Below are 57,671 nucleotides of genomic sequence, written 5' to 3' on the forward strand. Positions count from 1 at the left end.
TGACCAGCGAGCCGATCGCGCCGGTCGCGGCCGGAGCGCCGGCCTTCACGACGCTGGCGCTGGCCGAACGAAGCGGCGAAAAGGTGGCAGCGTCTGCCGGCGAAGTGGTCACTGCTTTGGCCGATGGAGCGGTCTGGGGCATTGATGCCGAAAGCGGCGCGCCGCTGTGGCGCATGCAGGTGGGCGTGACGACGACGATTCCGCCGCAGCCGATCGGGATCGATCCGGGCGACGATCTGCTCATCGTCGACGCCGAACACGGTCAAGTGGCGCGCGTCGTCGCCCGCAGCGGTGAAGTCAAATGGCGGCATCACCTCCAGGCCTTACTGTCTGGCCCGCCGCTGTTGACCCGCGGTCAGGCCGTGCTGGCGACCAGCGACGGCGAACTGCGATGGTTGAATCTGGACGACGGCAGCTCGCCCCGGCAGGTCAAGTTGCCGCAGGTGGTAACCTCCGGTCCGGCGATCGAAGCGCGCGGCGCGCAACTCTACCAGATTGCCAATCATTCAAACTTGTACGTGCTGTCGGCCGCCGACGGCGCTTGCAGCCAGGTGCTCTACCTCGGTCAGCAGCCGGGCAGCGTGGTGCTGCCGCCGCTGGTGATCAGTCGCTATGTGATTGTGGCCGAGAACCATCTTGCGACGGCGAGCCGGCTGCGCGTCTTGCTTGTCGACGATCAGGGCGTCAACGCGCAACAGGTGCAACAGCTCGACCTCGAAGGGCAGATGACAACCTTGCCGATCATTGCCGGCCGCACGATGCACCTGGTCACGGATCGGGGGGCCTGGTACAGCTTCGAGATCTCGCAAGCCGGCGAAGGCGATCCGCTTAAAATGGTCGTTGAGCGCGGCGCCGTGTCCGGCGACCCTGTGGCGCGTTACCCGCTCGCGCGCGGCGGCGAGGCGTGGGTAGCCGACCAGCAGTTGGCTCGCTACCAGGTTCAATCGACGCGCGGGCGACTGGTTCCCCAGGGCGTGACGTTTGCCAATAGTACGTTCTTACAGGCCCCGGTTTGGCTGCACGATCTGATCTTTCACTTGCGCCGCGCCGCAGGCGGCCGGCTCGTCGCGGCGATGAGCCGGCCGGACGACGGTAACCTGGTCTGGGAAAGCACGCTCGCTGCTCCGCCGCTGGCGGCCATTGCGGCGGGCGATCGCGGGCTCGAGCTGCTGCGCACCGATGGGCGATTGTTTGCTCCCACGGCCCAGCAACTGACGCAAGGCGGCGTGCTGTCTCAATCAGCGACGTCGATCGAAGTCCTGGCCGCGCCGTCCGAACCATTGCCCGCGCCACGAATTCCTGACGGTTGGATCGCCGCGGCCGATGCGGGCGGTCACCAGATTCTGGCGCGCCGCGGCGGCCGCAATCCGCAGCTCCAATGGGCCACGATCAGCGACGTGCTGACCGGTCCCCTGGTGTCGTTGCGAGCCGGCATCGTGGTCCCGGGGCAAAGCGGCCAGATTCAAGTCGTCGATCCGGCGGGCGTGCCCGCGCCGGTGCAGCCATTCCAGCCGCTGGTCGAGCCCGGCGTGGCCTACCAGTGGCAGGCGGCTGCCATCGACGATGCGCGGCTCGTCGCCAGCGACTGTCGCACGAAGATTTATGTGTTGCAGGTCAAGGGCGAGCCTGCGCAGCTTACGGCCGCGGCCGAAGCCGATTTACCCAGTGCGCTTCAGTCTGGTTTGGCCGTGACCGGCGAAACGGTGTATGGCGTACTGGCCGGAGGCAGCCTCCAGTCGTGGAATGTGGCCGATTTGCAAGCGCGCGAATCGGCCTCGCTGCCGGGCGGCGCGACCTGGGGCCCACGTTCCGCCGGCAAGCTGGCCTTGGTCGCCACCGGCGACGAACAACTGCTGGCTTGGGACGGCAACGGTCAACAAGTATGGAAGGTGCCGCTCGCCGGGGGACGTCCGTGTGGCGAGCCGCTCGCGCTGGGCGAGACGTTGGCGGTCGCCCTGGCCGGCGGCAAGCTGCTCATGCTTGATCCCGTCAGTGGAGAATCGCGCAGCGAAGTGGATTTCGGTCAGCCGCTGGTGGCAGGACCCTTGGTCGTGGGCGACCGCGTCGTGTGTGTTGGTGCCGATGGCACGTTGTTTACCGTACCGCGTCCTTGAGCGGGTTTGCGAACCGGGTAACGATGAAGCAGCTCGTGGCAGCCTTGTTGTGCAGCTTGTTGCTGAGCTCGCTGGTCGTGGCTCAGCAGCCGCCACGGCCCCCTGCGCTGCGGGCTGTCAAGCCGGCGGCACCTGCGCCGGCGGCCGCCAAGCCGGGCGCAGTCGCCCCGAATGCGCCGCCGGACGCACCGCCCGAAAACGCGCCGGCCGCTGAAACCCCTGCCGCCGGTGCCGAAGCGACTGAGCCGGCCGAGCAAGATCACCGCCGCATTTACGAGTACGACCCGTTCGACCAGGTCGTACTCAAGGACCCCAAAGGCGCGGTGGTGAAGATCCAGCTTCTGCCGTCGCGCAAGCCGATCGTGGGCAAGGGACCGCAGGACAAGCTCATTGTCCGGCTCTACGACGATTTCGAAACCGAGTACGAAATCCTTTGGAAGGACATCGAACGCGTCGACCTGTTCGAGCAGATGATTCTCGCCGAAGCCGCGCGGCTGCTGGGGGAAAAGAATTTTGATGCTGCCTTCGACTACCTCCGTTACCTGCGCAAAAACTACCCGACGATGCCGGAACTAGAGCCGTTGATCCAGGAATTCTTGCTGGCCGAGGCCGACGAAGCCTTAGCCGCCAACGACCTGGAGCGCTGCTTCGCACTGTTGAGCGAGCTGGATGCCCGCGGCCAGGGAAATCCGAAGCTCCCCGACGCCTTTGGGCGCGTCGTCGATCGGCTGATCGGCGATCGCGTCAAGGAAGGCCAGCCCGAGTTGGCCCGGGGTATCTTGGCGCGCTTTTCCGTGCGGTTCGGCGGGCATCCCGTGGCGGAAAAATGGCGGCAAACGTTCGAAGGCCGAGCCTCGAAATTGGCGGCCGAGGCGTTGGCCAGCTTGAGCGCCGGCGACACCCGGCAGGCATTGAGCCAGGCGCTAGCGGCCGTCGAAATCTGGCCACAGGCGCCGGCCGCGCGCGAGGCGATGGAAAAGGTCCATGCTGCTTATCCGCTGGTGGCGATCGGCGTGCTGGAGCCTTGGCGCCGAGATGCCGACCCCTTGGTCGACGGCGCGTCGCGCCGTGTAAGACGGTTGATTCATCGGCCGCTGTTCGAGTTGGACGGTGTCGGCGCCGAAGGAGGACGTTACGGCTGTCCTTGGGGTGAGGCGAATCGCACCGATTTGGGCCTGGGGATCGCCCTCCGGCTCCGGAGCGACGTGCATTGGTCGGACGGTTCGGCGCTGACCAGTTTTCAGCTCGCGCGGCACCTGCTCGGCTTGGCCGACCGCCGCGATCCGCTGTACAACGCCGAGCTTTCGCAGCTCTTGGCGGGCGTCGATGCTACCGACGCGACGCATCTGCAATTGCGCTTCCGCCGGGCGCATGTGTTGCCCGAGGCGCTACTCGATGGAATGCTCACGCGCCGCGATGGTGCGCAAGGCGTCCAAACCGGTCCGCTGGTCGTCAAGCAGCGCGCCGCCGAAGAACTCACGCTGGCCATGCTGCCGGGCGTGGCGCAAACGGGTCCTCATGAGATCGTCGAGCGCACGTTCACCAAGGGGGCGTCGGCCATCGATGCCCTGTTGCGCGGCGAGATCGCGGCGCTGGCTGAGATCAACCCCTGGGACGTGCAGTTGCTTGCCGGCCGCAGCGACATTACGGTCGCCGCATACGCCTGGCCTACGGTCCATTGCCTCGTACCCAATGTGGCCCGCCCGCTGGGCGGCAATCGCACCTTCCGGCGAGCGTTGGCGTATGTGATCAATCGCGAGTCAATTTTACGCCAATACCTGCTGCGCGGTCGCGAAGACCCGAGTAGCATGGTCGTCAGCGGTCCCTTCGTCCGGGGCACGTCGTTCGACGATGCCCGCGGTTATGCAAATAACGACCAGATCGCCCCGCGGGCCAGCGATCCTCAACTTGCGTTGACCCTGGCTTCGGTCGGCATTCTGCAGGCGTATCCGCCCGCGCCGGCCGAAGAGACGACGGCGGCCGCGCCGGCTGGCGACACGTCTTTACCGGACGCAGCCGCGGCGCAAGATGCGCCGGCCGAGCCAGGCGCGCCCGGCAACAAGCCGTCGGGACCCAAGCCAAAGCTGGTGCTGGTTTATCCCCCCACCGAAGTCGCGCGAACCGCCTGCAATGCGATGGTGCGCTACTTGCAGCTCTTGGGTGTGAATGTCGAGCTGCGGGAACTCGAGCCGCAAGGCGAGTTACCCGACGATTGGGATTTTCGGTATTGCGAGCTAGCGGCCTGGGAGCCGGTCGTCGACGCGGTCCGCCTGTTCGGGCCCGGTGGCGTCGCCGCCGGGGTGAGCCCCTACATGGAACTGGCCTTGCGCGAATTGTCCCTGGCCGAAGATTGGAGCACCGCGCGGCGCTTGTTGCTCGAAATTCACCGCCGCATCCACGACGACGTGGCGATTGTTCCCCTGTGGCAGTTGACGAACCATTGTGCCTGGCACAAACGGCTCCAGGGTATCGGCGAGCAGCCGGTGACGCTCTATCAGCATGTCGAGTCTTGGCAAGTTGCCCCATGGTATCCCCCCGACGTCGAAGTCTTTTGAGCCTGGGCACCGCGGTCCTGGCGCTGGTACTCGACTGTTACGGGTCGGGCGGTGCCCGTGCCCAGGTGCCAGGGTTGCCGCCCACTACGTGGGAGCGATCGGCCTACCGCGTGCAGCTCGTGGTGCTGATCGATCCGACGGTCGGGATTTCGTCGGACGGCGCCAGCGCGCTGACCACCCGGATCGTCGAACGCGTCGCGGCGCTTGTCGGCGCGCGCTGGGAACTTCAGCTCGGCGTGTGCCCCCCGTTGTTGCGTGCGGCGCTCGGACCGCAATTGGCCGAAGTCGCCTATGAAGCGTTGCCTCCCGAGTTGCGCGCAGGCGACAAGGTCGTGTTCTTGCAGATCGCGCAGCACCAGGGCACACCGGTCGTGTCGGTCCGCGAGTTCGATGTGCGCACGCAGACCTGGTCGCCGCCCCCGGTGGCGCAACCGGTCGAGGCCGCGCAGTTGGTCGACCGCGCCGTAGTCGCGGTGATTGCCGCGGTGCGGACGGTGGCGCGCGTTGACGATGCGGAGATCAAATCGGCCAACCTCACGCTCATGGGTTGCGAGCTGTTGGCGCGCGATCCGAGCATGTTGGCCGTACCGCCAGGTACGGTGTTGCAGTCGTTCGTGCGTTTCAACGATCGCAACGGCCAGGCACGGCGCATCATGCCGATCGAGTGGACGTACCTGACCGTGGCCGAGGCCAGCGAGCGAACGCTCCGATGCGATGTCTACAGCGGAGTTCGCGGCGCGCTGACCGTGAAGACGCGCGGTCGTGTCGAAAAGCTGGCCATCGTGGTGCCGCCGCCGGTCGGCGGGACGCGGCTGCGGCTGGTGGCGCGCGATCAACGCGCCGACCCACTCGCGGGATACGAGGTCTACGCCCATGCGCCAGGTGAGCGCGAAACTACGCTCCTTGGGCGCACCGACGGCGACGGCAGCATCTGGGTCGAGGCGGCCGAGTCGCCGCTGCGCGTGTTGCTGGTCAAGAGTGGCGGCGAGTTCATGGCCCGCTTGCCGATCGTGCCTGGCAAAGAGCCCTTGCTCCAGGCACTGGTGCCCGACGATCGCGAACGCCTGCGCGCCGAGGGCGTGATCATCGGCCTCCAAGAAGGCCTGGTCGATCTCGTGGCGCAGCGCGCGGTGCTGGTCATCCGCATCCAGTCCATGCTCGACGCGGGCAACGTCGAGGCCGCAACCAAGCTGTTGGAGAGTCTCCGGAAACTGCGAAACCAACAGGAACAGTACTCCCTGTTCTTGCGCCAGCAGCGTCAAGCCATTGTGTCGCGCGACCCGGCGATTCAGCGCAAGATCGAGCTGTTGTTTGCCGACACGGAAAAGCTGATGACCAACTATTTCGATCCGCGGCCGCTCGACGAGATTGAGTCGTCGGTCTTGCGAGCCCGCAGCGTCGCCCCAGCCAACAGCGAGGCCGCGCAGGCGGCGGCGACGGCTCCAGCCGGTTCTTGACGCTTGCTGCCCCGGTCACAGCAATGACGACAGCACGACCCATGCGAGTACGATCGCAGCGCTCGCGCCGCCCACGGCCAAGGCCGCCAGCATGGCCGGCGGGAATCCAAAAATCAGCCGGGGCCCCTCGACTACGGCCGACTTTTCCCCGTCGCTGACCGTCTCTTCGCTGGCCAGGGAGATGGGATGCGTCGTACGCAGCGCTCCCGGCACCGGGGACAACACGTCAGCACCGGCCTGCATGCCCGGCGCACGCGCTACGCCCGCCACATCGTCGGGCAGCAGCACTCCGCCGGGCTGGGTGTCGTCGACCTGGGCCGAGCCCGAACCGGAAGACGTTTCGTTGGCGTCCGGGTTGGTCGCCGGCGGAATGACGATGGCCGAGACGGTTTGCGGCGTCCAGGGGCCGAGCCGGGTGACGACCTCACCCGCCGTGCGGATGCGCAGCTTCGGGTCCTTGACCATCATCGACCAGATCACGTCGACAAATTCGGCGCTCAACTCCGGGCTCAAGCGGCGCGGGTCCAGGGGCTGCAATTGGCAATGCGCGCGGGCCTTCTCTTTCACCGAACCCCCGGGAAACGGCACCTTGCCAGTGGCGGCGTAATAGAGCGTGCAGCCCAAGGCGTAAATGTCGCCCGCCGGCGACAATGTTTGGGGCGCCGTGATCGATTCGGGGGCGAGATAGTCCGCTGTGCCCACGATCTTGCCACCGGGCGAATAGCCCTCTTCATTTTCGGTGCAGAATTCGACCAGCCCAAGGTCGGACAGCTTGGCGACGCCGTCATCGCGCACGAGCAGGTTGCCGGGCTTCACGTCGCGGTGAATGAGCCCCAGGCTGTGCGCGTGCGCGAGCCCCTGGGCCGCCTGCGAGACAATCGAAGCGGCCTGCATCATCGACAGCCTGCCGGAGAGCCGCACCAGCCGGCGCAGGTCGGTTCCCGGTACATACTCGGTGACCAGGTAGTGGACGTTGCCGTCGAAGCCGGCGTCGTAAGCGCGTACGAGGTTGGGGTGATCGAGCCGCGCCTGGGCACGCACCTCGCGGCGAAACGCGGCCTCGGCCTCGGGTGTCGACTTGTGCCGGGGCAGGACCTTGACCGCCACCATGCGGCCCATCACCACGTGCTCGGCCAGAAACACCTGGCCCATGCCGCCTTGGCCGATCGCGTCGATGATCCGATACGAGCCCAGGTTGAACTTCGCGCGACCGACGAGCAGCTGCGAGGCCTGCCACGAATTGAGCTTGCCCGATTCGACCAGGCGCTGAGCCCATTGCTTGTGCAGCTCTGGCGCGGCCAGTTCATCGACGAACGGCACCAGGGCCCGTAACTCTTCGCGGGCCAGGTCGACGTCGGTGGGCGCAACCAGGCCGCTCGATAGCACGCAGGCGCGAAAATCGAATTCGCTCGTAGTGGCCACCGGGCACCGATCCTCAGCCGCGAGCGCAAGGCACGAGCCTTGAGCTTGGTTACCCCTTTGCTCCCCTGGGAGTAAGCCTACTCCCGTCGGCGCACGGGCGCCAAGCAATCGGACAGCCGCCGGGCGATGGGCTTGGCGAGCCCCTACTCGGCGTCGTCACGAACCCCAAATTCGCTCCAGTACGCTGGCAGGGGAGCCGTCCAGGACAGCGTCTCGTCGCGGACCGGGTGGCGCAATGTCAGGCGTCGCGCGTGAAGGGCGATCCCGGCCGGAAAAGTCCGGCGACTGCCATATTTGCGGTCGCCCAACAGGGGGAAGCCGTGCTGGGAAAACTGCACCCGAATTTGATGCTTGCGGCCCGTATGCGGGCGGATTTCGACGAGCGCTGCGCGAGGCAATCGTACCAGTCGCCGAAACTCGAGCACCGCGTCGCGCGCCCCCGCGCGATCGGCCGCCACGCTGCGCACGGCACGGCGATGACCGGGCGCATAGACCCAATCGCGCAGCTCGCCCGCGGCCGGTTCGAACGACGGCTCGACCAGCCCCCAGTAGATCTTTTCGACGGTTCGTTGGCGAAACTGTTCGGTCAATCGCGACGCCGCTTTCGAAGTCTTGGCAATGACGACCACGCCCGAAACCAAAGTGTCGAGTCGGCTGACGATGCCCAAGTAGACGTTGCCAGGCTTTTCGTAGCGGAGGCGCAGATCTTCCTTGGCCCAGGCGATGAGACTGGGCCGATCCGCCTCGACGCCCATGGTGGGCAGACCGACCGGCTTGTTGACGACCAGCAGATGATTGTCTTCGTACAGGATCGTCGGCACAGCTGGGATCATATGGCTGTTTTACGGGGCACCATCGCGGCCTACAATGCCGCCCGCGATCTCCATACTCGAGCGATATCAGGCAGCGGCCGTGGCGGAAGCACCGTTGGACAAGTCAACGCGTTTGGTTCTCGCGTCGAGTTCGCCGCGGCGCCGTGAACTGCTCACCGCTGCGGGTTACCAGTTCGACGTAGTCGAGCCTCACCCAGAGGCCGAATGCGGCGTGTGCAGTGGCGAGTCTCCTCCAGAGCTCGTGGCCCGGCTGGCACTGCAAAAGGCCCGCGATGTAGTGCGGCGCGTGCCCCGCGGTTTGATTGTCGCTTGCGATACGGTGGCCGAGTGCCACGGCCAGGTGCTCGGCAAACCGGCGCACGAAGCCCATGCGCGCCAGATGCTGCAGACACTCCGTGGGCGCGAGCACCGCGTCTACAGCGGGTTGTGTGTGTGGCGCGCACCCGTTTCCGAGCCACTGGTTCGCGTGGCGCGGACGACGCTCGTCATGGACCCGCTGTCGGACGAACAGATCGAGCAGTACCTTGCCACCGGGTTGTGGGAAGGGAAAGCGGGGGCCTTCGGCTACCAGGACGGCATCGATTGGGTACACGTCATCTCCGGCAGCGAGTCGAACGTGGTGGGGCTGCCGATGGAGCTACTGGCTGAAATGCTGGCAGCGCTGGATTGATAGCAGGTGGCGCAACTGCTGCGCGCAGCATCCTCAAATCGATTTAACGATCATGCCGGCTCGCCGTGCAGGTCGAAACAACAGGTATCTGGCCATTGACCCGGTCCAGATCTCGCCTCGCTGCCCGCCTGCTTCTTGCCCGCCGACCCTCAATCGATCATGCCCACGTTGCTCTGCCGCCGCAGAGGCACCTGGTTTTGTTCCGGTATCTGGTTGTGGAGCTGTGCGCTCTGCTTGCCGGCCGGTTCTCTGCGTGCAGCGCCGCCCTTTGCACCACCGTCGAGTCCGGGGCAAGCTTCCGATCGCGCGCCCGCTGCGCCGCCCGCGCCAGCCGGTTCCGCCCCCGCGGCTGCGCCGGAGAATGTTGCTCCAGGTGGTCGGCAAGCCGCGCTCACCCTGCCCCAAGCCCAAAGCCTGGCGCTGGGCAGTCATCCTCGGCTGCGCAACGCCGCCGCCTCGGTCCAAGCGGCAGGCGGGCGCGCCTGGCAAGCGGGGGCATATCCGAACCCTTCGGTCTTCTCGGCATCGCCGCAGTGGTCAGGCGCTCAGAGTCAATACAACGTCTACCTTCAGCAGACCTTGGTTACGGCCAACAAACTGCGCCTCGACCAGGCGGCCGCCGTGCGAGAAGTGAACCAGGCTCAATTTGCTTGGACCCGCGCACATTTCGATGTACTCACGGGCGTGCGCGGGGCGTTCTATACGCTGCTCGTCGAGCAGCAGCGTGTTTCCGTGAACCACCGCCTGGTCGAGCTCACCAGCCGGTCGTACGAGTTGGCCGAGCGGATGCTCAAGAGCCAAGAGATCAGCCGGCAGGACGTCCTGCCGTTCGGCATCGAACGCGACCGCGCCCGATTGGCGCTGCTGGGGGCCGAAACTGCGGTCATCCAAGCGCGCCGCGAGCTGGCGGTCGCGATGGGCATTCCGCAGCTCGAGATCGGCGCGATTAACGGCGATCTGGCCGCTCCCCTGCCCCGCTTCGATCTCGCCGCGCTGCAACAGACCGTGGCGGCCAATCATGCCGATGTTGGTGCGGCCCGTGCGGCCGTGTCGCGCAACATGTTTCGGCTCGCGCGTGCTCGTGCCGAGCCGATTCCCGATCTCGTCTTTCAGGGCGGCTACCAGCGCCAGATCGAGCCTGCCCAAGATCAGGCGCTGTTCCAGGTCGGCATGGTGGTGCCCCTTTGGAATCGCAATCAGGGCGCCATCACGGCGGCGCAAGCCGAGGTGGCAGCCGCGCGCGCCGACACGCTACGGTGGCAGCTCGATCTGGCGCAACAGGTCGCCGACGCCTGGTCGGCCTATGAGATCGCCACCCAGCAGGTCGAGACGTTTCAGCGTCAAGTACTGCCCAAGGCCATGGAGTCGGTGCGGCTGCAGCAGCAGCGCCTGGCTCGGGGCGAAGGCGACGTGATCGGACTGGTTTCAAGTCAGCGGACGCTAGCGGACGTTGAATTGGCCGCCCTGAACGCCCAGCAGAATCGCTGGCAAAGTGCAATTGTCATTGCCGACCTGCTGCAGCTCGAAAGGTTTCCTTGAACGACCTTCGAAAGCCCGGCCACCATGTCGTGGTGGGAATAAACCGGGCTCGCTCCGGCTCTACTAGTTTTGAGAGCCGGCCGTGATGGCCCGGGGCGATGCCGGCCAAACGTGGAGGTAATGATCGGGCAAGCTCCTCGGAGTGCGTCGCGCGCTCCTGCGAAGGAAACCAAGCGATGAAAAAGTGGATGTTGTGTTTGACCATGGTTGCCGCCATGGGCGCCGGCGTTGTCGGATGCCAAAAGCAGTCGGCCGAAACGGAACAGGCCGTAAAAGAAGCCACCGACGCTGCCAAGGACGCCGCCGAAGCAGGCGCCAAGGCAGTTGAAAAGGCCGGCGAAGCCGCCGCCACGGCGGCCGAGGACGCCGCCAAAGCCGCTGCCGCGGCAACCGAGCAGGCCGCCGACGCCGCCGCGGATGCGACCAAGAACGCCGCCGATGCTGCCGCCGAAGCGACGAAGAATGCCGCCGAAGCCGCGACAGCCCCCGCGACTCCGTAAGCAACGCAAGTCATGGCCAGGGGCAACTGGCCTGATTGCCGGCCGAGACGTCTTCGTACTCTCGACTCGTGATCACGCACGGCGACCGCCGCAAGCAATACGCTTCCGGCGGTCGCAGTCGTTTTCCAGGGGCGCGGCAAGCGCACCTTCGCCCGCCTTGCCGCCTCCTCCGTGCGATCGCCAGCACGCCAGCGCCTGCATATCGGGCTGCCCGCGGCGCGGGGGCTCGGGGATTACTTGGCCGCTGGCTCGGCCAGGGCATCGATCACTTTCTCGCGCAGCGAGACGACATAGTCGCGCGTGGAGGGCATGAACTGCGTCATGGCGATGCAGACCATTTCTTCGCGCGGCGTGACCCAAAACTGCGTGCTGGCAGCGCCACCCCACCCGTACTCGCCCAGGGTCGTGTCGGGTTCGTTCTCGGCCACACTCACGCGCACCGCGACGCCGAGCCCGAAGCCCATGTGATCGAGCTTGACGGGCCCTAGCCCGATCGGGACGAGCGACTCGGGCAGGTGGTTTTGCGTCATCAAGTCGACGGTTTCCGGTTTCAGGACGCGAGCGCCTTCGAGTTGGCCGCGATTGAGCATCATCTGCGCGAAGCGCAAGTAGTCGTCGGCCGAGGAGACCAGCCCGCCGCCCCCCGAGAGCAAGACGGCCGGCTTGGCAAAAGTGCTTGTCGCAGGCGAATCAATGGGCGCGAGCTTGCCGTCCTTGCGGCCGTAGTTCGCGGTCAATCGATCGAGCTTTTCGGCCGGCACCGTAAAGAACGTGTCGGACATCTTGAGCGGCTGAAAGATCCGCTCGTTGAAAAACTCGTCGAGCGTTTTGCCTGAGAGCACTTCGATCAGCCGACCTTGGACGTCGACGGCGATGCTATACATCCACCGTTCGCCGGGCTGCGCCGCCAACGGCAGTTTGACGAGCTTTTCGACCATCGTGTCGAGCTTGTGACCACGGTCGAGCACCTGTTCCTTGACGTACATGCCATCCACCGGGGTGGCCGGAAACAGTCCATAGGCCAGGCCCGCGGTGTGGCGCATCAAATCGCGGATCGTGATCGGGCGTGCGAGCGGTACCGTCTTGATCTGGCCGTTTTCGCGACCGGCGTAAACCTGGACATTGGCGAACCCGGGGAGGAACTTGGAGACCGGATCGTCGAGCTCGAAGCGACCCTCGTCGTAGAGCGTCATCAGGGCGGCCGTGGTGATGGGTTTCGTCATCGAATAGATGCGGAACAGTGCGTCGCGGCGCATCGGCTTGCCGGCCTCGCGGTCCATTTGTCCGTAGGTGCCGACCTGCACGACCTTGCCGCGGCGGGCGATCAGCGTCAGCACCCCGGCGAGTTTCTCTTCGTCGACATAGGCCTGCATCGCGGCGTCGATCGCCTGGAGTTCGTCGGCCTCGAGTCCGACGTCGGCCGGCCGGGCCGTCGGCAACGCATCAGCGCCGAGGGCAGAACAGACCCAAGGGCCAAGGGCCGGCGCGATCGCGCAGACCAGCACCAGGCGAACGGCCAGCGAGCTGAGGACAGTCCTAATCATGTGCTGTACTCCGACATGTGCCCCGCGCGAGTTGCGAACGGGCGATCATCCGCGGCTGCGGCGCGCGGCATCCATCGCGCGATCATTGTGCCGGATGACGACCACTCAGGACAACTTGCGCGATGCGGCCGGGAAATGGACATCCCAGGCGAATCACGGTTGTGCGCGAAATCCTGCACGGCAGCGCTGTGCGCGTGAGACGTGCGCACGAAAAAAGCCTGCCGCGAACCCGAAGGCTCGCGGCAGGCTGATTGAATAAATCCGGCAACACCTACTCTCGCACTTTTGGTACTACCATCGGCTCGGAAAGCTTAACTACCGTGTTCGGAATGGGAACGGGTGTGGCCTTTCCGATCTGGTCACCGGAAAATCGCCCGGTCCGCGTTGAAGCGGAACCGGGCGCGAAATGGTTGTGGCAAAACGTGACATCCGAGCGGTGCTTGGTGCGCGTCGCGGAAGATGACTGCGACGGCGTTGGGCACCGCATGGCAGCTCCACGTGCGGCGACCGAATGCGGGCAGCATTCAGGATCGCGTGCAGGGAGAGCGTTGGATCAACGTGGCCAAGCGTTCGTCCGTTAGTACCGGTTAGCTGAGTGCATTGCTGCGCTTACACCTCCGGCCTATCAACCTGGTAGTCTTCCAGGGGACTTCAACGAGACCTAATCTTGGAGCGGGCTTCACGCTTATATGCTTTCAGCGTTTATCCTTTCCGTTCATAGCTATCCAGCCGTGCCGCTAGCGCGACAACTGGGACACCAGAGGAACGTCCTCCCAAATCCTCTCGTACTAAAGGAGAACCTCCGCAAGTCTCGAACGCCCACAGCAGATAGGGACCGACCTGTCTCGCGACGGTCTGAACCCAGCTCACGTACCACTTTCATTGGCGAACAGCCAAACCCTTGGGAGCTTCTTCACCCCCAGGATGTGATGAGCCGACATCGAGGTGCCAAACCGCTTCGCCGCTATGGACGCTCGGAAGCGATAAGCCTGTTATCCCCGGAGTACCTTTTATCTGATGAGCGACGGCCTTTCCATCCAGCACCGCCGGATCACTAAGCCCTACTTTCGTACCTGCTCGACTGATAAGTCTCGCAGTCAAGCACCCTTTTACCTTTGCGCTCGAAGCCTGATTGCCAACCAGGCTGAGGGTACCATTGGGCTCCTCCGTTACTCTTTCGGAGGAGACCGCCCCAGTCAAACTGCCCAACTGACACTGTTCCCCGCCCGGATTCACGGGACGGGGTTAGAATTGCAGTAGGTTCAGGGTGGTATTTCACCGTTGGCTCCCCGACGACTGGCGTCGCCGGTTCACAGCCTCCCACCTATCCTACACAGAACATACCAAAACCCAATATCAGCCTGCAGTGAAGGTTCACGGGGTCTTTCCGTCTAACTGCGGGTACGTGGCATCTTCACCACGGCTACAATTTCACCGGGTCACTGGTTGAGACAGTGCTTCAGTCGTTACGCCATTCATGCAGGTCGGAACTTACCCGACAAGGAACTTCGCTACCTTAGGACCGTCATAGTTACGGCCGCCGTTAACCGGGGCTTCGGTCGCGAGCTTCGCCTTACGGCTAACCCTCTTCCTTAACCTACCGGCACAGGGCAGGCGTCAGACTCTATACATCCTCTTACGAGTTCGCAGAGTCCTGTGTTTTTGATAAACAGTCGCTGAAGCCGATTTACTGTGGCCCCCAATAGCGTGAACCATCAGGGGCACCCCTTATCGCGAACTTACGGGGTCAATTTGCAGAGTTCCTTAACCAGTGTTCTCCCGAGCGCCTTAGACTTCTCGTCTCGCCTACCTGTGTCAGTTTTAGTACGGTCGATTGGGTTTTAACCCTTAGAGGATTTTCTTGGACGTCTTTCGGATGACTTCCCGAACATAAACGCGGTCGGTCCCGCCACGAGGCTGATGAGGGCGGATTTACCTTTCCCTCACCCCGCAACGGTCCACGGACATTTCTAGTCGTACCGCTCACCCTACGGACGCCGTCTCCCCATCGGTTCACCCAACCGGCGCAGGAATGTTGACCTGCTGTCCATCGTCTACGCCTTTCGGCCTCGACTAAGGTACCGGCTAACCCTGGGCGGATTTACCTTCCCCAGGAAACCTTAGGCTTTCGGCGAGCAGGATTCTCACCTGCTTTATCGTTACTCATTCCGGCATAATCACCTGGAGGCCCCGACACCGTTCCTTGCGGTACGGCTTGTTTCTGACCTCCAGCGCTCTCCTACCACGATATAAATCGTCCACTGCTTCGGTGTAGAACTTACTCCCGTTCATTATTGGCGCAGAACTGCTCGACCAGTAAGCTTTTACGCACTTTTTAAATGGTGGCTGCTTCTAAGCCAACATCCTGGCTGTCTCAGCAATTCAACTTCCTTTGTGACTAAGTTCTACTTGGGGACCTTAGCAGATGGTCTGGGTTGTTTCCCTCTCGACCGCGAAGCTTATCCCTCGCGGACTGACTCCCGAGATAAACGCACCGGTATTCGGAGTTTGGTTCAGCAGGGTAGTCTGGGAAGACCCCCTATCCGATTCAGTATCTCTACCCCCGGTACGTAGTGGCTCGAGGCTAGCCCTAAAGCTATTTCGGAGAGAACGAGCTATCTCTGCGTTTGATTACACTTTCAGTCCTCCCCACAAGTCATCCCACCGGTTTTCAACCCAGATGGGTTCGGTCCTCCACGCGGTATAACCCGCGATTCAACCTGCTCATGGGTAGATCACGCAGTTTCGCGTCTACCACTGACGACCAATAACGCCCTATTCAGACTCGGTTTCCCTAAGGCTTCGGCCCGGAAGGCCTTAACCAAGCCGTCAACGGTAACTCGCCGGATCATTATGCAAAAGGCACGCCGTCACACGTTGCTCCGAAGAGCCATAGTGCTCCGACCGCTTGTAGGCACATGGTTTCAGGTTCACTTTCCTCCCCTAGCAGGGGTTCTTCTCATCTTTCGCTCGCGCTACTTGTTCACTATCGGTCGTCAGGGAGTATTTAGCCTTACGGGATGGTCCCCGTAGATTCGGTCGAGGTTCCACGTGACTCGACTTACTCAGGTACCTCTCGGGAGGCAATCAACTTTCATGTACGGGGCTGTCACCCTCTTTGGCCCGCCGTTCCCAATGCGGTTCCACTAGTCGATTGCTTTGTGACTCCCATGTGAGAGGCCCTACAACCCCGCGGAGGAAAACCTCCGCGGTTTGGGCTATTTCCCGTTCGCTCGCCGCTACTGAGGAAATCGATTTTTCTTTCTTCTCCTACCGGTACTGAGATGTTTCAGTTCCCGGCGTTTGCCACGTACGCCTATGGATTCAGCGCACGTCAGTTCGGGAATCTCGGGATCAACGCTCGTTTGACAGCTTCCCCGAGCTTTTCGCAGTCTTCCACGCCCTTCCAAGCCTCCTGACGCCAAGACATCCCCCATGCGCCCTTAGTAGCTTGACCACATTGATCCAACCCTCTCGTCGGCCGCTCAGCAATCGTTCGACAAGCGAACGCTGCCTTGCAGCTCTCAAGCCGGCAGATCGGTGGTTGCTACTTGATCGGCCAGGTTGTAGACGGTTCGTAGGAGCAATGCCCCTTCGCTACGCCTTCACCCGGCATGATCCAGTAACGATTCCAGATCCAAATCTTCTTCGTTCGTCGTCCACCCAAGTCCTGCCGCCCGTGAAGCGAACCCCACGCTTGGCCGGTCCTGGGCAGAGATGAAATCAAAGGCCATGAAGAGCACGCACCATGACCCCTAGCAAAGGGTCCGGGGCGCCTCTTCGCGAGATGCCACATCTTGCCACAACCAAATTGTCAAAGATCAGCCACGCTTGGCCCGGCCGATTTGCACATCAGCCTGGCTCGGCGATCTACCCAGTGGGCAGGGGGCGAATCCCAGTTCGCCGTCGAGGGACCCCATTCATCGGCCACTCAATCGGCGGGACTTGAACCCGGCCTCCGACCACTCACTTCCCACCCCGGCTCCCGCTCCGCAAGACCACCGCAGCTTGCCGTAAACGGCTGCTGCCGGCTTGCCGCAAGTTGAGTCATCGTAGCGGCTTAGGGACGCTAACCAAACTCTCAATCCCCCAAGGGAGCCCGTAATCCTATCGCTTCGGTCAACTGCTGTCAAATGGCTTTCAGCTTCACAGCAGACGGGCCATGCGACGTGCAGAATCACGCGGCGAGTCCTGAATGTTACAAGTCTATCCGCGTGTCCACAAGGGGGTTTTTTGCGGACCGTGAGATCGATTGGTTCTACGACGTTTTTACGCCTCGTCGCGCTGCTTCGCGCAAGGCTTCTCAGCCTTCGGCAGTCGCTCTTTGGAACGCAGGAAACGCCGCGCAATCGTCGGAGCATTTCGCGCAAAAAAAGACGCCGCCCGTGGAGAGACTGTCCACGGGCGGCGTTGCACATGTGCAGACGGCGGGCAATCGAGTTGCGAGATCTCGCGAGGAGATTAGTGCTCGCAATTGTCTTTGAAATCGAGGAACCACCAGCCGTCGTCCCATTCCAAGGTCACCTTCCGCCAGCCGAGCGGCACCTGCGGATAGGGGTAGAACGGGCCGATAAACGGCCAGGCGGTCGGCGAATACTGTTTCGGATAGGTCACCGCGGCGTAGTTCGGATGCGCGGCGTAGCTGGGCCAAGCGTAGTTCGGCATGTTCGGCTGGTCGTAGCGGGCCGCACCTGCCATGGCCGCGCCGGCACCGCCGTAGGCGCCGATCGGCATCGGGGCGCCGGTGCCGACATACTCGCTGCCGCCGTCGCCGACCATGCCACCACCTTGTTCGCAGTCGGGCGACAATTGCGCGACGCGTTGGATCGGGCGCGGTACCTGGCCGCGCTGCGGCGTGCGTGCCATGCGCTGCGGCACGGCTGTCTGTGCCGACGTTTGCCGCACACCGCCGTCGCCCGGGGCGATCGACAGCTTGTTGATCACTTGCTTGACGCCGGGCTGCTGCTTTGCCACGGCCAGGGCGGCGGCCATTTGCTGCACGCTGCTCACGCGACCTTCAAGCGTGGCCGTGCCCTCGTTGTATTGCACACCGACCTTGTAATTTTGCAGTTTGCCGCTGGTTTTCAGCCGTCCGGCAATCTGCTGTGCGATGGCTTGCTCGTCGGCCGAGGCTCGCAGCGGAGCCAAGGCCGCAGCCGCCAAGGCCGCTGCCAGAATGAATCGACGCATGCTCTTCCCCCTCCTGTTTGGGAACGCGGCACGAGCGCGGTTGCGCTGTCCACTTGGAGCGTTGCTGGCTTGCCCGCCGAACGCCGCCAGGCCGCGACAAAAACCGTTAGGACGATCGACTCGCACGCGGCGGGGTTGCTTCGCAGCTCCCTGCCTTCGCCATCGAGGCGTCTGCCTGAGAATAGGTGTCGGCTAACGGTTGTGCGGACCGCAGGCATTCTTGCGATTTTGCCGGTTGCCCGGTTCGTGACGCGATGCTGTCACGGTCGCGTAAAGGTGCAAGCGTCGCTGTGCCCTTCAACCCACGGGAAGAGTAACGCGAAATTTCGGGCAAATACCCCCGCAGACGAGCCGTTTAGGCCCGGCTGCGCTCAATCTGGGCGGCACCCGGGTCGTACACTCCGGCGACGATCATCAGACCGCAAGTGGCCCCGGTGAGCATGAACCAGTTCCCGGGCAGCGAGTGAATGGCGACGGCAGTACTGGTGCACATCACCAGCAAACTCCCCAAAAACAGCCATTGAAACGCTACCTGTGCCGCTGAGCCTTCGCTGACGCGGGCGAGCCAGGTCACCGTCAAGGCGAGGCCACAGAGGACCAGGAAGACGGCAGCCACGAGCGGGTGCGGGAGGTCGATCGGTTGCATGAAGACAGAGTCCCTTCTGGGTGGGGGGGGCGCCCGGAACGCGAGCAGCCATGCTCGGCAAATCCAGGCGGCGGGGGCAGTCGGGAGGCGGGTGCGAGTTTCGTGCCGCTACGCTTGGACTTCGATCCAATTCGGGCCGTTGCGCGGTCTAAAGACCGGATTTCCAAGCGGTTGCAGCTACAAAGCTGCCGAGTTTTAGCCCACATGTCGGCTTGCAACCAAGGCCGATTCGGCGGCAGTTCCTACAAGCGATTGCAAAGGCCGGCGTCAGCCGTACTGCGGTTCGGCACGGCCCTTGCCTAATCTCACGTGACTCCACATCCGTGGATTGCTGCGCCTTGCCCTGCGCTCGTGAGGAGGGCGATGCGCATGCGCCCACGACGTGGCTGCATTCAAGGGATTACCGGGGACGTGTTGGATGGCTGCCCGAAGGGGCTGCGCGCGCACTCGGACTGGCTTTGCCGGAGCGGCAGGTGTTTAATGTAAGTGCCTGAAAACAAGGGCTTTAAAGATCGTTCCTAGGGCTTGAACGCATCCCGTGCGCGCCGCGGACGATGGGCCTCCATCGCGCCGTCCGGCGGACGTTGCGCCTCAAGTCCGGCTGAGCAATGAGTCGCTCGAGAGTAGCCGTGCGCCCGGATTGCGCTTGCAGCAACGCGATCGCAGCACGGCCGAATGCGCCAAGAAAAAGCCCTGAGGCCTTCACCAAAATGGTGAAGCGCTCCACTGTTTTAGTGGATTCATTCTTAAGTCATTACGCGGCAATTGCTTAGTGGTCGCTGTTTGTGGCCATTTCCGCGGAGGCGATTCTTAGGGTAGTGGCGCAACTGCCTGCCACATTTGGGGTTCGAGATGAGCGGCAGCGCAATCCTCATCGCGAGGAGGCCATGAGGTGCGCCTCGGCTGTCGTCTGGGAGTTGCGCTGCAAATTATCGCCCGTAAATGCCTGGCGCAAGGCTGCTTGTGAACACCGGGCGGGAGGGCGCAAGCACATCTGGCACAACCGTTGCGTTAAACGAGGCCGTCACCGAGCTCAATGAAAGCCGCGGCGTAGCGGCCGAGCATGATCAAGGAGAACGCCAATGACGGTCGCGATTGATTGGGAACAAGAAAACGACGGCGCGCGCCACGAAAGGCGCAGCGGGGCGAGCACCTATCGCCCTCGCCGTCCCTCACATAAGCCGCGGACCCGCGCCCGCCGGAATTCGGCAGCGTACAAGGGCGGCGTCCACGAGCGGGGCAATAATCGCTGGTCCTGGTGAAACCAACGGCAGCGACGGCTCCCAGGGCGTGCCCAGGGATGACTGAGACAGGCTTTCCGCCGACTGCGCGGTCGCGAGAATTTGACGCTGTGTAACCCTCGCGGCTTTGTGGCGCATCAAGGTCGATGGAAGCCGAACCTGGTCAGCCTAGCCGGACTGAAGAGCGTCTTCCCTGCCCTTGCTTAGCCCGCCCTCGGTTTCCGGTAGCTCGTAGCTGAGCGATCGGGAACCGAGGGCGATTTTTTTTGCGCTGCACCCTGCTTTGTGGGCGGGGATTCGCTTAGCGCCGCGAGCGACTGCGAGGTGCCGATGGTTCGTTCTCTGCCTGGCGAGCTCGCCGCCCCGGGGCCTCGGAGTTCTCGGCACCACTGTCGCTGGCGACGCCGGGCTGCAGGAGCTTCTTGATTTCCGATTCCAGCTCGCTGACGTGGATCCCGCGGTTGGCCACGCGGCCTTGCGGATCGACGAGCAGCATCGTGGGCAGGGTCAAAATACCCAATTCATTCGCGAGCCGGCTTTCCAAGCCGCCGGGCTCGTAGAGGTGCGGCCAGCGGTAGGCCGCATTCTGCTTGAGGAACGCGGCCAACGACTCCGGCGAAGCGTCGAGATTAATGCCGACGGGCACAAAGCCCCCCTTGGCCCCGCCGATCTTGTCGTAGAGCTCTTTGATCGTGGCCATGTCGGCCTTGCAGGGCTCGCACCAGGTGGCCCAGTAATGAATCAGGACCACTTTGCCGCGGAGCTTCGACAGTTCGAGCATCTTGCCGTCGACCGTCTTGCCCGACATTTCGAGCTGCTTGCCAACTGATTCGAGCCGCGCGATCGCGCCGGCGGCTTTCTTAGCCGGTGGCAGTTCGGGAAAGTCCTGTACGATCCGGTTGAACCACTTTTTCGCCTCGTCCTCTTGCCCCGCGAATTCCTGGGCGATGGCCAATTGCAGCAGCGCCTCGGCCGTCTCGGCGCTCTGCGGATAGTCGGTCACATATTGCTCGAGGTTCTTGAGCCAGTTGGTTTGAATCTCGGCGAAGTTTGCCTTTGGCTGTTGCAGGCTGTCGCTGTACTCCGCCGAGAGGTAGCGGAACTTCACATAACCGGCCAGGGCCTTGTCTTCCTCACCGGTCCCCAGGCCGTCGAAAAGTTGCTTCAGCTGCTCGACGCCCTCGGGAAAGTTTCCTCCCTGGGCCGCGGCGCTGAGCATGTCGGCCAGCTGGCGGAGCCATTGGGCCTTTTCCTCGGGCCGTTGCGACTGTTCGGCCAACTGTTTGAGCAGTTCGGCGCGTTCTTCGCTGAATTCGCCCGATTGCTCACCTTGCTTGTCGAGTTCTTCGAGCTTGGCGAGCAGCTTCTGCGTGCCTTCGTCGGGTGCCTCGCTGGCCGCCACGTTGGCGTCGGCCCGGGCCGCCTCGAGCGGGTCGAAGAAGAAGCCCGACCCGGCGAGTTGCTCCTGCGGCTTGAGCGCCTTGGGGGCGTCGATAGCGCGCCACACGTCGCCGATCTTGATCAGCGTACCGACCAGCACCTGGCCGGCCGTCTTGTCGGTGTCGATCATCGCCACGACGTTTTCGTAGACCACCAGGTCACCGGTCGAGCCCTGGGTCCCCTGGGGCACGACTCCCGGCCGAACCGCGCCAAAACTCACCCACCTGCTCTTGTCCGTGACGAGCTGTTGTTCGGCGGCCAGCTTGGAAAAGGTCTCGGCGGCCGCCTTGATCTTGCCGGCGATTTGTTCCTTATGGGTTGCCCCGAGGCCGAGCGTTTCGAGTTCTTCGGCCGTCAGCAAAATGCGCTGGAACGCGGTTGTGTCGCGATGGCCCATCGCCCAGACCAGTTCGGCCGAGGCCTCCTCGGGCGAAATCGCCTTCCAGGTGTCGATCGTGCCGTCTTCGTTCTTGTCGATGCCCCAACGTGTTCCGCCGAGGTTCAACCAACGGCATTGGTCTGCCTTGCCGTTGAAATCGCTGTCGACGTCGCGATAGGCCTCGAGGCCGTCCTGGTAGTAGCACCACATGTCGACGGTATTGTCGCCATTGGTATCGACGAAGCGGCGCAGCAATTGTCCCTGATCGCCACGGACCACCCAGCCCGAGTGCCCCTCGCTCTTGTCCTGCTTGAGCGTGCACTTGTCGAGCTTGTCGTCGGCCGGGACATCGAATTCGACGTTTGGCTGCACGGGACGCAAGGCCATGGCGTCTTTGACCGTGGGCGTGTTGTCGGCCGCCGTCGCCAGATTCACGACCCCCAAGTTCCAGGCCAGGGACAACAGAAGCAGGCTCTTGGGAACGCGCATGTGCGGGGATCCTTTCGTCAGACAAGACCGGCGGCGCACACCGGGCCGCGGCAAGCGTCGATACTCCGATTAGCTATTCGGAACGCGGCCCGGTCGACATGACGAATTATGCCGGCTTTTCGGGTTGTGTCGCGCACGAACCTCGCTGTGTGGACTGCTGTCGTGGCCAGCAGTGAAGTGCTGGCGGCAAGTCGGCCGATGCTCGTCCCACGGCGCGTTGCCGGCCGCCCTTGGCCTAGAATTGGCTGTGAATTGACAGCGACCCCGAGGGCGCTACAATCGCCGGTTTCGGCAGTTCGAGCTGCCGTCCGCCGGGCGCATAGCTCAGTTGGTTAGAGCGCAGCCCTGATAAGGCTGAGGTCCCAAGTTCGAATCTTGGTGCGCCCACTTGGTTTACGGCAATCTACGGCGGTAACGGCCGCCTTCGTGCGACTCTCGCCAGATTTCTGTATTCTTAGCGCGTCTGCGATGTTTCCTCCCTGCCGCGGAGTTGCGCCTGTTTTTGAGCGCGACGTTTAGTGTTTTCGCGCTACGCGCGTGCGATGCCTGGAAGGGCGCTGATCGTGGTTGCCGTCGCTACGGAGCCAGGCTGGCTTACGAATTGCTCTTGCTGTTACCGTGCAAGAACCCTTCTTCTCAGGGGGAACGCCATGTCTCGCCGCTCGCGTTGGATGGCTTGGTGCTGCCTGCTGGCCGTATCGGGTTGCGGCAAGGCGCCGACTGCATGGCAGCCGTTTGAATCGTCCGAGTGGGGCTTCAGCGCCGAATTCCCGGGGCCGCCGACAGCAGAAACCGGCGGCGGTCCTGCGCGGCCGCGCGACGTGGGCGACATGTTCACTGTCCGGTTCTCAGCGCCCGAGACCTACCAGACCTACGAGATCGCGGTCTATGTCAGCACCAGCGATCGCGAGCCCTTGCTGGCGCGGCTTCAGGACTATTACGGCAGCGGCGGCGACGCCACGCCGGGCTCCAGCGGCAAGCTTGGCGAGCACTCCTGGAGCGAGTCGAAATACGTGCGCGGCAACGAGGCCAAGCAGGTCCGCTACCTGGTTGTCGGCAACCGAGGCTACGTGCTCTTGGTCCGCTACTTGCTCGACAAGGCGCCCTCCAACGAAGAGGTCAGCAAGTTCTTCAACTCGTTCCAGCTCATCGGTGGCTAGATTGCTTCGGCGCGAATCCTGTCGCAGTTGGATCGGGTTGCGTAGGAACTGCGTTTCTCCGGATCATGGCTGCCTAAATGCAAGGCAGCAAAAGTGCCTGCGGCGATTTTTTTCCGCTTTCCCATTCTGTATGCTGTCGCGGCAGTTAGGGTGGCCCTGGCCACCACTTCGACCCGCAGGCCCGTGGCGGCGGCATGAGGGTTGCAATCAGCCGCTGAATCCCTGTGCAGGTCACGCATTGCGCGAATAGGTGCAATCGTCGCGTCGAGCGTTTACAACGGGCGATTCGGCCGGTAGGCCGGCACGCCCGAGCGCCCGATGGACTCCGGGGCGAGGAAAGGACAGTCCGCATATTGCGCCAAGGAGGCGGATCGACCGGTACGTAGCCGGCGGACCTCGGCGCGCGACTGGTCTCGCTTGAACACGAAGGAAGTGATGCAGTGAACTCGATGACGAAGACGGTGAGCAAGGCGGCATCAAGCAATGGATCGGCTTCGGCGGGAACTTCGAGCCGACTTGGTTCGACGGTCACCGGGTCGGCCCGCATGGCCGCGATTTCGGCCGTAACCAACTGGCAACCGATCAGCCCGCCCCTGAACTTTGCCGACACCCCGGTCCAGGAGCTGTTTGCCTCGAACGTCTTCAGCCCCGCGGTGATGCGGGCCCGGCTGCCGAAAGACGTCTACAAATCGGTCATGAAGACGATCAAGGCGGGCCAAAAACTCGACCCGACCGTGGCCGACGTCGTGGCGCAGGCCATGAAGGAATGGGCCATCGAAAAGGGTGCGACCCACTATGCTCACGTCTTCTATCCGCTGACCGGCCTGACCGCCGAAAAGCACGACAGCTTCCTCGCTCCCGACGGCGAAGGTGGAGCCCTGGCTGAATTCAGCGGCAAGGCGCTCATTCAGGGCGAGCCCGACGGCTCGAGCTTCCCTTCGGGTGGGATTCGCGCGACGTTCGAGGCCCGCGGCTATACGATCTGGGACGTCACCAGCCCGGCGTATATTCTCGAGAACCCGAACGGCACGACGCTCTGCATTCCCACGGCGTTTGTTTCCTGGACCGGCGAAGCGCTGGACAAGAAGACGCCGGTGTTGCGCTCGATGCAGGCCCTGAACAAGCAGGCCCAGCGGATTCTGAAGCTGTTCGGCAAGACCGACGGCGCGTTCGTTGCCTCGACCGCCGGCCCCGAGCAGGAGTACTTCCTGGTCGATCGGCACTTCTACTTCTCGCGGCCCGACCTGTTCACCTGCGGCCGGACGCTGTTTGGCGCCAAGCCCCCCAAGGGACAGGAATTTGAAGACCACTACTTCGGCGCTATTCCCGAGCGGGTGCTGGCCTTCATGCTCGAAACCGAGCGAGAATTGTATAAGCTCGGCATCCCCGTGAAGACCCGGCACAACGAAGTGGCCCCGGGCCAGTACGAGATCGCGCCGACGTTCGAATCCGCGAACCTGGCCACCGATCATCAGCAGTTGATCATGACGACGCTCAAGCGCGTCGCCGAGAAGTACGGCATGGCGTGCCTGACGCACGAAAAGCCGTTCGCCGGCGTTAACGGCTCGGGCAAGCACGTCAACTGGTCGCTCGGCTCCTCGTCGCAGGGCAACCTGCTCGACCCGGGTGACACGCCCCACGCAAACGCCCAGTTCCTGGTCTTTTGTGCCGCGGTCATTCGGGCCGTCCACAAGTTCCAAGGCCTGCTGCGTGCCGTCGTGGCGTCGGCCGGAAACGATCACCGCTTGGGCGCCAACGAAGCCCCGCCGGCGATCATCTCGATCTTCCTCGGCGACCAGCTGACCGACGTCTTCGACCAGATCAAGAAGGGTGGCGCCAGCAGTTCGCTGTCCAAGGGCACGTTGACCGTGGGGGTCGACGTGCTGCCGCCGTTGCCCAAGGATGCCGGCGATCGTAACCGCACCAGTCCTTTCGCGTTCACGGGCAATCGGTTCGAGTTCCGCGCGGTCGGCGCCAACCAGTCGATCGCCGGGCCGCTCGTGGCGATGAACACGATCGTCTGCGAGTCGCTCGACTATTGCGCCAGCAAGCTCGAGGCGGCGATCGGGGGCGACCCCGGCAAGCTGAATGCCGCCGTCCAGACGCTGCTCTCCGAGATCATCAAGGAGTGCGAGTCGATCATCTTCAACGGTGACGGCTATTCGCAGCAGTGGCACGACGAGGCCGCGCGCCGCGGGCTGTTGAACATGAAGACGGCGCCCGAGGCCCTGCCGGTCCTGGGCGAAAAAGGCGTCTTTGAACTGTTTGCCAAGTACGAGGTGCTTTCCGAACGCGAGCTGCAAAGCCGGTTGCACATCTACCTGGAGCAGTACTGCAAGACGGTGCACACCGAAGCTCTGCAGACGCTCGAAATGGCGCGCACGTTGATCTTCCCGGCGGCGATCCGCTATCAGAACGAGCTGGCCTCGACTTGTGCCAACCTGAAGCTGGTTGGCTACGAGTTCGACACCGACACGCTCGATCGGATCACCGAACTGGTCAAGTCGTTGCAAGACGCGATCAGCGGTCTGGCCAAGAAGCTCGAGCACGGCGGCGCGGCGAACCTCGACGACGAGGCGACCTTTTATTGCAAGGACGTGCTCCCGGCGATGGCCGAGATTCGTAAATACGCCGACGAGCTCGAAGGCTGGGTGGCCGACGACATCTGGCCGCTGCCGACGTATCAGGAGATGCTGTACATCAAGTAGGCTCGGAAAGCCGCTTGTCGGAAGCACAACGCGTTGCCAACAACATCGACGCTCCCGAGACCCCGTGGGGACTCGGGAGCGTCGTGTTTTGCTGGGCGTGTCGGTTTTGCGTCCGTGGGTAGTTGCAGCGGCTAGGGGAATAGTTTGAACCGCCCCGTGCGAATCGCCAAGGCGGCGAATTCTCCGTAGTTTGACACCGTTGCGGGCCGCAACTACTCTGGAAAACCAAACGCAACGGAGCCCGAAATGGCGCGAGGAGGTGCGCGGTTCGGGGGCTCTTCAGGCCTCTCTGGCTGGCCATCCAGGGGTGCGCCGCCTACATGCCGGCCGTCGAGGTGTTAGCAACTGTGGGAAATCTTCTCGGTTGGGTGCGCACGTTCGTCGGCGAGCGGCGCAGGGGTCGCAAATCATCGCGTCGGTTGACCAGCGCCGCTTTCTCCTCGGTGCACACATCGCGCCTGCACTACGACGCGCTCGAAGAGCGCCGGTTGCTGGCCGTCACGGCGAACGTGGCGGGCAATGTGCTCACGATCAGCAGCAATGCAGCCGACAACATTGCCATCACGGTCGCGGGCGGCAACGTCAAGATCAACGGCAACGATCCGACCCCCGGTGCCACCGCCGCGAACACGATTCAAGGTATCGCCTTCTCCGGCTTCACGGGAAATTTTGCCAACCAGATCGACCTGACGGCCGTCGCTCCGGCCGATTTCACGGCGCTGGCCGCGCTGTCGGTCAACACCCAAGGCGATGCCGGCGACCTGGTGCTGCTGGGCACCGCGCTGTCCACCAGTGGTGCTCAGACTTATGACGAGCGCGTGCAGTTGGAAGCCAACAGCACGATCACGGGCACGAACATCACCTTCAACTCGACGGTCAATTCCGACGGTACGGCCCGCACGTTGACCGTGAATGCCAGCGGCATCACGGATTTTGCCAGCTCGGTCGGCGCGACGAACAACCTGGCCAGCCTGACCACCGACGCAGCCGGCTCGACGGTGCTCGAGGGCAACGTCGTCACGACGGGTGCACAGACCTATAACGACGCCGTCACGCTGGGCGCGAATGTGACGCTTTCCGGCACCGACGTGTCGTTCCAAAGCACCTTGAACTCGGATGGTGTCTTGGCACGGGATCTAACCGTCAATGGCAGCGGCCAGACGGAATTCGCCGGCACGGTGGGTGGCACGAATCAGCTTGGGAGCATCACCACGAATGCGGCGGGAACGACGCTGATCTCGGCCAATATCACGACCGCCAACAACCAGACCTATGGCGACGACGTCTTGCTCGGCGCCAATGTCACGCTGACCGGTACCGAGGTCTCGTTCGCCGGAACCGTCAATTCTATGGGCGCGAATCGAACGCTGACCGTCAACGACGACGGGACCACGGCGTTTGGTGGTGCCGTCGGCGCGACAACTGCCTTGGCCAGCCTGACCACCGATGCCGCAGGCGACACGGAAATTGGCGCCAATATCACGACGACCGGCGCGCAGACGTACAACGACGCCGTGGTGCTGACGGGGAGTGCGGTCCTGGCGAGCACGGGCAACGCCGCGATCAGCTTTGCCAGCACGGTCAACGGCGCCTTCAATCTGTCGGTGAACACGACCGGTACGACGACCTTCGGCGGTGTCGTGGGTGGCACGGCGGCGCTCACGAGCCTGACGACCAACGCCGGCGGTACGACGAGCCTGGCCGGCAACGTCACGACCACCGCCGCGCAGGTTTACAACGACGCGGTGACGCTGACGGGTAGCGCGATCCTGGCGAGCACGGGCAACGCCGCCATCACGCTGGCCAGCACGGTCAACGGTGCCTTCGCTCTGACGGTGAACACGACCGGCGCGACGACGTTTGGCGACGTCGTGGGCGGCACCACCGCGCTGACGAGCCTGACGACCAACGCCGGCGGTACGACGAGCCTCGATGGCAACGTGACGACGACCGGCGGGCAGACCTACAACGATGCAGTGACGCTCACGAATGACGTGGTCCTGGCGAGCACGGGCAACGCGGCCATCGGGCTGGCCAGCACGGTCAACGGCGCCTTTAACCTGGCGGTGAACACGACCGGCACGACGGCCTTTGGCGGTGTGGTGGGCGGTACGACTGCGCTGACGAGCCTGACGACGAACGCCGGCGGCACGACGAGCCTGGCCGGCAACGTGACGACGACCGGCGCGCAGACGTACAACGACGCAGTGTCGCTGGCAGCGAATACTGTCCTGGCGAGCACGGGCAACGCGGCCATCACGCTGGCCAGCACGGTCAACGGCGCCTTCGATCTGACGGTGAACACGACCGGCGCGACGACCTTCGGCGGTGTGGTGGGCGGCACCACCGCGCTGACCAGTCTGACGACCAATGCCGGCGGTACGACGAGCCTGGCCGGCAACGTGACGACGACCGGCGCGCAGACGTACAACGACGCGGTTTCGCTGGCAGCGAATACTGTCCTGGCAAGCACGGGCAACGCGGCCATCACGCTGGCCAGCACGGTCAACGGCGCCTTCGACCTGACCGTGAACACGACCGGCGCGACGACCTTCGGCGGCGTCGTAGGCGGTACCACCGCGCTGACCAATCTGACGACCAACGCCGGCGGCACGACGAATCTCGCCGCGAACGTGACCACGACTGCCGCGCAGACTTACAACGACGCGGTGGTTCTGACCGGCAACGCGACGCTCGCTGGCACGGCGATCACGTTCGCCAGCACCTTGAACTCCGACGCCACGGCGCGCACGCTCGCGGTCAACGCCAGCGGCGCGACGACGTTCACGGGCATCGTCGGCGGTACGAACCCGCTGGCCAGCCTGACCACCGACGCCCCCGGTACGACCGTCATCACGGCCAACGTGACGACGACCGGCGCACAGACCTATAACGACCCGGTGACGCTGGCCGGTAACGTCACGCTGACCGGTACGGCGATCACTTTTGCCGGTACGGTCAATTCAGACGCCACGGCCCGACAGTTGACGGTCAACGGGACCGGTGCCACGACGTTTGGCGGCGCCGTCGGCGGCACCGCGGCCCTGGCGAGCGTAACCACCAACGCGGCCGGCACGACGACGCTCGGCGCGAACGTGACGACGACCGGCGCACAGACCTACAGCGACCCGGTGACGCTGGGCGCAAACGTCACCCTGGCCAGCACCGGCTCGGGCAACGTGACCTTTGGCGGCACGCTCAATTCGGACGCCACGGCCCGCAACCTGATCGTCAATACGGCCGGCACGACGCTGTTCACGGGCACCGTCGGCGGCACAAACCCGCTGGCCAGCCTGACGACCGACACGCCCGGCACGACGACGATCACGGCCAACGTGACGACGACCGGCGCGCAGACCTACAACGACCCGGTGACACTGGCCGGCAACGTCACACTGACCGGGACTAACCTGACCTTCGGCGGCACGTTGAACTCGGACGCGACGGCCCGCAACCTCACCTTGTTCGGCAGCGGCTTGACGCTGTTCAGCGGCATCGTTGGCGGCACGAACCCTCTGGCCTCGATTGTCACCGATGCTAACGGCGGGACGCGCATCGCCACGACCGCGATCACGGTCACGGGCAACCAGTCGTACAACGACGACGTCGTGCTGGCAGCGAACACTACGCTGACCGGCACCAACGTCGGCTTCAGCTCCACGCTCGACTCCGACGGCACGGCCCGGAGCCTGACGATCAACGCGGTGGGGACGACGTTCGCCGACACGGTGGGCGGCCTGAGTGCCCTGGCAAACTTGACGACCGACGCCCCCGGCACCACGCGCATCCTCGCCGGGTCGATCACCACGTCGGGCAACCAGGTCTACAATGACTGTGTTGACATCGTCAACGGCACGTCGTTCAACGGGGCCTCGGTGGTCTTCAACAACAAGATCCTCACGCCCGAGCCGGACGGCACGAACGAAAACTGGCTGCGCAACCTGTACTTCCAGGCCCTGCATCGCCAGATCGACATCATGGGATTCACCAATTTCCTCGCCCAACTCAACGGTGGAACCAGCCGCGAGGATGTCGCACAGACCGTGCTGGCGAGCACCGAGTATCGTACCCGGCTGCTCAATGGCTGGTACCAGCAGTTCCTGGGCCGGGCCGTCGATTCGACGGGTCTGGCCGGCTGGTTGGCCGCGTTTGCCGGCGGCCAGACGCAGGAGCAGGTGCTCGCCCAGATCGTGGCCTCGGACGAATATTTCGCCGCGAACGGTGGAACTCTCAACAGCTATGCCACGGGCCTGTCGAACGACGCCTGGGGTACGGCGATCTCGCCGCTGTTGACGGTCGGCCTGGACCGCGCGGGCATCGCCGACCTCATCCTGGGCAACTACATCTACACCGAGCGGCTGATCAACGGCATCCCGGGCGATCCGCTCGGCGGCTGGTTCGACATGACGATCCAGCGCGAGGCCTCGGTCGGCGAAGTCAACAACTTCGAGGCCCAGATCGGCGGGGTCAATGAGGGCCTCAAGTGGAACGATGCCTTCGCGTTCATCCTGGCCAGTCCCGAGAACTTCGACGCGCCGTAATGCGGCGAGCGGTTGGACGAAATCTCGTCGATCGGGCCACCGGTCCTCGTAAGACCGCTGGCCCGCGCGAGATCCTTGGCCTCCGGGAGATCAAGGTCTAAGCGAATCCGCTTCTTGCGGGCTGAGCAGTCCGTCGTGGTCGGCGTCGGCACGCTCGAACATTTCGAGCGGGCCGAGGAACTCGCGGCGTGACACGTCGCCGTCGGCGTTGCGATCCATCCGCACGAACCATTTGGGGCGCGAGTCGTCGACGGTCGCCACGGGTCGAGACGGCACGATGGACCCGGCGAAGACGAGGAGTCCCAAGGGCTGCCGCGGCTGCGGGTTGAGATAGCCCAGGGTCAGCGAGAGGCTTTGCGGCACTTCCTCGGGGGCGAGCTGCCCGTCGCGGTTGCGGTCCCAGTCGGCGATGCGCTCTGGCAATTGCATCAGCTCGCGGGCCGAAAGGCGTTGGTCTTTGTTCGTGTCGAGCGCTTCCGGTAGAGTGCTGCCCAGTTCGCCCAGCGTCGCACTCGCGCCGGCCAGGCCCATGCTTTGCAGGCGTTCGCGGTACGCCAGGTATTCGGGCAGGAACACCATGCCGTTGCCGTCCTGATCGGCGGCGATCAAGATTTCGTCACCGCCGATCTCGTTTCGGTCGAGGTAATCGTTCTTGTCGCGGTCTTGTGCGGTGAACTGCGCAGCCGAAGCCTCGCGAGTCTCGCGTGGACTCGGGTCGGCGAGGCTGGTCAATTCCAGTCGTACGCGGTCGCCCACCAGCACAGCCTTCTTGCGGTTGTTCGTCTCGGAATATTTCAATTCGAAATCCGGCGCGTGCGCGAGGCAGATGACCTGCTGGGAAAATGGCAACTCGCGCCGCCCGAGCCGGACGAGAAACTCGCCGTCGGGCGAGCGCTGTTCGAACCATGCCGTGAATTCGGCAGCATCGAGCGCGCCGTTGTGATCGGCGTCGGCCGTGGCAAATGCCTCGGTGCCCAGGACAAGCTCCTCGGGCGTCAGTTGGCCGTCGCCGGGCGACCGACGAACGTCGATCCTGGTGCCGCCGGCCAGAGCGTTGACTGTTGGGACCGGGGCTTGCGTCACGGGAAGGTCGTATTCGGCAAAGACCTGCACCGCCAGCGGCGCCAGCGGGGGGCCTGGCGAGGGTGCAAACAGCGAATTACTGGTCGGTTGCCCAGAGTTGGCGACTACGCGGCGCGCTTGCAAGGGGTTCGCTTCAGGATCAAGCTCCTGGAACGAGATCATCTCGTCGTCGCTCGAGTCGAGCGGCGACAGCGATGTGAGCGCCGCCGTCCCCTCGGCATTCGAGAGCCCGGCAGTGGTGTCACGGTCGAGCAACTTCGTCAAGCGGTCGGGTGCGACAGCCGTGCGGCTGGCGGACGAGGAGGTCTGAATTCCCAGCCCACCAAGTTCCCTCACGAACTCGGCCAGCGAAATCAAGCCATCCACCGGTTGAACGTCGCAATCGAGGAACGACACCTCTTGCGACCGTGTCCCGGTGTTGACCTCGCTGCGGCGGAGACCTTGCACATCTGCGCGCAGCCCCAGGAATTCATCGTCGTCGAGCATGCCGCTGTGATCTTTGTCGGCATCGTTGAATCGCTGCCAGAGCCAACGTCCCCAAGCGGTCTGGTACGACTGCCCGTCGCGTAGCAAATGCACACGGATCAGCAGCGGCCGGACGCGCGCCAGGACGTAAAAATCCTGGACGTCGTTGGGTACGACGGCGGCTGCATCGGCGATGGCCGCGGAGGCCGCGGTCGCGGGCTGGCTATCTGCGGCAAGGCACTCGTAAGACGTGCTCATCGTGCCCAGCATCACGAACCCGAGGCAGGCGAGTGCCCAGGCGCGACGTGGGCGATAATCGATGCGCCAGTTCATGACAGGCACTCCTCGATCGGCTTGGCGTCGGGCTCGGCCAGGCGGATCGGCCGGCCCACGTTGGACATGTTCTGTTTCGTCGGGTCGAGCCCCAGCGCCCGGACGATCGTGGCCATCAGGTCGGGCGCGGCGACGGGTCGCTCGGCGACTTCCATGCCGTTGTCGGTCGTGCGGCCGACAACCTGGCCACCCCGAATGCCCCCACCGGCCAGCACGCTCGACCAGGCGGCCGGGAAATGATCGCGGCCGTTGTTGGAATTGATGACCGGCGTGCGGCCGAATTCGCCCATCCAGATCACGAGTGTCGTTTCGAGCAGGCCGCGCTCGGCCAGGTCCGTCATGAGCGTCGACCAGCCGTTATCGAGCACGCCCAACATCGGCTGGAGCCGGTTGAAATTGTCCTGGTGGGTGTCCCAGCCGGAGATGTCGTTGGTGCCCGCGCCGTTCATCCCGACTTCGACGAACGGCACTCCGCGCTCGATGAGCCTGCGGGCCAGCAGGCAGCCCTGGCCAAAGGGCGTGCGGCCATAGCGATCGCGCAGCGCCGCATCTTCGTCCGAAAGCTTGAACGCCGTGCGCAGGCTGCCTTCCATCATCCGCTGCGCGCCGGCATATGCGGCCGCGCGGGCCTCGGCGACCGGGCCGCGGCGGTGAGCGAGGAAGTCGGACTCGAGCGTCCCGAGCAACTCCAGCCGCGACGATTGATGTTCGACAGCAAGGTCCTGCGGGCGTTCCAAGTTGCGCACCTGGAACATGCGCTCGTACGGGTCGCCTTCCTGGTTCGGATCGATCGGCTGCATGGGTAAGGCGCCCACGTGAACCGGCGCGAATCGCGGTCCCAGGAATCCCGACCCAAAGGCGGCCGTGCTGATAAACCGATAGCCGGCGATGCTTACGCTGCGCGGCAGCTCGCTGTCGACGTCGCCGCCCAACTCTTTCCCCAAGAGCGCCCCGATCGACGGATAGTCGACCGGGCTGCCGGGCTGATTGCCGGTGCGGAGGTAATAGGTCGCTCGATCGTGATCGCCTTCCTTGGTGCTCATCGAACGGACGATGGCCAGCTTGTCGGCCTGCTGAGCCATTTTGGGCAGGTGTTCACAAATCTGAATACCCGGGACGTTGGTCTCGATGGCCTTGAACGGCCCGCCATTTTTTTCACCGGGCTTGGGATCGAAGGTGTCGAGCTGGCTGGGTCCGCCGGGCATCCACAGCAGAATGCAAGCGCGTCGTCTGCCGGTGGCGTCGGCCGCGCGCGCCGCCAAAGCGTCGAACCATCCGGATAGGGAGATTCCGCAGGCGGCCGCGATCCCGCCCTGTAATAACTCGCGCCGCGTGGCCTGCCACGTGCGATTGCGGTGACTCATCGCATTGCCCTCTCGCAGGAATTGTCTCGGGATCGACGCGGCGCGTGCCCGCAGCGATCGAACTAGTGGTTGAACAAGAATTCGCTCGAATTGAGCAATGCCCAGAACACGTCGGCCAGTGCCTGGCGCTGCTCTCCCGCCTCGACGTATGCCAACAATCTCTGCAATTCCTCGGCACGCGGTGGTCGCGACAAGGTGGCCAGATACAGCGTTTCGATCCGCTGCTGTGGAGTCAGCCCAGGCAATTCGGCCGCAGCCATCAAAGTCAGGCTGTCGTTCAAGCTCGTGGCGCCGGTCACCGTCTGCCCGTTCATGAGGGTCAGCGCCTGGGCCACGGACATCTCGAACTCGGTCGGCTTGTCCGGCGAACTGAGGAAAGACTCGGTCAGATCGTTGATGACAAAAAACTGCGTGAACCGCACCGGAGACGCCGGCGCGCCTGTGGCCTGAGCGACCGAGTCGAGCACTTGTTCGCGAGTCAGGCCACGCAGCGGCATGCCGTTGAACATGCGCGGATCGACCGGCGTCTCGTCCTGGCGAGCGCTGGTGGCACGGTAGGCGCGCGTGAGCAGCACGCTGCGCAGTAGATGCCGCAGGTCGAAATCGTGCTCGACAAAGTCCCCGGCCAGCAGTTCGAGGATCTCCGGATGGCTCGGCGGATTGTTCGGATCGAAATCATCGACCGGATCGACGAACCCGACGCCGAACAATTGGGCCCACACGCGATTGACCGCGGCGCGGGCAAACCAGGGATTCTCCCGCGATGTCAACCATTGGGCAAAAGCGGCACGCGGCGATTCCCCGGTTTTCCAATCGGGCTGGCGGTCGTCGATGAACGCGGCCGGCACGATTTGTTCCGTGCCCGAGATGACGATTTCCGCCTGGGGCAAGGGCTTTTCGAGAAGGGCGGAAAACTGATTGCCGGGCTGCTGTTGGGCGATGCCGGCGAAGAAAGCCGCCAGCCCCCAGAACTGCTTCCGTTTCCAATCGGCGAACGGATGGTCGTGGCATTGGGCGCATTCGACGCGCACGCCGAGGAACGCCCGGGTGATCCCGGCGGCGATATTCTCGGGTTTGCCCTGCTTGGCAAAATAGTACCCCAGCGGCGCCGCCGGACGATCACTTGCCGCGAACGGATTGGTGGGCTGTTGTTCTGTGCCGAGGGGGGCTTCCACGAAGGCCCTTACCAAGGCGTCGTAAGGCTGGTTTGCGCGCAGCGCGTTTTGCAGCCACATTTCGTCCCCGATGACGAAATTGGCGAGTTGACGGTTGGTCTCTGCCTCGGGAACGAGGACCGAGCGCCAACGCGCGGCGAAACTGCGCGGGTACAACGGCCCTGCCAGTAAGCGGTCGATCAGCCGTTCGTATTTGTCGCTCGAGTTGTCGGCCAGATAAGCCCGGACTTCGGCAACCGGTGGTATCACGCCCGCCAGATCGAGCCAGACACGGCGATGCAATTCGGCTTCGTCCGCCAATGCGGCGGGCTGGATCTGCGCTCTGCTCCAGGCGGCGGCAAGTTGCTCATCGATGCGCGCCGCGGTCCGGCGCGGCGCTTCCCACGCATCGGTCACCGGACGGGGAGTCTGCCCCTTGGCCCGCGCGGCTTCGGCCTCGGCGGCTTCGACGGCTTGCAGTACACCGGCCGGAACGGGAGCCGTTTCCTCGGAAGCGTTCGCTACGGAGAGCAGATCCCCTGCGTTTGCGATTTCGCCAAAGGCGATATTGGCCGCCGAGACGACGATGAAGATGCCTTCGGCGCGGGTGCCCTGCGTTTCTGCGACGATGCGCGCCGACGTACCGTCGACGACAAACTCGGGCTTCGCCAACAGATTTGCGACCATGGTCATGGCACTGTCTGAGCGATTTCCATTCGCAGGTGCCGGCACGGGCGTCCCTGGTTTGTTCTTGGGGAACGCCAGTTGTTTGGCCAGCCCCAACATGCTTTTGAGCCCCTGCAAGCGCTTTTTGGCCGCTTCCTCGTCGGCGCAGGTCAGCCAGGTCTCGGCATGTATGTTGCTGCCGTCGAGATGCATCGTGCACGCCAGAGATTGAGCATCTTTGAGCAAGCCCTTGACGGCCGGTCCGATCATTTTGGCCGGCCCTTGGTTGGCGACTTGGTCCAGCTTGGGCAGCACCCAGGCCGGATCGATGGCGACGACGATCGGAGCCTGCGCGATCTTTGGCCAGACATTGGACCAGGGCAGGTCGTCGTGCATCTCGGCCGGCCCGCGGTCGATCGCCCGCTGCATGCACCATTCGTCGGCAACCACAAAGTGGTAGGCATCGGCCGGCCAGAAAAACGTTCTGCCGCTGGAGATGCGGTAGTAGGTCGTGTCCTTGAAGCTCACCGGCTGAAGCTGCCCGGACAACGCCTTGAGCTTCTTCTCCCAATCGATGGCCTTACGCGTGCGGAAAATGTTCAGGTCGAACACAAGGCCGCGGCCGGGCGGCCGGCTCGGGTCTGGCTTCAGGAAGGCGGCCGTGTACTGATCGATGAAGGTTAGCGGCAGCGGCGCGGTAATCACACCGAGATCCAAGTAGCCCTGCAAGACTCTCAGCAGCGGGAGATCGAGTACATCGTTGGGACGCAGTGCCAGAACGGCCGCGGCATCGGCCGTGACATAGTCCAGCGTACTTTGCCCACGGGATTGGAAATCACTCGCGGAGCTGGCAGCCACCTCGGCGCCGTGGCAGAACACGCGCCCGCCCAGCTCGCACGATAGCAATAGAACCGCGAAGCCCAGGCAACGTCGCCAGCTCGGCGACAAGGGCCGAAGAACTGCCCGCCACATGGGGAAACCTCCCCGCGGAGAAGTAAGCGCACGGCGACGAGCGTGGTGCCATGCCCCAGCAGTAAAAACCCTTCGCGGCGCTAGGTTTTAATTCTTGGGTTGAGGGCAGGAGAATGCAAGAAGATTCTGCCGTAATGCTCGGATTCGATTCGCGCCGACGAAGCGCAGCGCGGTAGCACCCGAGTCTGGCCGGATCCGCTATGAACCGCATCCAAACTAATCGTTTTGCTGGTGGGGGGCGTCGCTGCCCTGCGCGGTTACGGTTCCATTGGCGTGATGATGCGACGAGCCGTTGCCGTTTGCGTCTTCGGCGGTCTCTTGGGAAGCCTGGGCGCGCGTGTCGGCAAACGGATGCAGCAGGCTCTCGTCGCGCTGCGGCGTTTCGAGGTCCGGCATATAGATCTTGACGCCGTCGCTGGCGACCACGATCGGAATCAAGATGGTCGAGATGTTTACTTCGCGGGCCACGCCGAAGTACTGATGCACGGGCACGGCGCGGCGCACCAGGCCGCGAAACACCGCATAACGCAGCCGCCGCCAAAAGGGCATGCCGCGGAGCGCCGGGATGTGCACATACCGGGCGATGCCCTGCACGCCGATCAAGCCGAGCGTGCGGATGAACAGCTTCATGACGCCGCGGAACACGAAATTGTGCCAGAAGCGCTGGAGGTCGGAGTATCCGGAGTCGATCAGGATTTCTTCCTGGCCGACCTCGACGGTCCACAGACGGTCCGTGCGCAGCAGCTTGTCCTGGCGCTGCAGTTCGCGGATGTCGTGATCGATGCTGATCTCGTCGCGGAAGCCGTAACTGGCGATCACCGAAACGATGCTTTCACCGAAGTCGAAGACTTCATACCGCTGCGAACGGGGAATCGTCGGGACGCCTGAAACCTGGCGGACGTGAAAGATCACGACCTCGTCGGCGATCGCTCCGTAGCGCTTCAAGAACGCGCGGATCGGCGCCGGCAGCGTATCGTCGACCGAATCGATCGGGCGGCTCGACAGGAACACGCTGCCGCGCGGCAGGATCCGCAGGATGCGCTCGCCGTGCAGCGCCTGCGCCTCGGCCACGAGCCCGCTGTCGTGCAAGTGCTCGGCCTCTCCGGCCTTGGCCTTGCGGGCGACAAGCCAGCCGATGTCCTTGGTCGTGAATTCGCGATAGGCCAAGGCCAGTTCCTGACGGCCTCGTCGCCAGATGGCCATCAGCGCGAACAGCACCAGGCCGATCAGGATCGGGATATACCCGCCGTGAGTGAATTTGAGCGAGTTCGCGGTGAGAAACGCGAAATCGATCGCGGCGAACGTGCCGAACGTCGCCAGGACCTTCCAAGACTTCCATTGCCACTCGACCAGTGCGATGTGGAACATCGATAGCGAGGTGACAAGCATGACGCCTGCCACGGCCATGCCGTACGCAGCCGCCAGGTTGGTACTCGACTGGAAGAAGATGACCAAGACCAGGCAGCCGATCAACAAGGCGGTGTTGACGGCCGGCAAATAGATTTGGCCTTCGTGACTCGATGACGTGTGGGTCGTACGGAAACGCGGCAGCAGCCCCAGCGCCGTGGCTTGTGCGGTCAGGGAAAAGGCGCCGCTGATCAGCGCCTGGCTGGCAATCACTGCGGCGGCCGTCGCCAGGACGACCATCGGGAGCAGCGCCGGCGTCGGCACCATCGAGAAGAACACGTTGTTGCTCATCACCTCCTGGCCCGACAGCAAGTAGGCCCCCTGGCCCAGATAGTTCAACGTCAGGCAGGGATAGGCCAGCACCATCCAGCTGAACTGAATAGGCCTGCGGCCGAAGTGGCCCATGTCGGCATAGAGTGCCTCGCCACCGGTGACCACGAGGATGACGGAGCCCAGCACGCTCAGCACCGTGTGCGCGTCGTTACTCCAGAGAAACCGGGCGGCATACCAAGGATTGAGCGCCCAAAACACGTCCGGCACGCGGAGCGCGTGCATGGCGCCGAGGATGCCGATGGCCGTGAACCAGACCACGATTGTCGGGCCAAAGATCGAGCCGATGCTGGCCGTACCAAACCGCTGCAGCGAGAACAGCACGAACAGGATCAAGATCGTAAACACGACGACGTACTCCTCGTACGCTGGCGTGATGACCTTTAATCCTTCGACGGCACCGAGCACCGAGATCGCGGGTGTAATGATGCCGTCGCCGTACAGCATCCCGGCCGCCAACAGCAGCAAAATGCTCAAGGCGCGAGTTGAAAGCAGTTGGCTCTTTGCTAGTGCCACTTTGGCGAACAGAGCGAACACCCCTCCTTCGCCACGGTGATCCGCATACAGCACACACCAGACGTATTTGATCGTGACGACGAACGTCAACGCCCACAGGGCCAGGCTGATGGCGCCGAGGATGTTCTCGCGATAGAGCTTGGCGCCACCGTGTCCGAAGAAAATCTCGTTGACGGCGTAAAGGACCGACGTCCCAATGTCGCCGTACACGACTCCTGTTGCGTGCAGGGCCACGAGCAAGAAAGCTGCGGCCGCCAGTGGACGGGAACGATGTTCCCCTTCAATCGACACAGAAGTGGTCCTTCTTTGGTGCGCCGAAATATGGCTCGTGCGGGTGAGCCCTGCAGGCAAGGCCTCTCGGGGAGATGCCTGCAACTCGGCCTTCGGCTGCCATCAGGCAGCAAGAGATTTAGATTACCGTTTGGCGTGTCGATCGAGCAGGGCCGGGTGCAAAATCGCGGCAGCTCCTTGCGGGCACCCCGCGGCTTCTCGAATTATAGGGCGCGAATTCGTTCGGCACCTAAGCCGAATCAGGTCAAAGAGATATGGGTATGTTTTGTGCTCGGGGTAGCGAGCTGGTAATCGATGAAAGTGGCGTCGCCCCATGCTTCTCCACCGGATCGCTCAGCCCCGTTGACGGCCGTTGCTGATTTACGTCAGATTGGGCCGTACGACCGCGCGACAGGCGCGGGACCGAACCGCCTGCCCTTACGCGGCGTTTTCGGGGACGTAGCTCAATTGGGAGAGCGCGGGCTTTGCAAGCCTGAGGTTGAGGGTTCGAGCCCCTTCGTCTCCATTTCTTCTTTCTCCTCTATCTTCTCTTGTCCACTCTTCGACTTGGCTTGGCCCGACGCATGCGACTCTGGCAGGTGACACACCCGGGCATTAGCAACACAGTCAGTCGGCGTAGAGCGTCTCCCCCCCGTAGGGGCATGGGAAACGTTATGCCATTTTTTCCATAGAAAATCCTTGACCGCTGCGATGTCGAATCGGTAAGTTTCTTGCGCAATCAGCCAGTGTGCGCCTTTGTTGGCAGTTGCCGTGGTTTTCGGGGCCGCGGTGCAGTTCGTCGAGGAGCATGCCAGTGAAGCAGAAGCGAATTCGGTTTGCCGCAAGGCTTCGCGGCCGGTGGGGAATTCTGCGCCGCACGCCTTGCTTGGGAATTCTTGCAGCGGCAAGCGTATGGTTTGTCGCTTTGTCCCCTGCCCACGCCACGCCGATGGCCACCGTGACCATCGAAGTCGATGGCGGTGCACATAGCGAGTCGATCGCGGTCCCGCTGATTCAGGACTTTCAGAATCCTGAGAACTATTTCGGGATCGGCTTTACCGCCAACAGTGGCGGGTACTACGGGCTGGGATCCCAGATGTTTCCGGGGTTCTTCAGCAACGAGGTTCTCATGGCCGCGGTCAGCGGCGTGTCGCCCAACACGGGCAATCGCGACACACGCGGCGTTACCGGCGGGATCGTGCTGACCAACATCACCGGCTTGTCACATGTCTACAAGGTGACGTTCAACCTGAACGACGCCGCGAATTTCGCCTCGACCGCCACGCGCGGAGACACGGCACACACGGCCAGCGGTCCGGCTGGGACCTCCTACGAGAGCGTTGCCGGCAGTGCATTGTATGCCGCGCAGATCGACGGCGTGACGATCGCCACGTTACTCGATGATCCTCAGTCGTTTGCCCTGCAGCCGACGACGAGCATCGCGGCCAACGCCGATTTCGGCGGACCGTTGGCGAATCCGACTTTCCCGGGAGGTCCGCTGGTCGACGACATCTCCATCGTCTGGGAATTCGAGTTGGGCTCGTTGGCCCAGGCTTCGTTCAACTCCGACTTTTATGTGGTTGTGCCTGAGCCGAGCAGTTGGGGATTGCTCGTCGCAGGAATGTTCGCGATCGCGTGTTGGCGGCGCAGGAGTCGTTGACGCCGCAGCGTTGGTAGGGGGAACTGGGTTGTAGTGGGCAATGGGGTGTAAGAGGCGATTCGGGGATGGCCTCGGCACCCTGGGCAGGTCTGAATCGAATCAACTATCAGGAAACGCTAGTGAATTGAGCTTCAGGAGACGCTTTCATGTTGATGGGGGAACATCTGCGCAAGTTGAGCGCTAGCGTAGCAGGACTTGGTTTGCTCATCTTGATCGCCTGCGTCGGTCCGGCCACTGCCGACACCATCTCGCCCGAACTCTGGGTCAACGTCGACGGCAACGACATCCAGTTGCCGATCGTGGCGACGCCCGGCACCAAACCCGGCACCTGGAACATCGCCGCCGGCGAGACCTTTGTCGAACTGGGAGACGCCGATCCCCAGGACCCGAACTATGGCTACTATCCGGACGGCAAGATTGGCATAGACGTAGCCTGGGATGATGCCACGACGGATGCCGATCCATTTGTCACGGGAGGCATCTCGGTGCTGAACTTCACCGGCAGCACGCAGATCTTCACGTTGAACTTCCTGCAGCCCGTAATTCCCTCGTTTGCTCCGAGCATTTCCAGCGGGTCGATCTCGATTCAAGTCCGCGACATTTTCAATTCGGGCGCTGCACAACTGACGTCGACCGGCGGTGGCGCGATCTACAACCCGTCGATCGACGGCGGCCTGCTGGCGGCTGGCCAACTCCTTTCCGGCACGACGCTCACCGTGGCCTCGGCCGGGCAATCGGCCGGCACGACGGCAAGCTTCGGTCCGATCGCTACCGGTGCAGTCAACACGAGCATTTCGTTGCAGATCCAGTTCTCCCTGACCAATCTCGATTTGGCGACGGGCACTTCGGTCTTCGAGGTCGTTCCGGTGCCTGAGCCGTCGAGCTTCGCGCTCTGTGGGATGGGTCTGGCGATGCTGGTCGCCGGCGCCGTGCGCAAACGACGTTCCGTCCGCCGCTGATGGCGAGCAGCCGAACTGCGGTTCGAGTGCACGTCGCTGCGGTCGGTGGTTGAGGGGGGAAACAGAATTGCAAAGATCAGCGCCTTGCGCCGGATGGACGCAAGGCGTTGATCTTTGCGCGGCCGAGAATATACGGGCTTTTCGATGGGGATTGGGCCTGTATTGCGCGAGCGATTGGGTTGTGGGGAAACAACGCCGTTCAGGACGGGGATTGAGCGTGGGGAGGGGTAAGACGCGGCGGATTCGTCTGCCCGCGCGTGTACACGGTTGAGTCCGCCGGTCGCGTCGCCGATCGCATGAGGGATCCTCCTTCCCATGCGGATTGACGCGGCGTTGAGAGTTTCCCTTTTTTCGTTGCGACCCGTTTGATGCCTCAGCGCGAGTCTTTCATCGGCCGGCGAGCGGTGCGTTATGCGGCCGAGCACCTCGAAGCCCGCCGGCTGCTGTCCGGCGCCAGCCCAGCTACGAGCGCCGATTGGCTGGCGACGCTCACGACAACCGCGTCTTCGGCCGCGGTGACCCATGCCGCTTTTCCACCGGCCGCGTTGCAGGCCGACGACCTGGCCGTCCAAACGGCCCAATCGAGTCCCCTGATTCATCTGGACAGTTTTCGGCTTGATCCGCAATTTGCGGGCATCGATGGCAGCGGGCTGTCGGTCGTCGTCCTCGACACGGGCATCGACCTGAATCACCCGTTCTTCGGTCCCGACGCCAACGCGAACGGCGTCGCGGATCGGATCGTCTACAACCAGGACTTCGCGACCGGTGCGGCCAACGCCGAAGACGGTCACGGCCACGGCAGCAATGTCGCCAGCATCATTGGCTCTCAAGACACGACCTACGGAGGTGTAGCGCCGGGCGTCAACCTGATCGTCTTAAAGGTGCTCGACAACGCCGGCTTCGGCAGCTTTGCGGCGGTCGAAACGGCATTGCAGTGGGTGGTCTCGCATGTCGCGGCCTACAACATCGTCGCGGTGAACATGTCGCTGTCCGACGGCAGCAACCGCAGCGTCGCGGCCTCGGACTATGGCATCGGCGATGAACTCGCGGCCCTGGCCGGCCAGGGCGTCGTGGTCGTCTCGGCAGCGGGCAACAGCTACTACAACTACTCGGGCACGCAGGGAGTCGGCTATCCGGCTGCCGATCCCAATTCGTTCGCGGTCGGCGCAGTTTGGGATTCGAACGTCGGTGGCCCGTTTCAGTGGTCGAGCGGCGCGACCGATTTCACAACCGGTGCCGACCGCATCACGAGTTTTTCACAACGCGACGGCCAATTGACCGACGTGTTCGCGCCGGGCGCCCCGATCACGGGTGCGGGAGCCAACGGTTCGATTGTGACCTATGCAGGCACGAGCCAGGCCGCGCCGCACGTTGCCGGCGTTGTGGCGCTGGCCCAAGAATTGGCGCAGCAAGAACTGGGGCGCCACCTGACGATTAGCGAGTTTCGCGACCTGGTGCGCTATACCGGTACGTCGATCGTCGACGGCGACGACGAGGACGACAACGTCACGAATACCGGCCTGGCTTACTCACGCGTCGACGTACACGCCCTGGGTCAGGCGATTGTCGAACTGGGGACGATTCATGTCGTCTCGACGTCGCCCCCCATCGATGGCTCGACGCCGGTCGCGCCCACGTCGTTTGTGATCGACTTTTCCGAGCCGTACCTGGCCTCGAGCGTTCAAGCGGGCGATCTGCTCGTCAACGGGCTGCCGGCCGGCGGCGTGCAGTTCACCGACGCCGACACGTTGACGTTCACGTTCGTGTCCAGCCCCGTAGTGGCGCAGGGGCTGCAAACCATGAGCATTGCGGCCGGGGCCATTCAATCCGTCGGCGGCGAGTTCATCGAGGCCGCCAGCGGATCGTTCCGCTACGACGTGCTGCCGATGCAGGTGACGGCCGTTTCGCCCGTCGCCGGCACGACGGTCGCTCTGCCACTGACCGCCATTCAAATCGATCTTAACGAGGCTTACGCCGTCGGCTCGGTCGGCCTTGATGATCTCGACGTGAGCATCGGCCAGGTCGTCGGCTACAACCTGCTCGACGCCGATTCGGTGCTGTACCTGATTTCCGGGATCGAAGAAGAAGGCTCTCTCACCGCGACGTTTGCCGCCGGCGCGCTGGCCGACAGCTTCGGCAATCCGCTGGCGCCATTTACGGCCACCTGGACGCTCGACGCCGCGCAGGTCGAGGCGCAGACCCCCACCAAATTCTGGCACCTGAACGGGCTCAACCAGGTGTCGTACAACAGCGGCATCATCCAGTCGGCCACCGATGTGGACAAGTTCGCGCTCGACTTGCTGCCCGGCCAGCGATTGTCGTTTGTGTTGTCGGCGTCTGCCGGACTGCGGGCGACCGTCGCGGTGCTCGACCCCGACGGGACCGCGGTATGGACGGGGACCGCGTCGGCAGCCGGCGCGACACTCGTGGCCAACGGCTTCTACCCCGTCAAGCAAGGCGCGTATCTCGTCTCGGTGGCAGGCGTCGCGGGCACCCAGGGCGATTATGAACTTTCGCTCGCGCTGAATGTCGTCTTCGAGGCCGAATCGTATTTCGGTTCTGACAACGGCACGCTCGCCACGGCCGAGAACCTTACGCCGTCGCTGGGCATCGTCGCCGGAGGCGGCCAAACGATTACGGCCACCGGCAGCATCGGCGAAGACGTCGTGAGTGTCGGCCCCGATGGCTACGGCTACGAGGCCGTCGTCGTGCCGTACGAGTTCAACGATATCAGCACGACGGGCACCGAGCTTACGCTGCTGACCAATCAGGACGATGCCGTAGCCATCCTGCAGACATCGCAACTGCCCGGCTTCTATTTCAGCCTGTATGGGGTCACCTACCCGACCGTCTCGAGCCCGTTGTTCGTCAGCAGCAACGGGCTGCTGAATCTCGGCGCCCCGCACACCAGCGGCATCAACTCCGATCTCACGCAGACGCCGACGAACGCGGCGATCGCCGCGCTGTGGGACAATCTGGTCGTCAGCGGTACCGCGCAGTCGAAGGTCTACTACAAGCTGGACGGCAGTGGCAGCAGCCAGCGATTGATCGTCCAGTGGAACAAGGTGCGATATGTCGGCGCGAGCTCGTCCGACACCATTACCTTCCAGGTCGTGCTCAACGAATCGGGCAACACGGTTCAGATCAACTATCTCGACCTCGACAGCAGCCACACCGGCAGCGGCGGAGCCAGCGCCACCGTAGGCACCAAGGCCCAGGGTTTTCAGCAGGGACAGTTCACCAACCGGCTCGTCGTTTCGTACGACGCGGGACCCAATGATTTCGTCGGCACGGGGAAGAGCATCAAGCTGGGTGTCGGCGTGTTGCCACCGCCGGAGGTCGACTACTATCGACTCGACCTGGCGGCGGGCGATCGCGTGACGATCGGCGCGACCGGCGGCGCCGGCGGCGGCCTGAGCCTTGAGCTGCGTTCGGCCGCCGATGCCACGTTGGCCACCGGCGCGTGGTCCGAGAATCTCAACCTGGTCATCGATTCCTACACAGTCGCTACGGCGGGGACTTACTACGTCCGCCTGACCGGCGCGAGGCCCGCCGACTATGCGCTGACCGTGACCCGCAACGCCACCTTCGACGTCGAGGCCCACAACGATCTGGCCAACGCGCAGCCCTTGGGGCCCTCCGGCGTCGCGATCGGGGCCACCGGGTACGGAACCGTCCCCAGCAACGCGCCTGGCTCACCAGTCCCGGGCGCCGTCGACCTCGTGGGCAGCAACCTGTCGCTGGGCTTTGCGACCGACGGTTCGCTGGTGGGCCCGACTGTCGGTGCCCGGCATAACGGCGTCGAGTATCTCAAGTTCGGCCAGGCCCTGGCGGCCTACACGGTCGCTTACAACGGCGGCTTCTATACCAATGGCGGCAGCGTCGCGGGCACCGATTTTGCCGTGACGCGCTACGACATTTCGAGCGGGTCGCAGCACGGGCTGCGAATGACCGGAACCATCACGGCGGGGGTCACCTTCGAGCGGGTCGTCTCGTGGCAAGACGGAGACAACTACGCGATCGTCACCACCACCATCACCAACAATACCGGGGCCACGCTGGCGGGGCTGGCCTTGTTGGAGAATCACGACCCCGACCCCGGCGGCGTGGCGATCACCTCGAACGACGTCGAGCAAAGCCAGGGGCTGGTAACAGCCGGCACGATGTTCAACGGTCATTACGCGCTGGGCTCGCTCGACCCACGGGCCCTGGCTTCGGTCGAAGGGTTGATCGTCACCGACCCGTTCGCCGTGCTCGATTCGCCCGTCGACCCCAACGGGTTGGCCGAGGATTTGAACATCAATCTCGCGTTCCGCCTGGGAAGTCTCGCGCCGGGCCAGAAGTCGCAGTCGAGCTTCGCCATCGTCATGGGCGACTCGAAAGAGTCGATCTATCGGACGTATGCCACCGCGGCGCAGCGAACGCTCCCGGCCAGCGATGACTATTACAGCGTCGCTTTGGCCGCCGGCGACGTGTTGACGATCAACACCAGCACGCCCGGCGGCGAAGAGGGACAAGTCAGCAACCTGCTGAACCCGGCGATCGATCTCTATGCCCCCGGTGGACTGCTCGTCGCGAGCGATGACAATTCCGCCGCGGATGGGAAAAACGCGCTGGTGGCCTACGCGGCAACAGTCGCGGGCACCTACACGGTTCGCGTGCGGGCGATTGGGGGTACGGCCGGCGACTATGTGCTCGTGGCCAATACTGGTCCCGACCTGACCGTCAGCGGACACACGACGGGCGTGCCCTATCAACCGCGCACGCTCTCGCTGTCGGCATCCGACACTTACGCCCCGGACAATGCAGGCGTCTTCAGTATCGCAATCGACTGGGACGGCGACGGTTCGTTCGACGAAATCGTTTCCGGCTCGCCTGGTCTGCAGGTCGACCACACTTTCACCGCGACCGGAGTCTTCAATGTCCGCATGCAAGCGACCGATGTACGCGGGGCGGCGGGGCCGGTCGTCGTCTGGCCGATGACGATCGTCGCGGCCGAGTTGCAGCCCGACGACCAGACTCCCGGACTGACCAATCTCGCCTGGGGTGGAACCGCAAACGCCGACCAGATCGCCCTCCGCAACCTCGGCGGCGGCTCGGTGGAGCTGACCACGACCAAGTACGGCGGGCAGGCCACGAACCTGTTGCAGAACTTTGCCGGCGTGACCGGCCGTGTTTTGGCGTTTGCCGGCGAAGGCAATGATCGCGTCGATGGCGCGCTTCTGGGGGCAATTCGTTTCGTGGCCGACGCCGGCGCCGGGAACGACACGCTGACCGGCGGCGATGGAGCTGATTCGCTGCTGGGCGGACAAGGCAACGACGTTGTGCAAGCCGGTGCCGGCGACGATTTCCTGTGGGGAGATGGATCGGAATTTGCCGACGGCAAGCCCGGCGATGACACACTCGATGGCGGCGCAGGCCACGACACGATCATCGCCGACGGTGCCGAGGGGGGCGATGATATCATCTATGGCCAGGACGGCGACGACAGCATCTTCGCCGGAGGCGGCAACGACTGGGTCGACGGCGGCGCCAACGACGACCGGATCGTCGGCGGGGATGGCGCCGAAGGCTCGAACGACACCTTATTCGGCGGCGCCGGAAACGATTACCTCGACGGTGGAGTCGGCAGCGATCTGACCGACGGTGGCGACGGGCGGGACCTGCTCGTGTCGGGCGCGGCAGCAAGTTCGCAATCTGGCGGCGACACGGTCAGCGGCGGTGCCGACGACGACATCCTCGTCGCCGGTTCACTCGGTTTTGCCGTCGAACAACTCGAGGCGGCCGTCGATGCGGTTCTCGCCGAATGGGGATCGAGCCACACCTATGCCACCAGGGTCGCGAATCTGCTTGGCCCCGGAAGCCCAAGCCGGCTCAACGGCACGACCTATCTGCTGGCCGGGACGACCGTTCTCGCGTCGAGCGTGGCGGACACGCTTTCCGGCGGCACCTTGTCGGATTGGTTCTTCTATAACCTGGCCGAGGATGTAATTACCGATCAGCAATCGGGGGAAACGCTCACGTTGCTGCCTTGACCCTCACCGGGGTCAGGAAGTCCTCGGTTTCCACCGGTGGACAGTCGCGCGGCCGGATGCCATTCTGCAAGTCATGCTGTTGCAGCGAAGCGGCCCACGAGGGGGCTGCGCTCATTCGACGAATCGCCGATGCTAGACCCCGATTCGGAGCCCTGGAACATTCGCTCGGCCCGGACGGGAATTGTCTGGCCAGCGCTTCCGGCCGGGACGGGCAGCGCGGCCTTGGCGCTCTTGTTCCAGTTGGAGCAATCGCAATGGTGCCCGGCGGGCGAGTTGCGCCGCCGACAACGCAGTCAGCTCCAGGCGGTGCTCGCGCACGCCTACGAAACGGTCGAGTTCTATCACGCCTGGTTCGACGAGCTGCGCATCGACCCGGCCACCGCGGCCGAGCCCGAGACGTTCGAGCGCTTGCCTGTACTCCAGCGCCGGCAGTTGCAGCTTGCCGGCGAACTGCTCAAAAGCTCGCGCGTGCCGCCGGACCACGGCCGCACGACCGTGCGGGTCACCGGCGGTTCGACGGGCGAGCCGGTCCGCGTCGAAGCGACGCAGTGGAACGGTCTGCTCTGGCGGGCCTTCACGCTGCGCGATCACCTATGGCATCGACGCGATTTCAACGCGAGCTTGGCCGTGATTCGCTTTACCGACGCCGAGGCCACGATGCCGCCGCGGGGTCAGGCGACCAACAACTGGGGTGCGGCCACCGAGGGGCTCGTGGCCACCGGGCCCGCGCACGTCCTGCACATCAAGAGCACCACCGACGAACAGGCGGCGTGGCTCGCCGAGCGGCAGCCCGAATACCTGCTCACCTATCCGACCGTGGTGCTCGCTTTGGCGCGCTATTGCCGCCGGCGCGGCATTCGGCTCACCCGGCTGCGCGAGGTGCGCACCTTCGGCGAAGTGCTCGAGCCGGAAGTTCGCGAAGCCTGTCGAGAGGTCTGGCAGGTCCCGGTGGTCGACGCCTACAGCTCCGAGGAATTCGGGTACCTGGCCCTGCAATGCCCCGCGCATGAGCATTATCACGTGCAGGCAGAAAACGTGTGGCTCGAGGTGCTCGACGATGCGGGCCGGCCCTGCGGTCCGGGTGAGGTGGGCCGGGTCGTCGTGACAGGACTGCATCACTTCGCCATGCCCTTGGTTCGCTACGACATCGGCGATTATGCCGAGGTCGGCGAAGAGTGTCCCTGCGGGCGAGGCCTGCCGGTGCTGCGGCGCATTCTCGGCCGCCAGCGCAACATGCTCGTCTTGCCCGACGGGCGCACGCGGTGGCCCATGATCGAGGTTCGCGACATCGCCCAGGCCTTTGTCGAGCTACCGCCGATTGCCCAGTATCAGCTCACGCAATGCAGCTTGGAGGAACTGGAGCTGCGTCTCGTATCCTTGCGCGAGCTCACGCCCGAAGAAGAGGCGGCGTTGACCGGCTACCTGCATCGTGGGTTGGGCTACCCGTTTCGAGTTCGCTATCGCTATGTCGACGAGATCCCCCGCTCGCCGCGAGGGAAGCATGAGGAGTTTCGCTCGGAGGTCGCGTCGCGTAACTTGTGATGGCTACCTGCTCTGAGCGATGACCGATACTGCCCGGTTGACCCCATGCCCACCTGGCTCCAATCCACCCATGAATTGACTGCTGCGCAGCGCGAACAGATGTTCTCGCTGATGACGGCGAACTTTTCCGCCGTTTCGCCGGCGCGGTTCGCGGCCGACTTGGAGGAAAAGCCGTGGGTGTTTCTGGTCGCCGACGGTCCCGACGCGAAAGTCGAAGGATTCTCGACCTTGATGCCCATGACGATCGAGCTGGCAGGCCACCGCGCCGTGGCCTTGTTCAGCGGCGACACGGTGCTGGCCGATGCGCGCTGGGGTGATCGCTCGTTTGTGCGTTGTATCGGGCTCGAGCTGTTGCGCATCGCGGCCCGGCAGCAGGCCGATCGCGTCTACTGGCTGCTGCTGACTTGCGCCTACCGCGGCTACCGCATGTTGCCGGCATTCTTTGTCGAATATTTTCCGCGGTTCGAGACAGCGGCGCCAGCGGTTCAAGGCCAGACGATCGCGGCGATCGTCCGCAGCAAGTTCGGCTCGCAGTATCGATCGCAGCAGGGAGTCGTGGAACTCGCCGAGCCGACACCGTTTTTACCGGGGCGCGGCGAGGTCGACCCGCGCCATCTGGCTGATCCGTCAGTGGCTTATTTTCTCGAGGCGAACCCGGGATACCTGCGCGGTGACTTCCTGGTCGCGTGGGCCGATCTGTCGCCAGCCAATCTGACGCCCTTTGCGCGGCGTTTGCGCGACGCCGGTGCACCAGCGGGTCGTGCCTGAGCCTGGCCGGCCGTGGCGTCCCGCTCGTACACGTGCACCGGTTGGCCATTCCAATACAAATTCGCTTCGAACCGCCGATAGTTGCGGCGTTCAAGTTCGCCGTGCACGTGTTCCTGCAACAGCCGCGAATGCCGCTCGGCACCCCCGGAGGCGCGCGGCCAATGGCGCAGTTCGTCCATCAGGTTGACCAGATCGGCCGTGAGAATGACGACCTTGGGACGATGCAATTCCAGCAGCCCGGCGACTGTTTGCGTCTCTGCGATGGCGTGCACGGTGCGATAGCGTACCCCATGCGTCGCCGCATAGAACGCCTGTGGGCCGATCACGGTTGTCTGGTCGCGCGGCCCGTTGCGATCTACGATCACCGCGAGCACTTGCGACGTGGTGCGATTCTGTTCTAGCCGCGATCGATGAGTTTCGATCAGCTCCCAGCTCGCGGAGCCATACGCGAGCCCGCTGCCCACGAGCGCCGCCATTGCCGGGACCCGCCAGCGCGCTATGGTCTGTCCCAACAATCCTGCCAGCGCAAGCATGACCAACGGATAAACATAGAACAGGTACTCCGACTTGGCGTTCGGAATAATGAGGACTTGAGCCAGCAACAGCCCTGCGGCCCCCAGCACGACGACTCGCCCGGCGCGATCGGCGGACCACAGGCAACCGAGCATCCCGACCATGGCCAGTCCGAGCGTCAGCCAGCCGGTCTGATGTTCGAAGTCCCAGGTTCCGGACAGCAAGCCCTTGTAGATCTCCAGAGTGGCGGTGCCGTGACTCAGCCACCGCGCAGAGCCGATCGGCAAGTCGCTGCGCGAGACGAAGGTAACCGGCCAGGGTCCGTACTCTGCAATGAATTGTCGGCCAGGCCAAAGGTTCACTACGGCGTAGAGCACTGCAAACAGGCCGGCGCCGAGCGCCATGCGGCGCAAGCGAATTCCGCGCTCGCCCGGCCGATCCAAGATCGTCACTAAGGCGGCGGCGAGCGGCAGCGCGATGATCCCGTTGTAGTGAACCCAAACCAGCGCCGACGCGAGAAACCCCAGCAGGTAGTCGCGCCACGGCCGCGCGGATGCTGGTTGAGCAACGAGTCCCAGCATGGCGACGAAGCCGGCGGAGAGCAGCGCTTCGGGCCGCACGACGTGCGAGAAATAGACAAACGCCGGCGTAAGCGAAAACAGCACGGCGACTGCGGCCGCAATCCAACTCGTGGCCATCGTGCGCGCCACGGCGAATACGACAGTCAAGAGCAACAAACCGTAAGCGAACACGACCCAGCGTGGCCCTTCGATGGAGAATCCCTGCCCGGCGAGCACCAGTGCGAGCGGCGTCAGAAAGCCGCGTAGATTGAACGGGTTGACGAGTTCCTTGGGTCTGAATCCTTCAAACAGCTCCGAGCGCAATGTCCAAGGGCGCAGCGCTTGTGTGACGTAGGTGACCTCGTCTCCCTGCGGAGCCGCATACGCCGGCAGATAGGCGAAGGTGGGAGACATCACCGCCGTGTAGGCGATGAGATAGGCGAACAATGCCGCCGCCGCCACCCAGTCGGGCCAGCCTCGAGTTGCTGAAACTGAACTGGCATCCGGCGAATCGCCGCGAACTGCTGAAATCCCCGTCATCCGGGAAGCCCCTTTCCCGTGCGCACGCCCTGGCTGATACCGGCAGCAACTGGGTGCATCGGCCCCCTGGGCACTGCTAGCGCCAAGCGGCTAGCGTCCGGTAGATGCCCTCATATTCGGAATTCTCGCTTCCGACAGAAAAATCCGCAAGTTCCGCGCAGCTTCACACGATAACTACGTCGGACTTGGTTCTCTTTCCGGGGACCAAGTGGATGGAAAGCGCTGCTGTTGTCGCCCGCCCGGGCGATCCAACGTCGAGCAGCGTGAAATCCTCCGCCCGCACGTCGAAGGGACTGACATGTCGCGAAAGCCGCTGTACGTTGCTGCCGCTTTGGGCTGGTCGATGGTCACGCTGGCATTGACCGGCTGTGGCCCGGGCGTCTACGCGGGGCCCTTTGGCTATCCCTTCCCGGTCAGCCCGTTCTACCAAGACCAGCAGGAAGACCGGTTCTGGGTCAAAGAACGCTACGATCGCGTGCCGGTTCTCGGACCGATCACCAGTGGCGACACCGTCGTGGCCCTCGATCCGCCGAGCCCGGATGAAGTCATGCGGGCCATGCCGAGCATCGAAGGCACGGTACCCTTGCTGTACGAAAAGCACCGCGACAAGGTCCGGATGACGATTGAGCCGATTGGCGATTACGTCGATCCGCCCCGGGTGTACCCGTTGATCGGGCCGGCGCAGCTCCATCACGCCCACTACAAATGCACGATCTATTTCGTCGAGACGACGCACGTCGGCTGGCCGGTTCCGTATACGACCGTCGATGAAGACAGCGTCGAGGTGGTCTACATCGACCACGAACACTTCCACATCGTGGGTAACGTCGAAGACACCGCGACCGGCAACTATTAGCCGGACAGCCATGACCGCTGCCCAGTGCCGTCGTTGCTAGCGGCCTGGCGAATTCCGCGAACCGATCGCGGGCTACGGTTTACAGCGTTTGGCGCGAGTGTGCGGCCGGGGGGCGGGGACGTCGTCAGCCGCCTCCGGTCCGCATCGATCTTGTTCGTCTGACAGCACCGTCGGTATTCTGCCGATCCTTAATGTGAGCCCCGGTGCGCCTGCGCGCGTGAACGGATGCGCTGTGCGAGCGCGTGTACCCGGGGCAATCTCGGTTTCGCAGCACGTGGGACCGGCTCTTGGGCCGACGGATCGGCATGTCGCGCTTTGCTTTGCAAGTCTATTGGCTGGTTCTGGCTCTGGCATGCGCGGCCAGCGTGCGCGCCGCCGAGCCCGGAGAGGCAGACGATCAATACTCCGTGGCCGCCGGGCATTACGCCCGCTCCAATTGGAAGCTGGCGACTGAGGAGTTCGACAAGTTCGTCCGCAGTTATGCCGGCGATCCCCGCGTGAATACCGCGCGGTTCTACCTGGCCGAGGCCCAAGTGCAGTTGGGCCAGTACGACGCGGCCCGCGTCAACTTTCAAGCAGTGCTCCAATTCGAGCCCGAGGGCAAGCATGCCCGGCAGGCTCAATTTCGCGCGGGGGAATGCAGTTACCTGGCGGGCCAGAGTGACGCGGCCAAGACCGAGCTGACTGCCTTCCGGGAGAAATTTCCCGACGACCCACAGTTGGCATTCGTGCTGCCCTACCTGGCTGAATTGGCGCTGAATGCAGGCGATGCGACCGCGGCCCAGCGCGAGTTTTCGCGGGCGCTAGAGAAATTTCCCCAGGGCGCGATGGCCGACGATTGCCGGATGGGCCTGGCGCGCATCGACGAAGCCGCGGGGCGCCACGCCGAAGCCGCCAAGCGTTTCGGCGAGTTGGCAGCCAATCGCGCCGGCGCCCTCGCCGAGCAGGCTCAGTTCCAGTGTGCAGCCTCACAATACGCGGCGCAAGACCATGCGGCCGCAGCTGAGTCGTTCGCCCGGCTGCTCGAGCACTGGCCGGACAGCGAGTTGCGCGACCGCGCCCGCCTCGGACGCGGTTGGGCCCTGTACCACCTGAAGCAGTATGACGAGGCGCTCAAACTGTTCGACTCGCTCGCCCAGCATGCGGAACTGGCGCCACAGGCCCGCTATTGGCTGGGCCTGACCCATCGCGCAACGGGCGACTGGTCGCAGGCGGCCGAGGCGCTGCAGGCGATGGCCGACGAATTTCCGCAGCATGAACTGACGGCCGCGGCGCTCTATCACGCCGGCGACGCCTGGATTCAGGCCGAAAAGTACGTGGCCGCGGCTGCGGCCCTGCACTGCGTTGACGAACACTGGCCCGAAAGCCCCTGGCGCGACGAGGCCGACGCGGCGTTGGTGCAACTGGCCGTGCTGGAGCAGGATCACGCGCGGGTCGAACAACTCGCTACCGCGTTCCTGGATCGCTTCGCCGGCAGCCCGCTCGCCGCGCAGGTGCGACGCGCATGGGGACGCTCGCAGCTCGATGAGGGGAAATACGCAGCAGCCATCGAGACCATTCAGCCGCTGGTGACCGACGCTCAAGCCGACGCTCGCGTCAAAGCGAGCGACAGTTACCTGCTGGCGCTGGCCCACAAGGGGCTGGGGCAACACGACCAGGCACTGGCTGCGCTGGCCCCGGCACTCGCAGCGACGGACGCCGAGCAGCGCGCAAACGCGCAGTTTCTCGAAGCATCGTTGCTGGTGGCCGACGGCAAATTTGCCGAGGCCTTGGTGCCCCTCAAGAGCTATCTGGAGCAACGCCCCAACGGCGACCAGGCCGCGAGCTGCCGCGCGCAGTTGGCCGTCTGCCTGGCCAAGACCGATCAATTGCCGGCCGCGCGCGAGGCGTTCGCCCAGTTCGACGCCCTGCAGCCGCCGGAAGAGATTCTGTTGCCGGCGGTCCGGCAACTGGCCGAAGCGGCCGAGGCGGCTCACGGCGACGACTGGGCGGCCGAACTCTACGGCCGGCTGGCTGCCGACGGCCACCCTGCCGAGTTTGCCGCGGTCGGGCTTTCGGGCCTGGCCTGGAACCAACTTCGCGCCGGACGCGCAGCCGACGCCGCGGCGAACTTCGACAAGCTGCTGAGCAGATATCCCGATCATCCGCTCGCGGCAGCCGCGGGCCTGGCGCGCGGCCAGGTGCTCGAAACGCTCGATCAGCCGGACGGCGCCTTGGCCATGTATCAGCGTGTCATCGAGCGCTACCCGCAGGCCAAGGAGCGTGCCGAAGCACTGCTGCGAGCGGCGCGGCTGCACGATCGGCTCAAGCAAGACGCCGACGCGCTCGCTTGTTACGACCGCTTTGTCAGCGAATTCGCCGATCATGACCAACACGATGCGGCGCTGTACGAGTCGGCCTGGGTGCTGCGCGATCTGGCGCGGCTGCCGGAGGCCGATGCCCGATTCGCGCAGTTGCGCAGCGAGCATCCGCAGAGTAGGTTCTGGAACGACGCGACCTATCGTCTGGCCGAACGCGCACAGCAGGAAGGACGCTACGACGAGGCCGAAACCCTGATCGACGAGCTGCTGGCCAGGCAACCGCAGCCGCCGGTGCTCGAGCACGCGCTCTACCTGCAGGGGCAGGTCGCTGCGGCGGCGCAGAAATGGGATGCCGCCGAGCGCGCCATGCAGCGCCTGCTCGAAACGGCGCCGGATACGACCCTGCGGCCGATGGCCGAGTATTGGATCGCGGAAAGCGCCTATCGGCGCGACGATTTCAACGCGGCCGGCGAGCGCTTTGCGCGCCTGGCCCAAGCGACCGAGGGCCGGCAAGAGCCGTGGGTCGCCATGGTCGCGCTGCGCCAGGGACAGGTGCTGGCGCATCAGAACCGTTGGAGCGAGGCCGAGGCCGTGGCCAAGAGCGTGCTAGAGCGGTGGCCGCATTTCGACCAGCGTTACGAGGCCGACTATTTGCTCGGGCGCGCGCTGGCCAGCCGTGGCGAGTTCGAGCCGGCCCGCGAGGCCTATCGCCGCGTGCTGCGTTCGGCCACGGGCGGCAAGACGGAAACGGCCGCCATGGCCCAATGGATGATCGGCGAGGCGTACTTCCACCAGAACAACTACGACGCGGCGTTGCGCGAATACCTGCGGTTGGAAATCCTGTACGCCTATCCGACCTGGCAGGCGGGGGCCCTGTTGCAGGCGGCCAAATGCCACGAGTTATTGGGCGAATGGAAGGAAGCCACGGAGCTCTATGCCCGTTTGCTTCAAGGCTATCCCCAAACCAAGTTCACCGAGGAGGCCGCGCAACGGCTGCGTCGTGCGCAGTCGCAGGCGTCGGCCGCTCGCTAGGAATCTCCGCATGATGCCTCGGTTACAACGACGCGTGCCGGCCGGCTGGCACCGCGTGCTGACGCTGACGCTGTGCTCGACGGTGTGCTTCTTCGCGGTGCTCGATCTGCTGCCCCGCACGGCACGGGCACAAGCCGCTGCGGCTGCGACGCCGCCGACCGTGGCCGGGGCGCAGCCGAACCAGGCGATCGCCACGCGCAACCTGCTGCGTTCGATCCGCGATGGCGGGCTGGCGATGATCCCCCTGGCCTGCTGCTCGTTCGTGATGGTCGTATTCGCCTTCGAGCGGACGATCAGCTTGCGGCGCGGACGCGTGATTCCGGCCCCCTTTGTGAAGCGCTTCCTGCACCAGGTGCGCACCGGGCAGTTGAACCGCGAGCAAGCTTTAGAGCTGTGCGAAAGCGACGGCAGTGCGGCCAGCCGCGTGTTTGCCGCTGCAGTCAAGCGTTGGGGTCGCCCCGCAGCCGAGATGGAACAGGCGATCGAGGACGCCGGCATGCGGTGCGTCTTCGAATTGAAGAAATACGTGCGGATCTTCAACGCCGTGTCGACGATCAGCCCGCTGTTGGGCCTCTTGGGCACGGTGTTCGGCATCATCAGCGCGTTCAACGCGATCGCCGTGAGCAACGCGATGGGCCGGCCCGAGCTGCTGGCCAGCGGCATCGGCGAGGCGTTGATCACAACCGCCACGGGCCTGGCGATCGCGATTCCGGCCCTGGTGCTGTACCTGTATTTCATCAGCCGCGTCGATCAATTGACGATCGAGCTCGACGGCTTGGGACAAGAGCTGGTGAACATCATCTCGGCCGAGGCGATTGCCGAGAACGGCGAACCCAAGGCGCGGCCCCGCCGCCGCGAGGCCGCGGCCTAGAAGCTCGGAGCGCGCGGTCCATGCCGCTGAAAACGCATATCGACGAACAACCGACCATGAACCTCACGTCGCTGATCGACGTGGTGTTCCTGCTGATCATTTTCTTCATGGTCGGCACCCGGTTCTCGGAGATGGAACACAACATCGACGTGCAAGTCCCGCGGGTGGCCGACGGCGGCGCCTTGACCGATGCGCCGGCTCGCCGCGTGATCAATATCGCCCGCGACGGCCAGATCACTCTCGATGGCCGGGTCGTCTCGCTGGGCGACTTGAGCCAGGCACTGGCCGCGACCCGCCAGACCCATCAGGAGGTCGGCGTCATCATTCGCGGCGACGGGCAAGGCGAATTCCAGCACGTCGCCGAGGTCATGAACGCCTGCAAGCAAGCAGGCATCGCCGAGCTGGGAATCTCGGTGCGCATCGCCGGAACGGCGCCGAAGAGACGTTGAACCAACCTCGCCGCAGGGTTGGCGCAGGACGCAGCATCGAGCAACGCCGGCGGTGGATAACTGAGGTACGAACATGGGCTCCTGGCGACTCGATCGGCTGCTCGAAGCGCTGACCAGTCAGCAGTTCATGATGTACCTCGTCTGGACCGGCATGGCCGGGCTGACGATCGCGCTGCTGATCATGATGCGGACGCAATGGGGCCAGTCGCAGCCGTTGCGCAAGTGCATCTTCTTGTCGCTGCTGGCCCACTTGTTGATGGGCATGTACGCCGCGACCATCGGCATCGCCACGAGCGCGCACGGCCATCCGGGCGAATCGATCATGACTGTCCACGCCGTCGAAACGCTCGTGGCCGGCGAACTGGACGAAGAACCGGTCGAACTCGACGAGGATGAGGCGAACGACGCCGCCCAAGAGCCGTGGGACGCGCTGGCCAGCAGCGTGACTGCCGAGCCGAAGCCCGAACAAGCCGTCGAACGGCCAGAGAGCGAAGAACATCCTGTCGCGCAGCCCGAGGCTGCTGCCGCTCCGGCCATTCCTGCCGAGGCGCCATTGGCCGTGGAAAAACCTCTGGCCGCGCCGCTGGCCACCGCGCCG

General features: G+C 64.1%; 29 protein-coding genes, 2 tRNA genes and 2 rRNA genes (2 of these 33 running past the window's edge). 20 read left to right on the top strand and 13 right to left on the bottom strand.

Features of this window, described 5'->3' with window-relative positions; genetic code table 11:
- The 3 genes in view from K1X74_09020 to K1X74_09030 are tightly spaced (at most 23 nt apart) and all read left to right on the top strand, a layout consistent with a single transcriptional unit that may run on beyond the window.
- Positions 1–2,114, top strand: the 3' portion of a protein-coding gene (locus K1X74_09020) for a protein kinase (protein ID MBX7166479.1). The gene continues 2,365 nt to the left of window position 1, outside the view; the window shows 2,114 of its 4,479 coding nt (coding positions 2,366–4,479); its start codon lies off the left edge, out of view; its stop codon occupies positions 2,112–2,114.
- A 23-nt stretch (positions 2,115–2,137) separates the two neighbouring features.
- A complete protein-coding gene (locus K1X74_09025) occupies positions 2,138–4,669 on the top strand; it encodes a hypothetical protein (GenBank protein MBX7166480.1) in 2,532 nt (843 codons plus the stop codon).
- Positions 4,666–6,126, top strand: a complete 1,461-nt coding sequence (locus tag K1X74_09030; GenBank protein ID MBX7166481.1) for a hypothetical protein — start codon at positions 4,666–4,668, stop codon at positions 6,124–6,126. Before K1X74_09025 ends, K1X74_09030 begins: the two co-directional genes overlap by 4 nt.
- Positions 6,127–6,141: 15 nt before the next feature.
- Here the strand turns inward: K1X74_09030 and K1X74_09035 are convergent, their stop codons facing one another.
- Positions 6,142–7,512, bottom strand: a complete 1,371-nt coding sequence (locus K1X74_09035; GenBank protein MBX7166482.1) for a serine/threonine protein kinase — start codon at positions 7,510–7,512, stop codon at positions 6,142–6,144.
- Between the two features lie 179 nt (positions 7,513–7,691).
- Positions 7,692–8,381, bottom strand: a complete 690-nt coding sequence (locus tag K1X74_09040) for an RluA family pseudouridine synthase (GenBank protein ID MBX7166483.1) — start codon at positions 8,379–8,381, stop codon at positions 7,692–7,694.
- A 34-nt stretch (positions 8,382–8,415) separates the two neighbouring features.
- Here K1X74_09040 and K1X74_09045 point away from each other — a divergent pair, with 34 nt between their 5' ends.
- The 3 genes from K1X74_09045 to K1X74_09055 all read left to right on the top strand — a co-directional run bounded on the left by K1X74_09045 (position 8,416) and on the right by K1X74_09055 (position 11,090).
- The gene (locus K1X74_09045) at positions 8,416–9,051 is read left to right on the top strand and encodes a Maf family protein (GenBank protein ID MBX7166484.1); all 636 of its coding nucleotides are present in this window, start codon (positions 8,416–8,418) and stop codon (positions 9,049–9,051) included.
- 234 nt (positions 9,052–9,285) lie between these two features.
- Positions 9,286–10,590 carry a TolC family protein gene (locus tag K1X74_09050; protein ID MBX7166485.1) on the top strand — a complete coding sequence of 435 codons (1,305 nt, stop codon included), beginning with the start codon at positions 9,286–9,288 and terminating at the stop codon, positions 10,588–10,590.
- Between the two features lie 98 nt (positions 10,591–10,688).
- Positions 10,689–11,090, top strand: a complete 402-nt coding sequence (locus K1X74_09055) for a hypothetical protein (protein ID MBX7166486.1) — start codon at positions 10,689–10,691, stop codon at positions 11,088–11,090.
- A 233-nt stretch (positions 11,091–11,323) separates the two neighbouring features.
- On the opposite strand, the gene K1X74_09060 is transcribed toward K1X74_09055, so the two are convergent.
- The 6 genes from K1X74_09060 to K1X74_09085 all read right to left on the bottom strand — a co-directional run bounded on the left by K1X74_09060 (position 11,324) and on the right by K1X74_09085 (position 22,019).
- Positions 11,324–12,634, bottom strand: a complete 1,311-nt coding sequence (locus K1X74_09060; protein MBX7166487.1) for a beta-lactamase family protein — start codon at positions 12,632–12,634, stop codon at positions 11,324–11,326.
- 259 nt (positions 12,635–12,893) lie between these two features.
- Positions 12,894–13,001, bottom strand: a 5S ribosomal RNA gene (gene rrf, locus K1X74_09065).
- 191 nt (positions 13,002–13,192) lie between these two features.
- Positions 13,193–16,091 (bottom strand): 23S ribosomal RNA (locus K1X74_09070).
- Between the two features lie 1,004 nt (positions 16,092–17,095).
- Positions 17,096–17,824 (bottom strand): BON domain-containing protein, encoded by a 729-nt coding sequence (locus K1X74_09075; GenBank protein MBX7166488.1) that lies wholly within the window; start codon positions 17,822–17,824, stop codon positions 17,096–17,098.
- 355 nt (positions 17,825–18,179) lie between these two features.
- Positions 18,180–18,470 (bottom strand): hypothetical protein, encoded by a 291-nt coding sequence (locus K1X74_09080; GenBank protein ID MBX7166489.1) that lies wholly within the window; start codon positions 18,468–18,470, stop codon positions 18,180–18,182.
- Between the two features lie 1,542 nt (positions 18,471–20,012).
- The gene (locus K1X74_09085) at positions 20,013–22,019 is read right to left on the bottom strand and encodes a redoxin domain-containing protein (GenBank protein ID MBX7166490.1); all 2,007 of its coding nucleotides are present in this window, start codon (positions 22,017–22,019) and stop codon (positions 20,013–20,015) included.
- A gap of 313 nt (positions 22,020–22,332) precedes the next feature.
- Between K1X74_09085 and K1X74_09090 the strand changes: the two genes are divergently transcribed.
- The 4 genes from K1X74_09090 (at position 22,333) to K1X74_09105 (ending at position 30,428) form a co-directional block, all read left to right on the top strand.
- Positions 22,333–22,406: transfer RNA gene (locus K1X74_09090), tRNA-Ile, on the top strand.
- 263 nt (positions 22,407–22,669) lie between these two features.
- Positions 22,670–23,179: a hypothetical protein gene (locus K1X74_09095; protein ID MBX7166491.1), complete on the top strand. Its 510-nt coding sequence runs from the start codon at positions 22,670–22,672 to the stop codon at positions 23,177–23,179.
- Positions 23,180–23,628: 449 nt separating this feature from the next.
- Positions 23,629–25,887, top strand: coding sequence for a glutamine synthetase III (locus K1X74_09100; GenBank protein ID MBX7166492.1), 2,259 nt, complete (start codon positions 23,629–23,631; stop codon positions 25,885–25,887).
- 443 nt (positions 25,888–26,330) lie between these two features.
- Complete coding sequence (locus K1X74_09105; GenBank protein MBX7166493.1) at positions 26,331–30,428, top strand: DUF4214 domain-containing protein; 4,098 nt, start codon at positions 26,331–26,333, stop codon at positions 30,426–30,428.
- Positions 30,429–30,518: 90 nt separating this feature from the next.
- Here K1X74_09105 and K1X74_09110 read toward each other — a convergent pair whose 3' ends face one another.
- The 4 genes from K1X74_09110 to K1X74_09125 all read right to left on the bottom strand — a co-directional run bounded on the left by K1X74_09110 (position 30,519) and on the right by K1X74_09125 (position 39,009).
- Positions 30,519–32,309, bottom strand: a complete 1,791-nt coding sequence (locus K1X74_09110; GenBank protein ID MBX7166494.1) for a hypothetical protein — start codon at positions 32,307–32,309, stop codon at positions 30,519–30,521.
- Positions 32,306–33,673, bottom strand: a complete 1,368-nt coding sequence (locus K1X74_09115; protein ID MBX7166495.1) for a DUF1501 domain-containing protein — start codon at positions 33,671–33,673, stop codon at positions 32,306–32,308. Before K1X74_09115 ends, K1X74_09110 begins: the two co-directional genes overlap by 4 nt.
- A 62-nt stretch (positions 33,674–33,735) precedes the next feature.
- A complete protein-coding gene (locus K1X74_09120; GenBank protein ID MBX7166496.1) occupies positions 33,736–36,465 on the bottom strand; it encodes a DUF1549 and DUF1553 domain-containing protein in 2,730 nt (909 codons plus the stop codon).
- Between the two features lie 216 nt (positions 36,466–36,681).
- The gene (locus tag K1X74_09125) at positions 36,682–39,009 is read right to left on the bottom strand and encodes a KUP/HAK/KT family potassium transporter (GenBank protein MBX7166497.1); all 2,328 of its coding nucleotides are present in this window, start codon (positions 39,007–39,009) and stop codon (positions 36,682–36,684) included.
- A 432-nt stretch (positions 39,010–39,441) separates the two neighbouring features.
- Here K1X74_09125 and K1X74_09130 point away from each other — a divergent pair.
- The 5 genes from K1X74_09130 to K1X74_09150 all read left to right on the top strand — a co-directional run bounded on the left by K1X74_09130 (position 39,442) and on the right by K1X74_09150 (position 49,184).
- Positions 39,442–39,514 (top strand) — tRNA-Ala (locus K1X74_09130).
- A 423-nt stretch (positions 39,515–39,937) separates the two neighbouring features.
- A complete protein-coding gene (locus tag K1X74_09135; GenBank protein ID MBX7166498.1) occupies positions 39,938–40,648 on the top strand; it encodes a PEP-CTERM sorting domain-containing protein in 711 nt (236 codons plus the stop codon).
- A 146-nt stretch (positions 40,649–40,794) separates the two neighbouring features.
- The gene (locus K1X74_09140) at positions 40,795–41,607 is read left to right on the top strand and encodes a PEP-CTERM sorting domain-containing protein (GenBank protein ID MBX7166499.1); all 813 of its coding nucleotides are present in this window, start codon (positions 40,795–40,797) and stop codon (positions 41,605–41,607) included.
- A 368-nt stretch (positions 41,608–41,975) separates the two neighbouring features.
- Positions 41,976–47,642, top strand: a complete 5,667-nt coding sequence (locus K1X74_09145; protein MBX7166500.1) for a S8 family serine peptidase — start codon at positions 41,976–41,978, stop codon at positions 47,640–47,642.
- Positions 47,643–47,771: 129 nt separating this feature from the next.
- A complete protein-coding gene (locus K1X74_09150) occupies positions 47,772–49,184 on the top strand; it encodes an AMP-binding protein (GenBank protein ID MBX7166501.1) in 1,413 nt (470 codons plus the stop codon).
- A gap of 635 nt (positions 49,185–49,819) precedes the next feature.
- On the opposite strand, the gene K1X74_09155 is transcribed toward K1X74_09150, so the two are convergent.
- Entirely contained in the window at positions 49,820–51,487 is a 1,668-nt protein-coding gene (locus K1X74_09155; GenBank protein ID MBX7166502.1) for a glycosyltransferase family 39 protein, read from the bottom strand.
- Positions 51,488–51,908: 421 nt separating this feature from the next.
- Here K1X74_09155 and K1X74_09160 point away from each other — a divergent pair, with 421 nt between their 5' ends.
- The 5 genes from K1X74_09160 to K1X74_09180 form a co-directional block, all read left to right on the top strand.
- A complete protein-coding gene (locus tag K1X74_09160) occupies positions 51,909–52,421 on the top strand; it encodes a hypothetical protein (GenBank protein MBX7166503.1) in 513 nt (170 codons plus the stop codon).
- A 305-nt stretch (positions 52,422–52,726) separates the two neighbouring features.
- Positions 52,727–55,753 carry a tetratricopeptide repeat protein gene (locus K1X74_09165; protein MBX7166504.1) on the top strand — a complete coding sequence of 1,009 codons (3,027 nt, stop codon included), beginning with the start codon at positions 52,727–52,729 and terminating at the stop codon, positions 55,751–55,753.
- A 13-nt stretch (positions 55,754–55,766) separates the two neighbouring features.
- The gene (locus tag K1X74_09170) at positions 55,767–56,624 is read left to right on the top strand and encodes a MotA/TolQ/ExbB proton channel family protein (GenBank protein MBX7166505.1); all 858 of its coding nucleotides are present in this window, start codon (positions 55,767–55,769) and stop codon (positions 56,622–56,624) included.
- Between the two features lie 20 nt (positions 56,625–56,644).
- Positions 56,645–57,073: a biopolymer transporter ExbD gene (locus tag K1X74_09175; protein ID MBX7166506.1), complete on the top strand. Its 429-nt coding sequence runs from the start codon at positions 56,645–56,647 to the stop codon at positions 57,071–57,073.
- A gap of 73 nt (positions 57,074–57,146) precedes the next feature.
- Positions 57,147–57,671, top strand: the start of a protein-coding gene (locus K1X74_09180; GenBank protein MBX7166507.1) for a hypothetical protein. The gene runs 1,506 nt beyond the window's last position; only the first 525 of its 2,031 coding nucleotides appear in the window; the start codon lies at positions 57,147–57,149; the stop codon falls past the right edge of the window.

This window comes from Pirellulales bacterium (assembly GCA_019694435.1).
GTDB lineage: Bacteria > Planctomycetota > Planctomycetia > Pirellulales > JAEUIK01 > JAIBBZ01.

What these genes read in the sequence shown, in the direction of transcription:
- K1X74_09025 (MBX7166480.1), top strand. Translation starts at nt 2,138, where the DNA reads ATGAAGCAGCTCGTGGCAGCCTTGTTGTGCAGCTTGTTGCTGAGCTCG.
- K1X74_09040 (MBX7166483.1), bottom strand. Translation starts at nt 8,381, where the DNA reads ATGATCCCAGCTGTGCCGACGATCCTGTACGAAGACAATCATCTGCTG.
- K1X74_09045 (MBX7166484.1), top strand. Translation starts at nt 8,416, where the DNA reads ATGCCGCCCGCGATCTCCATACTCGAGCGATATCAGGCAGCGGCCGTG.
- K1X74_09055 (MBX7166486.1), top strand. Translation starts at nt 10,689, where the DNA reads ATGCCGGCCAAACGTGGAGGTAATGATCGGGCAAGCTCCTCGGAGTGC.
- K1X74_09060 (MBX7166487.1), bottom strand. Translation starts at nt 12,634, where the DNA reads ATGATTAGGACTGTCCTCAGCTCGCTGGCCGTTCGCCTGGTGCTGGTC.
- K1X74_09075 (MBX7166488.1), bottom strand. Translation starts at nt 17,824, where the DNA reads ATGCGTCGATTCATTCTGGCAGCGGCCTTGGCGGCTGCGGCCTTGGCT.
- K1X74_09080 (MBX7166489.1), bottom strand. Translation starts at nt 18,470, where the DNA reads ATGCAACCGATCGACCTCCCGCACCCGCTCGTGGCTGCCGTCTTCCTG.
- K1X74_09085 (MBX7166490.1), bottom strand. Translation starts at nt 22,019, where the DNA reads ATGCGCGTTCCCAAGAGCCTGCTTCTGTTGTCCCTGGCCTGGAACTTG.
- K1X74_09095 (MBX7166491.1), top strand. Translation starts at nt 22,670, where the DNA reads ATGTCTCGCCGCTCGCGTTGGATGGCTTGGTGCTGCCTGCTGGCCGTA.
- K1X74_09100 (MBX7166492.1), top strand. Translation starts at nt 23,629, where the DNA reads ATGACGAAGACGGTGAGCAAGGCGGCATCAAGCAATGGATCGGCTTCG.
- K1X74_09110 (MBX7166494.1), bottom strand. Translation starts at nt 32,309, where the DNA reads ATGAACTGGCGCATCGATTATCGCCCACGTCGCGCCTGGGCACTCGCC.
- K1X74_09115 (MBX7166495.1), bottom strand. Translation starts at nt 33,673, where the DNA reads ATGAGTCACCGCAATCGCACGTGGCAGGCCACGCGGCGCGAGTTATTA.
- K1X74_09120 (MBX7166496.1), bottom strand. Translation starts at nt 36,465, where the DNA reads ATGTGGCGGGCAGTTCTTCGGCCCTTGTCGCCGAGCTGGCGACGTTGC.
- K1X74_09135 (MBX7166498.1), top strand. Translation starts at nt 39,938, where the DNA reads ATGGCCACCGTGACCATCGAAGTCGATGGCGGTGCACATAGCGAGTCG.
- K1X74_09140 (MBX7166499.1), top strand. Translation starts at nt 40,795, where the DNA reads ATGTTGATGGGGGAACATCTGCGCAAGTTGAGCGCTAGCGTAGCAGGA.
- K1X74_09145 (MBX7166500.1), top strand. Translation starts at nt 41,976, where the DNA reads ATGCCTCAGCGCGAGTCTTTCATCGGCCGGCGAGCGGTGCGTTATGCG.
- K1X74_09150 (MBX7166501.1), top strand. Translation starts at nt 47,772, where the DNA reads ATGCTAGACCCCGATTCGGAGCCCTGGAACATTCGCTCGGCCCGGACG.
- K1X74_09160 (MBX7166503.1), top strand. Translation starts at nt 51,909, where the DNA reads ATGGTCACGCTGGCATTGACCGGCTGTGGCCCGGGCGTCTACGCGGGG.
- K1X74_09165 (MBX7166504.1), top strand. Translation starts at nt 52,727, where the DNA reads ATGTCGCGCTTTGCTTTGCAAGTCTATTGGCTGGTTCTGGCTCTGGCA.
- K1X74_09170 (MBX7166505.1), top strand. Translation starts at nt 55,767, where the DNA reads ATGCCTCGGTTACAACGACGCGTGCCGGCCGGCTGGCACCGCGTGCTG.
- K1X74_09175 (MBX7166506.1), top strand. Translation starts at nt 56,645, where the DNA reads ATGCCGCTGAAAACGCATATCGACGAACAACCGACCATGAACCTCACG.